The sequence below is a fragment of the Paracidovorax konjaci genome (assembly GCF_900112675.1).
In the GTDB taxonomy this organism is placed as follows: domain Bacteria; phylum Pseudomonadota; class Gammaproteobacteria; order Burkholderiales; family Burkholderiaceae_C; genus Paracidovorax; species Paracidovorax konjaci.
In genome coordinates this window covers 112,222-160,782 of the sequence record NZ_FOMQ01000012.1, presented here as the reverse complement: position 1 = coordinate 160,782, position 48,561 = coordinate 112,222, and the positions used below count along the sequence as shown (strand labels likewise).

46 protein-coding genes and 1 pseudogene (1 of these 47 only partly in view) are annotated in these 48,561 nt (G+C 67.3%); 23 read left to right on the top strand and 24 right to left on the bottom strand.

Features of this window, described 5'->3' with window-relative positions; genetic code table 11:
- From BM144_RS23630 to BM144_RS23805, 10 genes and pseudogenes are all read left to right on the top strand, one after another.
- A partial coding sequence (locus tag BM144_RS23630; RefSeq protein ID WP_139225760.1) for an RHS repeat-associated core domain-containing protein occupies positions 1-1,168 on the top strand: 1,168 nt, incomplete at its 5' end.
- Positions 1,169-1,180: 12 nt separating this feature from the next.
- On the top strand, positions 1,181-1,549 hold the full coding sequence (locus tag BM144_RS22900) for a hypothetical protein (RefSeq protein ID WP_139225758.1): 369 nt from the start codon (positions 1,181-1,183) through the stop codon (positions 1,547-1,549).
- A gap of 205 nt (positions 1,550-1,754) precedes the next feature.
- Positions 1,755-2,069, top strand: coding sequence for an RHS repeat-associated core domain-containing protein (locus BM144_RS17360; RefSeq protein WP_092955027.1), 315 nt, complete (start codon positions 1,755-1,757; stop codon positions 2,067-2,069).
- Positions 2,070-2,404: 335 nt separating this feature from the next.
- Positions 2,405-2,782 carry a hypothetical protein gene (locus BM144_RS22895; protein ID WP_139225757.1) on the top strand — a complete coding sequence of 126 codons (378 nt, stop codon included), beginning with the start codon at positions 2,405-2,407 and terminating at the stop codon, positions 2,780-2,782.
- 382 nt (positions 2,783-3,164) lie between these two features.
- The gene (locus BM144_RS22890) at positions 3,165-3,380 is read left to right on the top strand and encodes a hypothetical protein (protein ID WP_139225756.1); all 216 of its coding nucleotides are present in this window, start codon (positions 3,165-3,167) and stop codon (positions 3,378-3,380) included.
- Between the two features lie 148 nt (positions 3,381-3,528).
- Entirely contained in the window at positions 3,529-3,807 is a 279-nt protein-coding gene (locus BM144_RS22885; protein WP_139225755.1) for a DUF6980 family protein, read from the top strand.
- Complete coding sequence (locus BM144_RS22880; RefSeq protein WP_175526056.1) at positions 3,783-4,196, top strand: hypothetical protein; 414 nt, start codon at positions 3,783-3,785, stop codon at positions 4,194-4,196. Before BM144_RS22885 ends, BM144_RS22880 begins: the two co-directional genes overlap by 25 nt.
- Before the next feature lie 237 nt (positions 4,197-4,433).
- Positions 4,434-5,174, top strand: a complete 741-nt coding sequence (locus BM144_RS22875; protein ID WP_139225753.1) for a hypothetical protein — start codon at positions 4,434-4,436, stop codon at positions 5,172-5,174.
- 196 nt (positions 5,175-5,370) lie between these two features.
- Positions 5,371-6,555, top strand: a pseudogene (locus BM144_RS23810) (S8 family serine peptidase); the annotation flags it as partial.
- A complete protein-coding gene (locus BM144_RS23805) occupies positions 6,547-7,299 on the top strand; it encodes a hypothetical protein (RefSeq protein ID WP_434802680.1) in 753 nt (250 codons plus the stop codon). The pseudogene BM144_RS23810 and the gene BM144_RS23805, both read left to right, overlap by 9 nt.
- Positions 7,300-7,525: 226 nt before the next feature.
- Here the strand turns inward: BM144_RS23805 and BM144_RS17350 are convergent, their stop codons facing one another.
- From BM144_RS17350 to BM144_RS17330, 5 genes are all read right to left on the bottom strand, one after another.
- A complete protein-coding gene (locus BM144_RS17350; protein WP_092955023.1) occupies positions 7,526-8,848 on the bottom strand; it encodes a Y-family DNA polymerase in 1,323 nt (440 codons plus the stop codon).
- A 118-nt stretch (positions 8,849-8,966) separates the two neighbouring features.
- The gene (locus BM144_RS17345; protein ID WP_353615078.1) at positions 8,967-9,536 is read right to left on the bottom strand and encodes a group I truncated hemoglobin; all 570 of its coding nucleotides are present in this window, start codon (positions 9,534-9,536) and stop codon (positions 8,967-8,969) included.
- Entirely contained in the window at positions 9,536-10,492 is a 957-nt protein-coding gene (locus BM144_RS17340) for a DUF3034 family protein (protein WP_092955021.1), read from the bottom strand. The genes BM144_RS17345 and BM144_RS17340 overlap by 1 nt, the downstream gene beginning before the upstream one ends.
- A 91-nt stretch (positions 10,493-10,583) precedes the next feature.
- Positions 10,584-11,384 carry an anti-sigma factor gene (locus tag BM144_RS17335; RefSeq protein ID WP_092955019.1) on the bottom strand — a complete coding sequence of 267 codons (801 nt, stop codon included), beginning with the start codon at positions 11,382-11,384 and terminating at the stop codon, positions 10,584-10,586.
- 13 nt (positions 11,385-11,397) lie between these two features.
- Positions 11,398-11,973, bottom strand: coding sequence for an RNA polymerase sigma factor (locus tag BM144_RS17330; RefSeq protein ID WP_092955017.1), 576 nt, complete (start codon positions 11,971-11,973; stop codon positions 11,398-11,400).
- A gap of 298 nt (positions 11,974-12,271) precedes the next feature.
- Here BM144_RS17330 and BM144_RS17325 point away from each other — a divergent pair, with 298 nt between their 5' ends.
- The gene (locus tag BM144_RS17325; protein WP_092955015.1) at positions 12,272-12,820 is read left to right on the top strand and encodes a DUF3455 domain-containing protein; all 549 of its coding nucleotides are present in this window, start codon (positions 12,272-12,274) and stop codon (positions 12,818-12,820) included.
- A 131-nt stretch (positions 12,821-12,951) separates the two neighbouring features.
- Here BM144_RS17325 and BM144_RS17320 read toward each other — a convergent pair whose 3' ends face one another.
- Together BM144_RS17320 and BM144_RS17315 are read right to left on the bottom strand one after the other, a co-directional pair.
- A complete protein-coding gene (locus tag BM144_RS17320) occupies positions 12,952-14,880 on the bottom strand; it encodes a methyl-accepting chemotaxis protein (RefSeq protein WP_092955013.1) in 1,929 nt (642 codons plus the stop codon).
- A gap of 290 nt (positions 14,881-15,170) precedes the next feature.
- Positions 15,171-16,331, bottom strand: coding sequence for an alpha-hydroxy acid oxidase (locus BM144_RS17315; RefSeq protein ID WP_092955011.1), 1,161 nt, complete (start codon positions 16,329-16,331; stop codon positions 15,171-15,173).
- A gap of 291 nt (positions 16,332-16,622) precedes the next feature.
- On the opposite strand from BM144_RS17315, the gene BM144_RS17310 reads away from it, so the two are divergent.
- On the top strand, positions 16,623-16,805 hold the full coding sequence (locus BM144_RS17310; RefSeq protein WP_092955008.1) for a hypothetical protein: 183 nt from the start codon (positions 16,623-16,625) through the stop codon (positions 16,803-16,805).
- A gap of 153 nt (positions 16,806-16,958) precedes the next feature.
- Here the strand turns inward: BM144_RS17310 and BM144_RS17305 are convergent, their stop codons facing one another.
- From BM144_RS17305 to BM144_RS17285, 5 genes are all read right to left on the bottom strand, one after another.
- On the bottom strand, positions 16,959-17,819 hold the full coding sequence (locus BM144_RS17305) for a DMT family transporter (protein ID WP_092955005.1): 861 nt from the start codon (positions 17,817-17,819) through the stop codon (positions 16,959-16,961).
- Between the two features lie 94 nt (positions 17,820-17,913).
- Positions 17,914-20,283 (bottom strand): penicillin-binding protein 1C, encoded by a 2,370-nt coding sequence (gene pbpC / locus BM144_RS17300; RefSeq protein ID WP_092955069.1) that lies wholly within the window; start codon positions 20,281-20,283, stop codon positions 17,914-17,916.
- A 59-nt stretch (positions 20,284-20,342) separates the two neighbouring features.
- A complete protein-coding gene (locus tag BM144_RS17295; RefSeq protein WP_092955002.1) occupies positions 20,343-20,735 on the bottom strand; it encodes a YkvA family protein in 393 nt (130 codons plus the stop codon).
- A gap of 73 nt (positions 20,736-20,808) precedes the next feature.
- A complete protein-coding gene (locus BM144_RS17290; RefSeq protein ID WP_092954999.1) occupies positions 20,809-22,593 on the bottom strand; it encodes a methyl-accepting chemotaxis protein in 1,785 nt (594 codons plus the stop codon).
- A gap of 209 nt (positions 22,594-22,802) precedes the next feature.
- Positions 22,803-23,297 carry a nuclear transport factor 2 family protein gene (locus tag BM144_RS17285; RefSeq protein ID WP_092954996.1) on the bottom strand — a complete coding sequence of 165 codons (495 nt, stop codon included), beginning with the start codon at positions 23,295-23,297 and terminating at the stop codon, positions 22,803-22,805.
- Between the two features lie 189 nt (positions 23,298-23,486).
- Here BM144_RS17285 and BM144_RS17280 point away from each other — a divergent pair, with 189 nt between their 5' ends.
- Positions 23,487-23,714 carry a DUF3079 domain-containing protein gene (locus BM144_RS17280; protein ID WP_092954993.1) on the top strand — a complete coding sequence of 76 codons (228 nt, stop codon included), beginning with the start codon at positions 23,487-23,489 and terminating at the stop codon, positions 23,712-23,714.
- Between the two features lie 21 nt (positions 23,715-23,735).
- Here the strand turns inward: BM144_RS17280 and BM144_RS17275 are convergent, their stop codons facing one another.
- The 3 genes from BM144_RS17275 to BM144_RS17265 form a co-directional block, all read right to left on the bottom strand.
- The gene (locus BM144_RS17275; protein WP_217644354.1) at positions 23,736-24,152 is read right to left on the bottom strand and encodes a GNAT family N-acetyltransferase; all 417 of its coding nucleotides are present in this window, start codon (positions 24,150-24,152) and stop codon (positions 23,736-23,738) included.
- A gap of 72 nt (positions 24,153-24,224) precedes the next feature.
- Positions 24,225-24,683: a hypothetical protein gene (locus BM144_RS17270; protein ID WP_092954987.1), complete on the bottom strand. Its 459-nt coding sequence runs from the start codon at positions 24,681-24,683 to the stop codon at positions 24,225-24,227.
- Positions 24,680-30,685: an alpha-2-macroglobulin family protein gene (locus BM144_RS17265; protein WP_092954984.1), complete on the bottom strand. Its 6,006-nt coding sequence runs from the start codon at positions 30,683-30,685 to the stop codon at positions 24,680-24,682. The genes BM144_RS17270 and BM144_RS17265 overlap by 4 nt, the downstream gene beginning before the upstream one ends.
- A gap of 237 nt (positions 30,686-30,922) precedes the next feature.
- On the opposite strand from BM144_RS17265, the gene BM144_RS17260 reads away from it, so the two are divergent.
- Positions 30,923-32,104 (top strand): OpgC domain-containing protein, encoded by a 1,182-nt coding sequence (locus tag BM144_RS17260; protein ID WP_092954981.1) that lies wholly within the window; start codon positions 30,923-30,925, stop codon positions 32,102-32,104.
- 18 nt (positions 32,105-32,122) lie between these two features.
- Here BM144_RS17260 and BM144_RS17255 read toward each other — a convergent pair whose 3' ends face one another.
- From BM144_RS17255 to BM144_RS17245, 3 genes are all read right to left on the bottom strand, one after another.
- On the bottom strand, positions 32,123-32,938 hold the full coding sequence (locus BM144_RS17255; protein WP_092954977.1) for an SGNH/GDSL hydrolase family protein: 816 nt from the start codon (positions 32,936-32,938) through the stop codon (positions 32,123-32,125).
- Between the two features lie 144 nt (positions 32,939-33,082).
- Positions 33,083-33,787, bottom strand: coding sequence for an alpha/beta fold hydrolase (locus BM144_RS17250; protein ID WP_092954974.1), 705 nt, complete (start codon positions 33,785-33,787; stop codon positions 33,083-33,085).
- Positions 33,784-35,106 (bottom strand): MFS transporter, encoded by a 1,323-nt coding sequence (locus BM144_RS17245; RefSeq protein WP_092954971.1) that lies wholly within the window; start codon positions 35,104-35,106, stop codon positions 33,784-33,786. The genes BM144_RS17250 and BM144_RS17245 overlap by 4 nt, the downstream gene beginning before the upstream one ends.
- Positions 35,107-35,195: 89 nt before the next feature.
- On the opposite strand from BM144_RS17245, the gene BM144_RS17240 reads away from it, so the two are divergent.
- Positions 35,196-36,104: a LysR family transcriptional regulator gene (locus BM144_RS17240; RefSeq protein ID WP_281246096.1), complete on the top strand. Its 909-nt coding sequence runs from the start codon at positions 35,196-35,198 to the stop codon at positions 36,102-36,104.
- Between the two features lie 21 nt (positions 36,105-36,125).
- Here the strand turns inward: BM144_RS17240 and BM144_RS17235 are convergent, their stop codons facing one another.
- Complete coding sequence (locus BM144_RS17235) at positions 36,126-37,115, bottom strand: Bug family tripartite tricarboxylate transporter substrate binding protein (protein WP_092954968.1); 990 nt, start codon at positions 37,113-37,115, stop codon at positions 36,126-36,128.
- A gap of 84 nt (positions 37,116-37,199) precedes the next feature.
- Complete coding sequence (argH, locus tag BM144_RS17230) at positions 37,200-38,657, bottom strand: argininosuccinate lyase (protein ID WP_092954965.1); 1,458 nt, start codon at positions 38,655-38,657, stop codon at positions 37,200-37,202.
- Between the two features lie 51 nt (positions 38,658-38,708).
- Here argH and BM144_RS17225 point away from each other — a divergent pair, with 51 nt between their 5' ends.
- From BM144_RS17225 to BM144_RS17215, 3 genes are all read left to right on the top strand, one after another.
- Positions 38,709-39,770 (top strand): sensor histidine kinase, encoded by a 1,062-nt coding sequence (locus BM144_RS17225; RefSeq protein ID WP_092954962.1) that lies wholly within the window; start codon positions 38,709-38,711, stop codon positions 39,768-39,770.
- Between the two features lie 50 nt (positions 39,771-39,820).
- Positions 39,821-40,567 (top strand): LytR/AlgR family response regulator transcription factor, encoded by a 747-nt coding sequence (locus tag BM144_RS17220; RefSeq protein WP_092954959.1) that lies wholly within the window; start codon positions 39,821-39,823, stop codon positions 40,565-40,567.
- Positions 40,568-40,661: 94 nt separating this feature from the next.
- Positions 40,662-42,263 carry a lyase family protein gene (locus BM144_RS17215; RefSeq protein WP_092954956.1) on the top strand — a complete coding sequence of 534 codons (1,602 nt, stop codon included), beginning with the start codon at positions 40,662-40,664 and terminating at the stop codon, positions 42,261-42,263.
- 37 nt (positions 42,264-42,300) lie between these two features.
- On the opposite strand, the gene BM144_RS17210 is transcribed toward BM144_RS17215, so the two are convergent.
- Both BM144_RS17210 and BM144_RS17205 read right to left on the bottom strand, forming a co-directional pair.
- Complete coding sequence (locus BM144_RS17210; protein WP_092954953.1) at positions 42,301-43,155, bottom strand: ZIP family metal transporter; 855 nt, start codon at positions 43,153-43,155, stop codon at positions 42,301-42,303.
- 128 nt (positions 43,156-43,283) lie between these two features.
- Positions 43,284-44,192, bottom strand: coding sequence for a dienelactone hydrolase family protein (locus BM144_RS17205; protein WP_092954950.1), 909 nt, complete (start codon positions 44,190-44,192; stop codon positions 43,284-43,286).
- 199 nt (positions 44,193-44,391) lie between these two features.
- Between BM144_RS17205 and BM144_RS17200 the strand changes: the two genes are divergently transcribed.
- The 5 genes from BM144_RS17200 (at position 44,392) to BM144_RS17180 (ending at position 47,361) form a co-directional block, all read left to right on the top strand.
- The gene (locus tag BM144_RS17200) at positions 44,392-44,955 is read left to right on the top strand and encodes a GbsR/MarR family transcriptional regulator (protein WP_092954947.1); all 564 of its coding nucleotides are present in this window, start codon (positions 44,392-44,394) and stop codon (positions 44,953-44,955) included.
- A 120-nt stretch (positions 44,956-45,075) separates the two neighbouring features.
- Positions 45,076-45,522: a thiol-disulfide oxidoreductase DCC family protein gene (locus tag BM144_RS17195; protein ID WP_092954944.1), complete on the top strand. Its 447-nt coding sequence runs from the start codon at positions 45,076-45,078 to the stop codon at positions 45,520-45,522.
- Positions 45,523-45,587: 65 nt separating this feature from the next.
- On the top strand, positions 45,588-46,490 hold the full coding sequence (locus tag BM144_RS17190) for an NAD-dependent epimerase/dehydratase family protein (RefSeq protein ID WP_092954941.1): 903 nt from the start codon (positions 45,588-45,590) through the stop codon (positions 46,488-46,490).
- Positions 46,487-46,888 (top strand): DoxX-like family protein, encoded by a 402-nt coding sequence (locus BM144_RS17185; RefSeq protein WP_092954938.1) that lies wholly within the window; start codon positions 46,487-46,489, stop codon positions 46,886-46,888. Before BM144_RS17190 ends, BM144_RS17185 begins: the two co-directional genes overlap by 4 nt.
- On the top strand, positions 46,885-47,361 hold the full coding sequence (locus tag BM144_RS17180) for a DUF2269 family protein (RefSeq protein ID WP_092954935.1): 477 nt from the start codon (positions 46,885-46,887) through the stop codon (positions 47,359-47,361). Before BM144_RS17185 ends, BM144_RS17180 begins: the two co-directional genes overlap by 4 nt.
- Before the next feature lie 20 nt (positions 47,362-47,381).
- On the opposite strand, the gene BM144_RS17175 is transcribed toward BM144_RS17180, so the two are convergent.
- Together BM144_RS17175 and BM144_RS17170 are read right to left on the bottom strand one after the other, a co-directional pair.
- A complete protein-coding gene (locus BM144_RS17175; protein ID WP_245783703.1) occupies positions 47,382-48,167 on the bottom strand; it encodes an aspartate/glutamate racemase family protein in 786 nt (261 codons plus the stop codon).
- On the bottom strand, positions 48,167-48,561 hold the 3' portion of the coding sequence (locus tag BM144_RS17170) for an amino acid ABC transporter substrate-binding protein (RefSeq protein ID WP_092954929.1). Its footprint extends 493 nt past the window's final position; 395 of the gene's 888 nt are visible here — the last part of the coding sequence; its start codon lies beyond the right edge, outside the window — the gene reads right to left on this strand; its stop codon occupies positions 48,167-48,169. The genes BM144_RS17175 and BM144_RS17170 overlap by 1 nt, the downstream gene beginning before the upstream one ends.

Here is a 48,561-nt window from a genome sequence, read left to right as displayed (position 1 = left end):
GCTGGAGCGCGTCTACCAACCCGTCACCGGCACCAACCGGCCCAAGGGCTTCACCGAAACCTACACGCCCGCGGGCGCCGCCGCGCGCCGCACCGACGTGGTCTATGTGCAGGACGCCACCGGCGCCCTCACGAAGAAGGGCGACACGTATCTGCACTACGGCGCCGATGGCCGCATCGCCAAGGCGGGTGCGAGCAGCGACCCCGCCAACGCCCTGGCCGTCAGCTACACCACCAATGCCCATGGTCAGCGCGTGCTCAAGAGCGATGCGCGCGTTGCCGGCACCAACGCCGCCAGCGCCATCACCCTGCAAACGGTCTACGCCGAGGACGGCATCGGCAGCACCGTCCTGGGCCAGTACGGCAACCGCCGCAGCAACAACAGCGCCGCACCCGCCAGTGAAATGGACAGCACCGAGGTGATCTGGCTGCCCACCGCATCCGGCCCGCTGCCCGTGGCCGCGCAGATCAACGGGCGGCTGTACGCCATCGACGCGGACAACCTGAACACGCCACGGCGCTTGACCAACACCCAGGGCCAGGTGGTGTGGCAGTGGCTCATCACCGGCTTCGGCGAGGCCAACCCCACCACCGGCGCCACGGGCTATGCGCAGAGCGGCCAAGCCAGCGGCCGCAGCTACGGCGAGGCCGTGCGCTTCGACCTGCGGTATCCGGGGCAGGTGTGGGATGAAGAGACGGGGTTGAACTACAACCTGCACCGGTATTACGACCCGGCGACCGGGAGGTATATGCAGGCCGATCCGATCGGGTTGGCGGGGGGATGGAACCGGTTTGGGTATGCAAATGCAAATCCACTGTCAAAAATAGACCCCACTGGTCTTTGTCCATGGTGCCTCATCCCTGCATTACCTTACGTCGGTGAAATTGCCATTATCGGCGGTGCTTGGTGGGCGAGTCAAAACACCTACCAGGACAAAACTCCAAATAGAGGTAACCCAGGAGAATGGCACACCAACCCAGGTAGCGGACAAGAAAGGTTATATGGACCCGACGGAAGGCCTGCCGTCGACATTGACTGGGATCATGATCATGGGCAAGGTCGTCCGCATCCACATAACTGGGTTTCTCCTCAAGGACCAAGGGAAGTTCCTGAAAATGGATTTTCACCTTGGCCACGGGGACGAAAAAATCCTGCCGGCTGCAATTAAGAAGGCTTCACAATGACAAACACAGTTGCCATTTTAATGAATGGAGAGGTAAAAGCATTGAGAGAAGCTCTAGCCCCTTGCATGCCCGTTTGGATTCCAGATATTTTCAAGGAATCAATATTGAAAAATGAAAATCAGAATGAAGATCTGACTTATCAGACGACATGGTTTCCTTTAAGAGAAGGAGAAACAAGAGATAGCGCAGCGGCGCGAATCAGCTTTTCTCTAGATGATCATTACAACGAAGAAAGTCAAACAAATGGCTATCGATGCCTAATGATTTTTGGCGTGGCCTTTGATAGGACGAATTTTGCGGATTATAAAAAGCTTGGTTTCAGAAATTTTTATGCTACAGATTTTGGATTCATAGCTATGAAATGATATTTCTTTCAACACCTTGGGCAGGCTCAACTCTGAAACGCAACCCTAAAGATTTGAGCCCGCCCAGCAATCGCTATCAAAACAATAGCAAACTATTCAATGAAATCGGCGGCATGGACGTTAAAACACTTCAGAAATCCCTGCCCGCGTATTCCCATCCCCCTTTCGCCAACCCACCACCGGCGCCACCGGCTAAGCGCAGGGCGTGCAGGCCAGCGGTCGCAGCTATGGCGAGGCCGTGCGCTTGGACCTGCGGTATCCGGGGCAGGAGTGGGATGAAGAGACGGGGCTGAACTACAACCTGCACCGGTATTACGACCCGGCGACCGGCAGGTACATGCAGGCCGATCCGATCGGGTTGGCGGGTGGGTGGAATCCGTTTATTTATACAGGAGGAAATCCGACCTCCTTTATCGACCCGACTGGATTAGCCAGCGTAATGCTAGGAGGACAACCTTGGGAATCCCCCATGGTTAATAGCGGGTCGAGTCGCTCGCCAATGATTCCGCACCTCAGATAGACGACAGCGGATGTTTTTCCACGGACGGCGGGACGAGCATTTGCTCGGGGCCAAGACCTAGGTTCTGGGCCACTAAGCAGCTTATCCGAAGAACAATTGAAAGCGTTGATCGGCCCCTATCAAACACGACTACTCAGAGATATTTTTGGCTCAGGCACAGCAGGAGCAAACAATTCTCTTAATAATCTATCTCGCCCTGCCGGATTAACAGATCAATCGCTGTCCGCATATAAGGAATTAGCCAACCGTGCGATAAGCTCTTACGAGCAGACTGGCAGTACTGCTGGCGCTGCTCTACAGCGGCTTCGTCTAGACATATTGAACAGGATCGGAAAATGAGCTATTTATTAATTCCCAAGATCCCAGGCCAATCATCTATTGCAGACATTGATTCTGCTTGGACCACCTCGGCCGATATAACGCTCGATGGCTTTTTTTACGATCACCTCCTCACTACGGATGGCGCCTTTGCTGGCGTTCGTTATTGGATAGAGCCGGGTACGGTATTTGACAAACATCCAGTTTTTAGTTCTTTTCTAGAAGACGAACGGTTTCAATTCAATTCACAAAAAGGCTATGTTGATATTGTTTTCGACAGCGAAAATATTAAAAATCTCAGGATGGGCATGCTGAAAGTCCATACCGTTCAGGATTTTGGTGGTGAAAGCGTTGTAAAAAAAAGAAATCTAATCGGCATAGCCTTTGATCTGTAATTCAATGGGCTGAACTTCGCTGCCGTCCGGCGGACATCGCCGCAGGTTTGGTGAATCATTGCTGGCTTAAAACAGATACGACCGAAGCCAGCATGACTGAGCAAGCAGGTTGTTCCAGGGCTGGTAATGATGCAAGCGGGCTTCCTTTCCAGCATGTTGTTGTATCGGACCATGGATGCGATAAACCCACAATCGTTAAACCATTACCGAATGTCAATGAGGCCTGCGTAAATAATGAACTGCAAATTGTCAAACCATTAGGACGCTTCGCACCTCCATTTAATTCCTGCCAGACATTCACGCAAGATGTGATAGATCGGTGTTCACCAAGTGAAGTTAGCAAACCTTATGTTGGCTACCCTAGAGCCAGGAAATAAGCATCATGAAATTTTGGAAACTGCTGCTTTTGACCTTCATCCTGTGCTTGATCTCAGGAATTTTCTTGATGTGGTCACTGCAAACCGCATGGCTCGGGTCTTTCCCTGGAAAAGACAAAAATCTGTATTTAACATGGACAATATTACAGTTAGGCGCTGCTTTGGTAGCGATTGCAGCCAACATCACTCTTTGGGTGAAATATTGGCGTGGCAAAAAATAAAGTAAGAGCACGCAAATAATAAAGGGCGCTAAAAAAATACAACACCAAATGGCAAACTGTATTAATCATTTAAATCTTGCCAAATGAATCGAACAACGTTTTCATGCACAAGTCAGCCGCTATAATGGAATCCCTGAGAGGCCTACAAATGGAAACCAACCATTTTTGCTGCGAAAACCTGAAGAAACACGCCCTCTCTAGCGACATATTTTTAACGTATGTAGAGAAATTTCGCGAATATGGAATAGATTATCGTGACGAAGGAAGCTACCAAACGATAACCCATTGCCCTTGGTGCGGCACCAAACTTCCAAGTTCTTTAAGGGAGGAATGGTTTGAAGTTCTTGATGAAATTTCACTAGAACCAGAAGACTGTATCCCAGAAGAAATGCACAGTTCAAAATGGTGGAAAGCGAAAAATCTCTGATGCAAATAGATATGCACGATGTTGAGATTTTTTCTATAGAAATATCAGAAGATAAGAGTAGCGCCTCAATTAGATTTTCATCATTAGCGGGAGATAAAACTATTAAATTAATTGGATTAGTTGCCCTGAGGATTGAGGACTTCACCATGCAAAACATCGTGGAGCGAACACTCTCTTTTTCAAAGGGTGACTATGACGATAATTCAACCAATTACTGGTTGAATTGGGCAACGAGTCTTTCAGATGCGCATTCTTGGCTTTCTCATGAGATTAAAGAGAAATGGAAGGATCAATTAAAAACAAAGGTTCTTGATATGTGGGTTTTTATTCCCTCTACAGGTGCACAAATTGCAGCCGTCTGTACAGAATTAACTGTCAGTGAAAGATGATCTGCCCTTTGGTCAAGTGGTGGCGCCCTCAACTCTGACGTAACCGAGATTTCAGCCTGCCTGGCAATTGCTATCAAAAAAAGAGCAAGCTATTCAATGAATTCGGCGGCATGAACGTCAAAACACTTCAAAAATCCATGCCCGCTTCCTCCCGCCTCCCCTTTCGCCAATCCCACCACCGGCGCCACCGGCTACGCGCAGAGCGGGCAGGCCAGCGGCCGCAGCTATGGCGAGGCCGTGCGCTTCGATCTGCAGTATCCAGGGCAGGTGTGGGATGAAGAGACGAGGCTGAACTACCTAATGCCCCTCAAAACAGAGGCGCGCACTTTAATGACCAATGCGGTAGCCACTTCGATTGCCAAGATGATTCAAAATTTTGAACAAGCGGGTTGGAATAGCTCAATCCTTTCAAATTTGAAAAAACACGAACTCAAAGGATTAGAGTGCTCTTCCATCAATATGGACGTGTATGCATCAGCAAATTCGGCATGCAGGTGGATTCGTGGAATGTTTCCGCATAAAGAAAGCTTTGTACTCTATGGAAACGACGCTTGGCAACCAAACACAAGAATCTCCAACCATAAAAAATTCTGGGGCCTCTTTGATCCCAAACACAAACCGAAAAATGAATTTTCATGGAGCGAGCAATCCGAAGATGGAATGAAATTTTACGGACTTGCGCCCATAACAGAAAACGAATGGCTCCTAAGATCTTCCATACTGGAGAGAGAAAATACCTGGATACTTCTAGGACAATTTAACACTCAACTTTTGGAGAAATATTTCCCCTCAGGCTGGAGTCTCTCCTCAGGAGAAGTTATCCCAGCCAATCTTTTAGCCTTCTCCAAAGAAACAAACACTTTTCTTCTAAGATTTTTCGGCCCCGCAAACGACCTAAAACAAGGCACGGTCATTATCGGAAATCAATTGTCCATCGATGACCTCAGCATTTATATAAAGGCCAGTCAACGCATTTGATTAACTAGCACCTCTTGAAACCATCCATTCGGCGACATGGACGCTGGAAATTCACAAATCCATGTGAGCGTGCACCGCCCAACATGCTCACGTTTCAGGCCTGAAGAAATGCGTTCAAGTTGACTCTTAAGTTACATCTTGGTTACCCAAAACCACATTAAGAATCGCTGCCTCCATTACATCAGAGAGGGACGCTATGAGAGTGCGGGCAATTCTATTTACATTGATCGCCACAGGTACGGCACCAGCATTTGCCTGGACGCCGAATGACCCCTATTTCAAACCGGTGCCGGTGTCCGACGCAAACCCGGTTGTGCCGCGCAGGCAATGGGGTCTGTCGGTAATGAACTTCGATTGGGCTTGGAACACGACCCGGGGCAACGCTTACGTGGGTGTGCTGGACGCGGGCATGCCTGGCAATCTCAAAGTGGTTGGGATGCGCGAGAACGGCTTGAAAATTGTGTCATTTGAGCCGCACGAGGATCTCATCGCCAATGTTCGTACGCAGTTTTCCAGGACACCCTATGTGCAAAACGTGGACACGTCCCGCCCGCTCGCCGAGGACAGGAGTTGGCATGCAACCCACGTGGCAGGGATTATCGGTGCTTCGGCAAACAATGGTATTGGCATAGCCGGTGGGTGCCCAACTTGCAGCATTGCCGCATTTCCAATCGCCCATACTTGAGAAGGACTGTACTTGCAACCCTTGGAAGGTGAATTCGGCGCTTACAGCGAGGCCCTCACCCGCGCAGTCTATTCAGGGATGCAAGTCATTAATTGGAGCGGCGAACTGCCCAACGACGACAACCATACCAATCACAACTGCAATGTGCCTACCGCGAATTTGAGTCCAGTATGCACCGCAGTTCAATTGCTCAAGGACAGAGACGTCCTGCTGATTCAGGCAACGGGTAATTTCTCCAAAACACGCTCACCGTTTCCAAGCAACATTCAGGAGAACCAATCCACCATATTGGCAGTCGGGGGCACCTCTTCCAGAGAACCTGGTCCTTCAATGGGCGGACTCAGCCCAGGCGCGTTGTGGCGGCTGAATGCCACCGAAGGATCCAGTTGGACAGGTTTTGACGGCGTGGTAGCACCTGCAGATGGGATAGTTTCTACGGTTCCGCGATATCCCGGTTCAACCGCTGATTACTATCCGGCTTACAAATGCGGTGACTTTGCCAACGACAGGTCTGCCGAAGGAAATTTCTCCCGAATCGGGGACGGCTACGGGTCATGCTCAGGTACCTCCATGGCTGCTCCACATGTGAGCGCCTTGGCTGGTTTGATTCGTTCTGTCAATCCGCTGCTGTCGGCACAAGCGGTACGAAGCATCATTCAAAATAGCGGAAACAATGCTTCCAACCGGATGGAGCAAATAGGCTATGGGCTGCCAAACGCTGGGCTTGCACTGGTGAAGGCGTCTACGACGAACCCCTCGAAACTGACACCGCTTTTCTCCTTTTACAGCGTCGAGCGTGTCGATTCCTTTTATACGACTGTCCCGCAGATGGCCAGCGCTGCGTTGACAGGCACATTGGAGCCGCGGCAACACTGCCCTTTGAGCGCTGCACAATGTGATTTGGAAACGACGTTCAAAAGCTATGACTCCGCATACGGCGCTGGAATTACTGATTGGGGAAATTCATACGGACCTTATACGAAGTTCCCAGGCGTCGGGAATGGCAGCACGAAAGCGCCTCAGGCAGAAGTCTGGGTATTTACTACCCCCGCAAATCCCAAGTCTGCTGCAATCCCCTTGGCCCCTTTGGTTCGAATGAGTTGGATTTGCCCGAGCGCACAGGCCAATACGGTTTGCCAATCCACGAACGGGCACCATGCCGATACGACCTACACCACCGATGACGATGGAATCGCGGCCTATATCGGCGTCGGCTACAAGGTTGATGGCATCGAAGGATACATATACCCGAAGAGCCTGCCCCAGCCAGCAGGTACGGTTCGCCTGATGCGGAAATACAACCCGACAAGAGACGATCACGCGATATTCCCAGAAACCAAGGCTGGCTATATGGCCGGGCTCGGCTATACAGTGGACTCGGGCGCTGAATGGTTAGGCTATGTATACCCGAATAATGGCCCTGTTCCCTTTATTCAATAAACGGTAGATCAGATCAATGGCCCGCAACAGCGGGCCTTTCTTTTTAGTTCTGCATTCTGAAAACCAGTTGGGTGGTTGAGGGGAACATTTCACAACCCATCCCAGCCTCCGCGGCCCAGGCCGCCTGAGCCACACCCAGCGGGGAACCTCCAAAAACCATCGAAGTCGGGAGTTCGAGCGCCATCACCCGTTGATTGGCAAGGACGCTGAATCGGGTTGCGTAGCCTCACTGGTCCTCAAAAAGATCCCGCATCACCCCCGCCCCTCCCGAGCGCCCGGCCGCAGGCGCTGCCCTCGCCTCCTCCTCCGTCAGCAGATTCCCCACGCGCACGCCGAGCAGGCGCAGGCGCTTGTCCAGCGGTACGCGTTTTAGGCATTCCCCCGCCGCGCGGCGGATCGTTGCGGCGTCCTGGGTGAAGGTGGCGATGGTCTGGTCGCGCGTGGCGATCTTGAAGTCGTCGTAGCGCAGCTTGATGCCGATGGTCTTGCCCATGTAGCCCTTGCGGCGCAGGTCTTCGGCCACGCGTTCGCACAGGTCGGTGAAGATGCGGCCGAGTTCGGCGCGGTCGCGCACGGCGTGCAGGTCGCGGTCGAAGGTGGTTTCGCGGCTCATGGAGACGGGCTCGCTCTCGGTCACCACGGCGCGGTCGTCGCGGCCCCAGGCGGCCTCGTGCAGCCAGGCCCCGTAGGCCTTGCCGAAGGTGCGCACCAGCCAGTCGCGCGGGCGCGCGGCGAGGTCGCCGATGGTGTGGATACCGAAGGTCTGCAGCTTGGCGTCGGCCTTGGGGCCGATGCCGTTGATCTTGCGGCAGGCCAGCGGCCAGATGGCGGGCTCCAGGTCCTGGGCGTGGACGATGGAGATGCCGTTGGGTTTGTTGAATTCGCTCGCCATCTTGGCGATGAGCTTGTTGGGCGCCACGCCGATCGAGCAGGTGAGGCCCGTGGCGTCGAAGATGCTCTTCTGGATGAGCCGGGCCAGCGCGCGGCCGCCGTCGCGCTGGCCGCCGGGCACGTGGGTGAAGTCGATGTACACCTCGTCCACGCCGCGGTCTTCCATGACCGGGGCGATGGTGAGGATGATGTCCTTGAACTGGCGCGAGAAACGGCGGTACGACGCGAAGTCCACCGGCAGCAGGATGGCCTGGGGGCACAGCCGCGCGGCCTTCATGAGCCCCATGGCGGAGCCCACGCCGAATTGCCGCGCCGCATAGGTGGCGGTGGTGATGACGCCGCGGCCCGCGTAGTCGCGCAGCAGCGGGAAGGCGGCGATGGGGATCTCGGCCTCGCGGCCCGCGTAGGCCTGGGCGAGCGCGTCGTCCTCGTGGCGGCGCCCTCCGCCGATCACCGCGGGCAGGCCCTTGAGCTGCGGATAGCGCAGCAGCTCGACCGAGGCGTAGAACGCGTCCATGTCCAGGTGCGCGATGCGGCGCGGCAGCAGTCCGGCAGCGGCGGCTGGTTCGGGCGCGGCCGGTCCGGACGCAGCCGCCCCGGGCGCGGCAGGCACGGCGGGCAGGAAGGACGGGTCGGGGGGAGCGCTCACGCACCGCATTGTGCCGCGCGCCCCGCGCCCGCACGTCGAGGGCAAAAATGCCCCCATGCCGCCGGATCCATTGAAAAGATTGCTATCAGATCAATAGCAACCGTGCCGCAGGGGCCGGGCGCTGCGTTCAGCGCACGGTGATGACGTCGCGGTGCATCGGGGCCAGCAGCGCCAGCAGGCGGCTCTGCTGGGTGAACGGCACGCCCTCGGCGTCCATGGCGGCCTGCAGCAGTTCCACGAGCGCGTTGAAGTCGCTCTTGCGGATGGTGAGGTCGGCGTGCGCGGCCTTCATGTCCGCGCCCTCGTACACGCAGGGCCCGCCGGTGAGCACGCAGATCTGGTCGGTGAGGCTTTCCTTGAGGGCCTGCGGCTTGGTTTCCTTGAAGATCGGGCCGATGCGGGGGTCGCGGAATGCCGTGTCCACGAGGCGGTCCATGATGCGCGCGATGCCCTCCTTGCGGCCGAGCGCGTCGTACAGGCCCGCGGGGATGCCGCCGGCCGGTACGCTGGCCGAGACGCGCGGGCCGGAAGCCGGGGCCGGCTGGGCCGCCGCCGGCAGCGGCGCGGCCAGGGCCGCGAGGGCGCCGGCCACCGCGATGCCGCGCCATGCGCGGCGGGCCGTGGAAGCAAGGTGGAAGGCGTTGGCCATGGTGCTGCGCTCCGGTGCCGTCATCGTCGTCATCGTCGTCGTTGCCATCAGTACGCCGCCTGCAGCGACACATAGGCCCCGCGCTGGCGGCGGAAGGCCGTCACGCCCGGCACGACGCGGCCCAGGTCCACGTAGGCCAGGGTGACCGAGAGGTGCTTGCTGGGCGCCCAGACGATGAAGACGTCGCGCCAGTCGTCCTCGCGCAGGGCATCGCCCAGGCCCGCGGCACGGCCCAGCGCGCGCAGGTTGTCGGGCTTGAAGCGCCACTCCGCGCCGATCGCGAGGTCGCGGCGCAGCAGGTAAGCGACGGAGAACTCGGGCTGCAGCGTGCGGGCCGACTTGCCCGGCCCGCGCGCGCCGAAGCCCAGCAGGCCGTTCTGGTTGGCGTTGGTGGAGCGCAGCGTGGCATGCACGAGCAGGTTGCGGTCGAGCAGCAGCTTGGTGGCGCTCAGGTAGACATCGGTGCCTTCGGTGTCGGCCCCCAGGAACTGGATCACGCCGCCGGCCGATGCGGGGTGCAGGCGCTTGTGCTCCACGCCCACGGCGATCTGCGGCATGGGCGAGTCGCTGTCGAGGATCGCATCGCCGAGCAGCCGCACCTTGGCGCCGACGATGTCCATCTTGAGATGCAGGGCGGGCTCGATGCCGAAAGGCGCCACGCCGTTGAGCGCCACGGCGGGCGCGGCGTCGAAATCCTGCTTGGCGACGGACAGCTCCACACGGTCGTAGAGGCCGACCGCCAGGCCGGAGCTGGTGAGCCCGAAATCCCGCGTGCGCAGCCGTGTGGTGAAGGCGCTGACGCCGATCTCGCCCTCGGTGGCATTGGTGCCGATCACGGCCCAGGGCGTGAGCCCCCCGCCGGCGGCGCCCGAGATGGAACTCACCCCGCCCGTCAGGGGCAGCTTGCCCGTGTCGGCCACGGCGGCGACGGAGAACGCCAGGCCCCAGCAGGCCAGAGCCGGCGCGCGGAATGCTCGCTCAGCGAGCCTGCGGCGAAACGTCATGGACCAAACCTCCCGCGGCGAAGTATGCCAGCGCCGGTGCGTTTTCGGACCCGTGGTTTCCTGGAAACGGGCCGCGCCGACGCGTGGGCGGTCACGTCATGCGTTCGATGAGTGCGCCCTTGAAGAGCACCGGCCCGGTGGGTCCGCGCTCGCTCGGCACGCCGCCCTGGGGTTCCAGGCTGATCGCGAGGGCCGGCACGCCGTGCACCGCGCTTTCGGGCGCGGGCAGGGTGAGCACGGCCTGGCCGCCGAGCACGCCGAGCGAGCGCGGGCCGCCGCCGGGCGGCAGCGCCCACAGCTGCAGCGATTTATCACTGGCTTCTCGGTAGCCGCCCACGCGCTGCAGCACCAGGGCATTCTTCTGCGCGTCGAAGGTCACGAGCATCGAGGGCGCGGCCTGGTCGTCGGCCAGCACGGCCACGTAGCGCACCTGCGGCGTGGCTTCGAGCTGGCGGCGCAGCTCGGCGATGTGCGCGCCGCTCTCGGCGCGCAGCCGCTCCTGCAGGCCCGCGCCCACCACCAGGGCGGCCACGGTGGCCACGGCGCCTGCCAGCGCGGCACCGCGCCACAGCGCCAGGCTGCGCAGCCAGCCGCCTTCGGAGGGTGCGGCCGGCGGGCGGGCGGCGGAGCGCTGGGCCCGCACCGCCTCGCGGGCCTTCTCGGCCTCGATGAGGTTCTGGATGCGCAGCCACACGGCCGGCGGCGGGGTCTCGGCCGCCTGCAGTTCGGTCAGGCCGGCCCAGCGGCCCTGCCATACCAGCACGGCCGCGCGCACCGTGGCGTGGTCGCGCGCCAGGGTCTCGAAGCGGCGCCGTGCGCCGCCGCGCAGGGTGCCCAGCGCATAGGCCGCGGCCAGGCGCTCCAGCAATTCAGGGTGGCGATTCAGGTCCATGGACGTCCTGCCTTCACGCGTAGCGCGCCATGCATTCGCGCAGCTTTTCGAGGCTGCGCCGGATCCAGGTCTTCACCGTGCCCAGGGGCAGGTGCAGCTGCTCGGCAAGCTCGCCATGGCTCATGTCGCGCAGGTAGGCCAGGCTCACCACCTCGCGCTGGCGGCTCTCCAGCCGGCCCAGGCACTGGTGCAGCGCGGCGGCCTCCTGGCTGGCCTGGGTGATGTCGGCGGGGGTGGGGTCGCCATCCTTCAGCGTCTGGGCGACCTCGTCGTCGAACTCCTGGGTGAGCTGCGCGCGCTCGGAGGAGCGGCGGCGCAGGTGGTCGAGCGCCCGGCTGCGCACGATCAGGCCCATCCAGGCGAGCGGCGGGCTCAGGGTCTCGCGGTAGGTGCCGGCCACGCGCCAGATGGTGATGAAGGCCTCCTGCAGCACGTCCTCGGCCGCATCGCGCCGGCCCACCACCCTCAGGGCCAGGCCGAACAGCCGCGACGACGTGTGGTCGTAGAGGCGCTTGAGGGCGGTGTCGTCCCTCCGCGCTACGCATTCGATGAGTTCCATCAGTTCCTGGTCCGTGCAAGGCGTGCTCATCCGCCCATTGTGATCGAAGGACCCGGCGTTTCCACCCGGCCCCAGCCCATGCACGGCAATACGGAAACCACCTGCCGGTGGATCCAAACCCCTGGCCCCTCCGGGAAATCCCGCAGGCGTGAATCCATTCGGGCCGGGCTATCGTAAAGGGCGCTACGGCTCCCACAAAACCAGAACACCAGCGCCAGGGAGCCCGCGCCGGACTTGCAGCGGCGCGGTCGGATCGGAGGCTCTCCACCGCACGTACTCACCTTTCGTTTTGTCTGATCGTTCCATTCCAACCACCAAGGAGTTCCCTATGCGAGTCCACCTTCCCCTTGCCATCGCCGCCACCCTGGGCCTGGCCGCCTGCAGCCACATGGGCGGGGCTTCGATGACGTCCTTCTCCCAATCCGGGCTGCCCGCTCCCGTGCAGGTGCCCGCCGGCCACAAGGTGGCCATGGAAACCGTGGGCAAGGGCGACATCACCTACGAATGCCGCGCCAAGAAGGACATGCCGTCCGACTACGAATGGGTGTTCGTCGGCCCCGATGCGCAGCTGTGGGACCGCAAGGGCACCGCGGTGGGCCGCTACTGGGGCCCGCCCGCCACCTGGGAGAACAAGGACGGCTCCAAGGTGACCGCCACGCAGGTGGCCGTGGCCCCGGCGGGCACGGGCAACATTCCGCTGCAGCTGGTCAAGGCCAACCCCGCCATGGGCGCGGGCGCCATGCAGGGCGTGACCTACATCCAGCGCGTGGCCACGCAGGGCGGCGTCGCTCCTGCCATGGCCTGCGCGGCCGGCAATGCGGGCCAGAAGCAGGTGGTGAAGTACCAGGCCGACTACATCTTCTACAAGATGGGGTGACGAGAGGGGCCGCCCTTCGAGGCGCCCTGCCATGTGCGGCAACGCGCGGCACGTGCAGAAAACCGAAAGCCCCGGCGGCGCCAAGCGCTGCCGGGGCTTTTTGATTGGGGCTCGCGTCCGGAGGAGCCGCGTCAGCCGTTGCGGGAGAGGCGGAACATCGCCACGGTGTCCACGAGCTGCTGGGCCTGGGACTTGAGGCTGCCGGCCGCGGCGGCGCTTTCCTCGACCAGCGCGGCGTTCTGCTGCGTGGCGGTGTCTATCTGGCTCACGGCCTCGCCCACCTGGGCCACGCCGGCGCTCTGCTCGGCGGTGGCGGAGCTGATCTCGCCCACGATGCCGCTCACCTTGCGGATGGATTCGACGATCTCGTCCATGGTCGATCCGGCCTGGTCCACCAGCGCGGTGCCATTGGCGACCTGCGACACGCTGGCCGTGATGAGTTCCTTGATCTCCTTGGCGGCGGAGGCGCTGCGCTGCGCGAGGCTGCGCACCTCGCCGGCCACCACCGCGAAGCCGCGGCCCTGCTCGCCGGCCCGTGCGGCTTCCACCGCGGCATTGAGCGCCAGGATGTTGGTCTGGAACGCGATGCCGTCGATCACGCCGATGATGTCGCTGATGCGCGAGGAGCTGACGTGGATGCCGCGCATCGTCTCGACCACCTGCTGCACCACGGTGCCGCCCTGCATCGCCACGCCGGCCGCGCCGCGGGCGAGTTCGTCGGCCTGGCGCGCGCTGTCGGCGTTCTGGCGCACGGTCGATCCCAGCTCTTCCATCGAAGCCGCGGTCTCCTCCAGCGCGCTGGCCTGGCTCTCGGTGCGCTGGCTCAGGTCGGCATTGCCCTGGGCGATCTGCACGCTGGCGCTGGCCACGCTCTCGGCATTGAGGCGCACGGTGCCCACCACCGCGCTGAGCTTGGCGGTCATCGCCGCCAGCGCATTCAGCAGGCGGGCCACTTCATCGCGGCCACGGGCCTCGACGCGGCTGGTCAGGTCGCCGTCGGCCACCGCTTCGGCCAGCCGCACGGCCTCGTCGATGGATTGCGTGGTGGAGCGGGTGATCATCACCATGACCCACAGCGCCACGGCCGCGAGGCCCGCCAGCACGGCGCCCAGCACCACCATGCCCTGGCGCAGTTGCGCGATCTGCTTGTCGAGGGAGTCCTGCAGCACCTCGAAGGCCGTGCCCACGAGCATGAACTGCGTGTCGATGATGCGGGTCATGCGCGCCACCCACTCGGGCGAAGGCATGCTCAGCGTTTCGGCGCGGATGATGTTGTCGTCGGCCAGCTTGAAGCCCTCTTCGGCCGCGGCGATCGCGGCATCGCGGGCCTTCTCGACCGACGCCGGCAGGTTGCCGCCAGCGGCCAGCTCGAGCGACTTGCGCGCATCGCCGTAGTACTTGCGCACACGGTCGGACAGGCTCTCGATGCGGGCGCGCTCTTCGGGTGCCACTTCACCACGGGCCAGCACCAGCGCGCCGCGGGCCCGCATCTGCCCCAGCGATTCGGTCAGTTGCGGCAGGTAGGCCAGCACGGCCTTCTGCAGGTAATGGGTGCGCATGTCGGTGTCGCGCGCCAGGCCCGAGCTGTTGGCCACGTCGTCGATCAGGCTGAGCTGCCGTTCGATGAGGGCGGCATGCTGCACGTTGCTGTCGGCGCCGCGGATCGTCTTGCCCGACACGGCCGACGACAGCGTGCGCCAGTCGCCGCGCACGCGCTCCAGCCGCTGCCCCAGCGCTTCGTCCTGCAGGCCGGCCAGCGCGTCCTTCACGCGCCCCAGCGAGGCATCGACCTCCGCCTGCTTGGCCTGCCGCGGAGCGGAGGCCGTTTCCGCGCCGCCCAGGAAGGAGGCCGACAGGCCCCGGTGCTGCTGCGTGAGCTGCAGCAGAAGCAGCATTTCCTTGGCGGGGGCCAGGCCCGCGCGTTCGCGCACGGCCGTGTCTACCTGGGCGAGCGTGCCGCGCATGAGCAGCACGGTGGGCAGCAGGAACATGGCGAACGCGATGAGCCCGATCAGTACGAACTTGCGTGAGAACTTCAGATTTCCGATCCACGTGGTCATTTTTTTGCAACCTTGAGTAACGTGATCGCACTTTTCCGATACGGCAAAAATGGATGCACGCGCAGCAGAAAGCCCCATAAATGTGACAAAACGCCCCACGATGGGGCGCATATGCACCAATTTTAGGCTGTCCAGATAAAAATCTGATGTAGGTCAACCGCCTGCCGCCGGCTACGCAGGGTCAAATAAGATACTTTTTGTTGCTTTCGAGCGAAAACTGGCAGGGTGCGCCACTGCCGGGCCGGGTGCGCCAGCCGGCGAGGCCCCACCCCGCGGGGTGGGGCGCTTCCTCACTGCGCGAAGGTGCCGGGCAGCAGGATGGACCGGTCCACGCGGTGGATGTCGGTGTGGCCGCAGAAGGCCATGGTGATGTCCAGCTCTTTGTGCAGGATCTGCAGCGCACGGGTCACCCCGGCCTCGCCGTAGGCGCCCAGCCCGTAGAGGAAGCTGCGCCCGATGAGCGTGCCGCGCGCGCCCAGGGCCCAGGCTTTCAGCACGTCCTGCCCGCCGCGGATGCCGCCGTCCATCCAGACCTCGATGCCGCCGCCCACGGCGTCCACGATGCCGGGCAGCGCGTGGATCGACGACGGCGCCCCGTCGAGCTGCCGCCCGCCATGGTTGCTCACGATGAGCGCATCGGCACCGCTCGCCACGGCCAGGCGCGCGTCTTCCGCGTCCATGATGCCCTTGAGGATCAGCTTGCCGCCCCAGCGCTTCTTGATCCATTCGATGTCGTGCCAGTTGAGCCGCGGATCGAACTGCTCGGCCGTCCACGCGGCCAGCGACGACATGTCGCCCACGCCCCGGGCATGGCCCACGATGTTGCCGAAGCTGCGCCGCTTCGTGCCCAGCATGCCGAGGCACCACCGCGGCCTGGTCGCCAGGTCGAGCAGATTGGCCAGCGTGGGCCGGGGCGGGGTGGAGAGGCCGTTCTTGATGTCCTTGTGGCGCTGGCCCAGGATCTGCAGGTCCAGGGTGATCTGCAGCGCCGAGACGCCGGCCGCCTTGGCGCGGTCGATCAGGCGTTCGACGAAATCGCGGTCGCGCATCACGTACACCTGGAACCAGAAGCCCGGCCCCGCGTGCTGCGCCACGTCCTCGATGGAGCAGATGCTCATGGTGGAGAGCGTGAACGGCACGCCGAAGGCCCGCGCCGCGCGGGCGCCCAGGATCTCGCCGTCGGCATGCTGCATGCCCGTGAGCCCGGTGGGCGCGATCGCCACGGGCATCGCCACCGGCTGCCCGACCATGGTGGTGCGCGTGGTGCGGTTCTCCATGTTGACGGCCACGCGCTGGCGCAGCCGGATCTTCTGGAAGTCTTCCGAATTGGCGCGGTAGGTGCTCTCGGTGTAGGAGCCCGAATCGGCATAGTCGTAGAACATGCGCGGCACGCGGCGCTGCGCGACGGCGCGCAGGTCTTCGATGCAGGTGATGCGGGACAGATCGGTCACGGGAAACGCTCCTGGGTCATTGTTCTGGTGCGGGCGTGCGGATCCGCCGGCGCGAACGCACGGGGCATCGTACCGGCGGCCCCCCGGGGCCGGTGCTGAAGACTTTTCCGCGCGGCTGAGACTTTTTGCACGCGCCCCGTTTCCGCCCCCGGGTTCGCACCACGGCGAAGGCTTTCGCCCCGCGCCCCGGGCGCCGAGTCTTCCTTTCTTAAATTCCCTCCAATGGAAAGCACAACGATCTCCGACAAGCTTCCACGGCACCCCACCGCCATCCACCGAAGAAAGCCGGTCATGAAAAAACAAGACACCAACACCATGAAGAAGATGCTCTCCTCCAGCCTGGTCGCCCTGGCGATCTTCGCCGCCGCGCCCATGCCCTCCGCGCACGCCCGGGTCATCGGCACCGTGAACGTCGGGTTCACCCTCAAAACGAACCACGAACCCACGCCCCAGGAGATCTGGAACGCGACCTAGGGCCGGGCCTGGACGCTGTGCCGCCAGCACTCCCTGGACACCAAGTCCCTGAGCCTCAACGGCACGGTCGGCGCCTGGGCCCTTCAGAGCAACGGCTTCTCCAACACTGCCTCCTGGAACTGCCACAACACCGTCGTTCCGTCGTAATCCTCCCTATCGCCGTGCGAGCGCCACGCCCGCGATGGCCACGGCGAACCCCGCGATCTGCAGGCCCGTGAGCGTCTCGCCGAAGAGGGCCCAGGCCTGCACGGCCGACAGCGGCGGCACGGCCAGCACCAGGGCCGCCGTGCGCGTGGCCTCGCCATGGCGCATCAGCCAGATGAGCAGCGTCGCGCCGCCGATGGACAGCACCAGCACGGCGTACGCGAGGTAGCCCCACAGCAGCGGTGAGCCGTCCCAGCGCGGCGTGCCGAAGACCAGGGCCAGCGGCACCAGCACCGCGATGGCGCCCAGGTTCTGCACGGCGCTCGCGCTGCGCAGGTCGCCCGCGGCCAGGGGCGATTTCTGCACCATCGACCCCACCGTGAGCGCCAGGATGCTGCCTGCCGCCGCCAGCAGCACGGGCAGCGAAAGCCCCGCCGCGCCGGCGCTCACGGCCAGGCGCGGCCACAGGACCATGGCCACGCCGCCGAAGCCCAGGACCAGGCCCGCCCAGGTGGCCGGCTTCAACCGGCCCTGCAGCACCGTGACCGCGATGAGCGCCGTGAAGAGCGGCTGCAGCGCCCCGATGAGCGCCATCACGCCGGCCGGCAGCCCCTGCGACATGGCCCACCAGCTCGGCCCCACGTAGAGGCCGCTCATGAGCGCGCCGGCCGCCAGGTGCAAGGCGATGCGCCGCGGCCCGCGCGGCCAGGCCACGCGCGCCCAGAGCGCCGCGGCGCCGAACAGCACGGCCACGCCCACGAAGCGCGCAGCCAGGAACCAGAAGGGATCGGCATGCGCCGAGACGCCCCGGCCCACCAGGAAGCCCGTGGACCAGATGACGACGAAAAGCAGGGGAGCGAGGGCGTTCATGGGATCACCGGCATGTCGCGCGCGGGGTTGCGCTGCGCGGCAGACAAAGAAAGGACAAGGCAGGGCGCGGGGCCGCGCATCGCGGGCGCGCGCGTCACCGCTTCAACCCCGCGCCGCGCACCTCGAAGCTGATCGTATCGAGCACCCGCCCGGCACCGTCCACGAGTTCCACCCGGTGGCGGCCGGGCCACGGCAGCCAGGCCCACTGCATGCCGCGGCCCTGCACGCGGCCGTCGATGCGCCAGCGCAGGTCGGCGCGCTCGCCGGCCGCCGTGGCGGCGAACTGCAGGCGCTGGTGGGTGGGCGGGATGTCGGGGTCCAGCGCCACGATGGTGCCCGGCGCGGGCGCGAGGATGCGCGGCGCGGGGGCCTGCAGGCCCTCTCCGGCATCTGCAGGCCCCCCTGGCGCAGATTGGAAAGGTTTTTGGCCGGATGCCGCCGATTCCATTGAATTCTTTGCTACTGAATCTATAGCAAACAAGGTCTGTTGCGTACCCGCGATGAACCACTCCTGCCGGGCGCTCTCCAGCAGGCGCGTGCCCCCCGGCTCGGGGCCGAAGCGCACGGCGGCCTGCACCAGCCCCGGCGGCGGCGCGGGCGCGCGGCTGCGCACGCCGGCGCGCCCGGCGCCGGCGCCGTGCAGCCAGCCCATCACCTCGGCCCAGATGGGCGCCGCGCCGCTGGTGCCGCTCACGTCGTGCATGGGCGCGCCGCTGGCGTTGCCCACCCACACGCCCACGGTGTAGCGCTGCGACCAGCCCAGCGCCCAGTTGTCGCGCATGTCCTTGCTGGTGCCGGTCTTCACGGCGCTCCAGAAGCGCGTGGCGAGCACGCTGTCGGTGCCGAAGGTGCGCGCCCGGGCGTTGCCGTCCGAGAGGATGTCGCCCACGATGAAGGCAGCGCGCGCATCCAGCGCCGGGGCGGCCGCCGGCGCGCGCGCAGCGGTCGCGCCGGCACCGGCGGCGGCGGGACGCAGTGCCACCGGCCCGGCCCGGCCGCCGTTGGCGAGCGCCCGGTAGGCGTTGGTGAGGTGCAGCAGCGGCACCTCCGCGCTGCCCAGGGCGAGGCTGAAGCCGTAGTAGTCGCCTGTCTCGCGCAGCGGCAGGCCCAGCGCCCGCAACTGGCGGAAGAACGCATCGGGCGTGACCATGGCCAGTGTGCGCACCGCCGGCACGTTGAGCGAGGCGGCCAGCGCCGTGCGCGCCGACACCCAGCCCTTGAACTGCCGGTCGTAGTTCTGCGGGATGTAGAGGCCCGAGGCCGTGGGGATGTGGGCGGGCGAGTCCTCGATCAGCGAAGCCGCGGTGAGGCGGCGCTGCGCGATCGCCTGCGCGTAGAGGAAGGGCTTGAGCGTGGAGCCGGGCTGGCGCGCCGCCAGCACGCCGTCCACCTCGCCCGCCTGGCTGAGCAGGCCCGAAGACCCCACCCAGGCCAGCACCTCGCCGGTGGCGTTGTCGAGCACCACCACGGCGCCGTCCTCGACGTTGCGGCCGGACAGCTCCCGCAGGTGCTGGTGCAGCGACTGCACGGCCACGCGCTGCAGCGGCGCGCTGACGCTGGAGCGCACCGTGGCCGGCACGGGCCCCTCCTGCCGCGCGAGCAGATAGCGCGCGAAATGCGGCGCCATGCCCTCGCTGGCGGCGTAGTCGCGGCGCTGCAGGGCCGCGGTGACGAACAATTCGAGCGCATCGCACTCGCCGGGCGCCGGGGCGGCGGCGCCCGCCCGCGGGCCTGCGCCCAGGGCCCGCAGCACCCCGCAGGCGCGCTGCGCCACGAGTGCCGGCCGGGCATTGGGCGCGCGCACCAGGGCCGCGGCCACGGCCGCCTCGCGGTCGTCCAGGCCGTGCGGCGCCTTGCCGAACAGCGTGCGGGAGAGCGCGTCGATGCCCACCAGCTCGCCGCGGAAGGGCACGAGGTTGAGGTACGCCTCCAGGATCTGGTCCTTGCGCCAGCGCCGCTCCAGCACCTGGGCCGCCACGGTCTGGCCGACCTTCTGCACCACCGTGCGCCCGCCGGGGCCCTGGCGCCAGTCGCCGTCGAGCAGGCCCGCGAGCTGCATGGTCAGCGTGGATGCGCCGCGCGTGCGCTGGTTCCAGAGGTTGCCCCAGGCCGCGGCCGATACCGCGCGCCAGTCCACGCCGCTGTGCTCGTAGAAGCGCCGGTCCTCGCTCAGGACCAGCGCCGTGCGCAGCGCGGGCGAGACGTCGTCCAGGCCCGTCCAGGGGCCGCGCCGCACGGTGGCATCGGTGCGCAGGCGCTGCAGCACCTCCCCCTCGCGCGACAGCACCAGCGTGTCGGATGGGCGGTGGTCGGCACGCACCTCGGCATAGTCCGGCACGGCGCGTGCCGGCAGTGGCGCGGCGAGGGCCAGGCACAGCAGCAGCAACCCGCCGCCAGCGCGCGTGGCAGGCCGCCCCGCGGACGAAAAACGGGTCGCAAGGGCAGAAAGGAATCGGCAAGGCATGGGGGAGCGCAGGCTACCACCGTGCGCGCCGGCCACGCGGTCCCCGGGCGGATACCGGGTCACGCCGCGCCGCCCCAGCGGCGCCATGCCCACAGGCCCAGGCCCGTGGCGGCCGCGAGCCATACGGCGACGAACAGCACCGCCATCGCCACGCTGCGCGGCCGCTGCGCCGCCTCCTGCGCGCGCTGGCGGGCCCGCGCCCGCACGGCCGGCGGCAACAGCCGCATCACCAGCGCCAGGCCCAGGGGCACCAGGATCACGTCGTCCAGATAGCCCAGCACGGGGATGAAGTCCGGAATCAGGTCGATGGGGCTCAGCGCATAGGCGGCTACGCCGAGCGCCAGCAGCCGCACGGCCCAGGGGGTCTCGGCATCGCGCGCGGCGAAATAGACGGTCAGGGTCTCGGTCTTGAGCCGACGGGCCCACTGGCGCAGGGTGGCGATGGCGGACATGGAAAAACCGCTGCGCGCGGGCGCAGCGGTGCAAGGGACTGGGGGAGAAGCCCCGATTCTGGCGCAGCGGCGGTCAGAAGGACTCCCAGTCGCCCTGCGCGCCGGGCACGGCCAGGGCCGCCGGCGGCATGAAGCCCGGCTGCGCCGGCGCGGCGGCGGGACGCCGTGCCGGCGACGCTGCGGCCGTCACCCGCGGCCGGGGCGCCTTCGCGGGCACCGCCGTGCGTGCCGGGGCCGCTGCCACCGCGGGCGCGGCGGCAGCCATGGGTACGGCCGTGGCGGAGGCGGAGGAAGCCACGGCCAGCCCCGCCTGCAGCCGGAACACGCCCACGGCCTGCACGAGGTCCTGCGCCTGGCCCTGCAGGCTGGACGCGGCTGCGGCGATCTCCTCGACCAGCGCGGCGTTCTGCTGCGTGGCCTGGTCCATCTGCACGACGGCCTCGCCCACCTGGGACACGCCCGCGCTCTGCTCGCTGCTCGCCGCGCTGATCTCGCCCATGATGTCCGTCACGCGGCGGATGCTGCCCACCACTTCGGCCATGGTGCTGCCGGCCTGGTCGGCCAGTTGCGCGCCGGCCTCCACGCGCTGCACGCTGGCCGTGATCAGGGCCGCGATCTCCTTGGCGGCCGAGGCGCTGCGCTGCGCGAGGCTGCGCACCTCGCTGGCGACCACCGCGAAGCCGCGGCCCTGCTCGCCGGCCCGTGCGGCTTCCACCGCGGCATTGAGCGCCAGGATGTTGGTCTGGAACGCGATGCCGTCGATCACGCCGATGATCTCCCCGATGCGCCGCGAGCTGTCGGTGATGCCCTTCATCGTGTCCACCACCTGCGCCACGACCACACCGCCCTGCTCCGCCACGCTGCTGGCCGCCTGCGCGAGCTGGTTCGCCTGGCGGGCGCTGTCGGCGTTCTGCGTGACCGCGGAGCCCAGCTCCTCCATCGAGGCCGCCGTCTCCTCCAGCGCGCTGGCCTGGCTCTCGGTGCGGGAGGACAGGTCGGAATTGCCCTGCGCGATCTGCGTGCTGGCCGATGCCACGGATTCGCTGCCCTGGCGCACGCGGGAGACCACGCGCTGCAGGGAGTCGTTCATCTCGCGCAGGCTCTCCAGCAGCAGGCCCACCTCGTCGCGGGACTGCACCTCGATGCGCTGGGTGAGGTCGCCGGCGGCAACGGCACGGGCCACTTCCACCGCGCGGGCCACCGGGCGGGTAATGGATCGCGTGACCCAGACGCCCAGCAGCAGCGCCACCACGAGCGCGAGCGCGGAGCCGCCCAGCTCCACCACCAGGGTGGTGGTGCGCGCCGCATCGGCATCGGCCATGCGCGTTGCGAGCAGCGCCTGCTCGGCGCGCGAGAAATCCGCCTGCAGGCCACGGAACGCGTCCATCGCCGCCTTGTCGCGGGCCCGGCGGAATTCCGCCACGAATGCCTCCAGGGGCATGGTGCCGGCGTCCACGTCGCGGCGCTGCGCCTGCAGCGACTGCATCACGGCCACGAAGTCCGCGTGGCGCGCCTGCAGCTCGTCCAGCCGCCGCTGCTGGGCCGGGTTGTCGGATGTGAGCGTGCGCAGTTCCTTCCACGCGGCGGCATAGGCCTCGCGGCCTTCGTTCCACGGCCCGAGGAAGGCCGTTTCGCCGGACAGCAGGTAGCCGCGCGCGCCGGTTTCCATGTTGACCATGGCCAGCAGCATCTGCTGGGCACCATCCAGCACCCGGTAGGTGTGGGTGTTCATGGTCTCCGCGTCCTTGAGGCGGTTCTGGCTGCTGACCGCCACGCCGATGACAAGCAGAAAAATGCCGATCACGCCGCCGAAGGCGAGCGCGAGGCGGCGGGCCAGGGGCCACTGGGATGGGTTCATCGATTCACTCCGGTGTGTTGATTCCGCCCCCCCGGCCGCTCCGAACGCCGTGACCGCGCCCACGGGAGCGATCCGCAACATTCAGGTACCGGAGGCACTAGAGTGATACTAGATTTACAAAAAAACGCGCCTTGTCAGCAAAAGGCGCACGCGGCTGTGGCGCAACCGGCCGCCGCGCCCCCACTCGGGCGGCAGCCGGGTGCTCTCCGTCAATTCTTGGTGGCAGGATCCCAGTGCTCGGCGATGCGGCCGTTCTGCAGCCGGAACATGTCGAACCATGTGGAGGTGTAGGTTTTCGAGGCGTCCTGCGGGTCGGGCAACTGGCGCGCGAACACCAGCGTGACGATGTCGCCCTCGGCCAGGATGCGCACCAGGGGTGCCCGCACGCGGGGCTGGATGGGGGTGCGGGGGACCACTTGGGCGAGGAAGGCCTTGAAGGGCTCGCGCCCTGTCGCCACCAAGGGGTTGTGCTGGATGTAGTCCTCGGCCATGTAGCGGTCGGCCAACTCCACCTGCCCCGATTCGAAGACTTCGCGCCAGAAGTCGTATACGAAGCGCTTGTTGTGGGCAAGCACCGGGTTGTGCGACCACAGCAGCTTTTCATGGTTCGGCTCCTCGGTCACCGGCACTTGCGCATGGGCGGCCAGGGGAAGGACGGCGGCGATGGACAGCACCACGCCGGACAGCAGTTTCTTGAGCGACATCGGCAAACTCCCTGCAATGAATGGGCTGCCGTTATAAATGGAATTCCGCAGATCGGAACGATTCCAGCCGGAAACAAACGTGAAGACATGCAGGCCTCGGACGGCCCGATCCCCAGTTTTGATCCGCCTCAACGCCTGCGAACAAGCGGCCGGGCACACTGGCCGCCACCCCCTTCCGGCCTTCGCGCCATGCAACGGAAATTCCCAGACCACCCCGCCCACCCCGAGAGAATCTGCTGGGGCTGCGACCGCTACTGCCCCGCCGGATCGATGGCTTGCGGCAACGGATCGGACCGCACCCCGCATCCGGTGGAGCTGTTCGGTGACGACTGGCGCGATTGGAAAGGCGGCCGCCCTGCGGGGCCCGCCGCGACTGCAGGGCACGCCGAAGCCATCACCGCACACCCTGCCGCCTGAACCGCCCCGGCCGACCGGCGATCACGCGTTGGGCCGGTCTCCGCGGATGTGGAAGTAGCGGTGCGTGTCCTGCCGCCGCACCCAGCCCATGCGCTCCCAGAAGGCCAGGCCCACCGCGTTGGTGCGGTAGATGTCGATGTTCGACTTGAAGATGCCTTCACGCTCCAGGGCATCCAGGCAGTGCTCCACCAGCGCCTTCGCAATACCCTGGCGGCGGTGCTCCGGCACCACCAGCAGGTGCTGCAGAGAGCCGCGCCGACCGTCGTGACCTGCCATGAGGCACCCCACGATGCGGCCCTGCGCCTCGGCAACGAAGCTCAGGCCCGGATTGCGCGCCAAGTAGCGCGCCGTGGCCTCGCGCGAATCGGCCTCCCGGACCGAGACGCCGGGCGTGGCCTGCATGAGCGCGAGGACCGGCGCGTGGTCGTCGAGAGCCATGGGACGGATGGAAGGCCTGTGGGGCATGGGTGCGGTCGCTTGCGAAGGATGGCAGGGGGTGGTCGAGCCCGTTCAGTCCGTTGCGCCGGTGCCGGGCTGGCGCGCAGGCTCCAGCGCATAGCGGTTTTCCCGGGGCACGCCCCGCTCTCGGCGCCAGAGCACCCACAGCAGCGCCACCACCATGCCGCCGAACGTCGCGGCCCTGGCTTGCGCGGCCGGGAGCTGGAACTGCGCCAGCAACAGGAGGGCATACAGCCCTCCGATTTCCCAAGGCGAAACCCGGGACCGCATGCGGTCCCGCAGCACGGCGCGGCAGTGCGGGCAGCGTAGCCGGACTCCCTGGGGCATGAACCAGCGCGCGTTCTCGGGCCAGGGGCTCTGCATGGCCGCATCGAAACGCGCCGCGCAGCCCGGGCACAGGAAGGCGCCGCGCGTGGGGTCCGGCACGGGTGGCGCCAGCAGGCGGTCGCACTCCGGGCACACCGCCTGCGAGGCCGCCAGCCGCCGGCCGCAGCTCGCGCACACGGTCATTTGGCCGCCTGCACCTTCATGCGCGCATTCGGCGTCTCGCCGAACATCTCGGGCGCGTACATGGCCTCCACGCGCGTGGGCGGCAGGGAGAACTCGCCCACGTTGTTCAGGCGCACGGTGTATTCGGCCGTCACCGAGCCCTTGGGCAGGTACTCGTAGTAGCCGCGCCAAGCTTCGAAGCTGCGCTCCTCGAAAGCCAGCCAGCCGCTGCCGCCGCGCCGTTCGCCCTGGGTGGCGATCTCCGAATCGCGGCCCAGGCCGCCGCCCAGGATGGTGGCCCCGCCCGGAACGGGGTCGGTCAGGGCCACCCAGGTCATGTCGGCGCTCGCGGTCACTTCCAGCTTCACGCGCAGCACGTCGCCGCGCGTGTACTGGCCGGCCACCGCCTGCTCGACCGGGGTGATGGTCTTCTTGACGGTGTAGCCCGCGGAGAACGGCGCCTTGAGCTGGATGGCCGCCACCGACTGCAGCGTGAGCCAGGGCTTGCCCGGCCCCTGGTGGGTGACGGACAGGCTTTCCTTGCCGCCCGCGGCGCTCCACGGCAGGAACATGCCGTTGTGGGTCAGGTTGCCGGGCGAAGCCGGTGCGCCGAACCAGGTGGTCTGGTGCGGTGCGCCCGCGGCATCGGTGGATGCCACGCGGCCGACCTTGCTCCAGTCCACGCTGGCGGTGCCCTGGCCCATGGCCGCGCGGGTGGTGCCGCTGACCGGCGTGGCCTCGAACTTGGCGCTGAACTTCTCCAGCGCCAACCCGCCCCAGAGGTTGGCCGTGGTGGTATGCCACGCCCCGCCCTGCTGGCGCGCGATGAAGCCGTTGGCCAGGCGGCCCATGTCGTCCTTCCAGGCCGGGTCGTCCATCACGGCCAGCATGAGGCGGGCCGTGTTCACGTCGCCGTTCTGCATGAGCCACCACCAGTAGTCGTCCTGCTCCGAGCTGAACACCAGCTTGGTGCCCTGGTAGGACAGGCGCGCCTTCAGGATCTGCGTGGCCTCGGCGATGCGCTGCTCGCGCTGCGGCGCATCGGGTACGCGGCGCAGCACGTTCAGCCAGTCGATCACGCTGTGGGTGGGCCACTGGTTGGGTGCTACGGTGATGGACGAGAGCATGCGGCCCGTGGCCTTGCCATAGCGCGAGAGCGCTTCGATGGCGGCGAGCTTGCGCATGTCCAGGTCCTTGCGCGGGCTCCAGAAGTCGCGCTGGATGCGGCCCTCCACGAAGGCCGTCAGGCCGCGCTCCATGGGAGCGCGCACTTCCGGAGACAACGCGAAGGCCGGATCAATGGACGAGGCTTCGTGCGTGGCCGCCAGCAGGTAGGCCGTGAGCGTGTCGCTGCCGCGGTTGGCGCTGCCCGCCTGCGGCGGGAAGTAGCTGGCCAGCCCGTCGCTGTCGAGGTAGGTGGGCAACTGGCCCACCACGGTCTGCCAGAGCTTGCCGTCGCGCAGGCCCACGGCCTTGCTGGTCTTTTGCTCCAGGCAGGCGAACGGATAGTTGGCGAACCAGTCGCGCACGCCCGGCAGGCCCTCGGCGAGCTTGGGTTGCAGCGACATCTTCAGGCCGCCGCGCCCCGCGATGGCGTCCGCCGGCGGCTTCACGTCGAGGCTGAAGCTGCCGTCCACCTGCACGAGCGTGGCCTGCTGCACGGTGAGCGGCACCGCGGGCACGAGCCGCTGCGTGGCCTTGAGCGCATCGCGCGCGCCGCCGGCCCCCGCGGTGGTGTCCCGCGCTTCGATCTCCCAGAGGATGGCCTCGGCCCGCGTCTGCGCGAGCTGCGGCGGGGCGGTGACGTTCCAGGCCACTTCGCGCGCTTCGCCGGCCGGGATATCCACGGTCTGCTTCTCCAGCGTGAGCAGGGTGGCGCGGGGCGCGACCTCGACCCTCATGGCCGCCTTGGTGGTGTTGCGCAGCGTGAACTGCGCGCGGAACTGGTCGTCCTCGCGCACCAGCGGCGGCAGGCCGCTGATGATCTGCAGGTCCTGCGTGGCACGGATGCTGGTGGAGCCGGTCCCGAACAGGCCCGTGCCCGCATCGGCGACGGCCACGATCTTGAAGGTGGTGAGCGCATCGTTGAGCGGCACCGTCACCTGCGCCCGGCCGTTCGCATCCAGCCGCAGCGCCGGCTGCCACAGCAGCAGCGTGTCGAGCAGTTCGCGCGTCTGCGCGCGGCCGCCGCCGCCGCCCGCGGGCACGGCCTTGCGGCCATAGTGGCGCCGGCCGATGATTTCCATCTGGGCGGTGGAAGTCTCCACGCCCCAGGCGCGGCGCTGCAGCATCGCATCCAGCAGATTCCAACTGGTGTTGGGCATCAGCTCCAGCAGCGCCTGGTCCACCGCGGCCAGGGCCACTTCGGCATTGGCGGCGGGCTTGCCGTCGGGCAGCGTGGCGGTGATGGTCACCTGCGCCTTGCCGCGCACGGGGTAGCTTTCCTTGTCGGCCGCCACCTTCACGTCGATGCGGTGGGCCTTGGCACCCACGTTGAGTTCGGCCAAGCCCAATCGGTAGGCGGGCTTGGAGAGGTCCACCATGGCCGTGGGCGCGACGTATTCCTTGCCCTCGTACCAGAAGGCGCTCCACCACTCGCGCGGGGCCGTGAAGCCCCAGGTGAAGAAGCTGTACCACGGCACCTCGCGCAGGCGGCCCCGCACCGCCAGCACGCTCACGTAGACGTTGGGGCCCCAGCCTTCCTCGATCTTGAGCTGCACCGTGGGGTCCTGCCCCTTCAACTGCACCACGCGCGTGTCGATGATGCCCTCGCGCTCCACGCTTACGAGCGCGGTGGCGTGGCGGAACGGCATGCGCACCTGCAGCTTGGCGGTCTCGCCGGGCTGGTAGCTCTTCTTCTCGGGCAGCAGGTCGATGCGGTCGTGGTCCTCGCCGCCGAACCACAGCTCGCCCTGGCGCGTGACCCAGACGGACGCAGCGGCTTCCGCCTGGTTGCCGTCCTTGTCGCGGGCCGTGGCCACCAGTTCCACTTCGCCGGCCTCGTCGAGCTTGGCCTCGCACAGCAGCAGGCCGCGGCTGTCGCTCTTGCCCGTGCAGACCGTGCCCAGGTCCTTGGTCTCGGTCTTGTTGTCGTAGCTGTAGAAGCCGCCCACCATGCGCTTGCGGCTGGTGGTGGTGATGCGCGCGATGGCCTGCACCTGCAGCGGCACGCCTTCCTGCACCTTGCCGTCCAGGCCCAATGCCAGGGCCTGGAAGCGGATCTTCTGCGCGGCCGACACCCAGCCCTCGGTCTTGATGCCCGCCACCACGGCCGCGGGCCACAGGGTCTGCGTGCTGCGCAGGGTCTGCACCTCGCCGTTGGGGTCGGAATACGTGGCCTCGAGCACCAGGTCCTGCGCGCGGCGCGCGGCGGGCACGTTATCGATCGCGATCTTGCCAGCTCCGTTGCGGTCCAGCGTGAGCGGCAGTTTGTCGGCGACCACGCGCGCATCGTCGCTGGCGGTGGCCTCCTCGTCGTCGCCGCGCGACGCATTGGGCAGCGCGCCCTTCTGGCGGGGCGGCTCGAAGCTGAAGGCATCGAAATCCGGGAACTGCAGCGCCTTGCCCCGCACCAGTGCGGACACACGCACCGGCAGGTTCGCCGCGCCGCCACCCGCCACGTAGTTGATCTGCACATCGGTGGGCACGGACCGCGCGCGCACCAGCGGCTTCTTCTCGGCGGGAGCGATGCGGCCCTCCAGGACCGGCAGCCGGAACTCTTCCACGCGGAACTCGCCGGAGGCCATGCTGCGGCCGCGGCTCTCGTCGCTCCCGCCGCGCAGCTCCACCGAATACACGCCCAGCTTGGCGGCAGGAGGGAGCGCGAGGCTGCTCTCCGCACTGAGCCCGCCCGTGGGCGTGCGACGCCACTGCAGCGGCTGCGTGAACTGCTGCCCGCTGCCCACGTGCGTGATGACCAGCGTGTGCGGCTGCGCATCGGGCAGACCGAAACCCTGGCGGTTCTGCGTGCGCACGAGGTGCTTCATCGACACGGTTTCTCCCGCACGGAAAAGGGTGCGGTCGAAGATGGTGTGAACGACCTGGTCGGCCTCGGGCTGGCTGCTCGTGGGCACGTTGAAGCGCCAGGGCTCGATGCCGCGCTGCCAGTCGCTCCAGGTGAAGGCCATGTCCTGCACGCCGTCCGCGCCCTGTGCGCGCGCACTCACGAAGTACGCGTGCATGCCCTCCATGCCGTCGCGCGCGGAGCACGACGGGGGCTGGGGCGAGAGTCCCTCGAACCGCGCGATGCCCTGCGCATCGGTGGTGGCCGTGGCCAGTTCGCGGCCATCGCAGCCCGACACGCGCACCACGGCGCCCGGAACCACCTGGCCCTTGTCGAGGGTGGTCACCCAGGCCGCAGCGTTCTCGCGGCCCAGCTTGAAATGCACGCCCAGGTTGGTCACCAGGGCGGATGTGCGCACGTACATCGTGCGGGCCGCGCCATGGCGTTCGTCCAGCAGCGACTGCCCCAGCATGGGAGACGCGATCTCGACCACGTGGAAGCCCGGCGGCAGCGGAATGCCCACCACCTCGAAGGGGCGCGGGTCGCCGCTGGCGGGCTTGGGCAGGTCCAGCGCCTTGGCGCGCGGCTGGCCGCCCAGCAGCGACACCATGCGCGACTGCACATAGTTCTTGTCATCGTCCTGCAGGACCTGGGGCAGCGGGGCCTTGGTGTCGCGGCGGGCCTCCGCGCGTGGCACCGCGTAGTCGTCATAGCGGCGCACGCGGCGGTACCAGGCGATGATGTCCGCGTCGCTCGTGGGCTGCAGGGTGCTGACCTTTCCTGCGGGGGCCGATGCGGGTACGGCCGGCGGACTGCCGGCCTCCAGCCCCTGCACGCGCAGTGCGGACTCGACGTTGCGCAGCGTCACCGGCAGCAGCGCCGGGCCCTTGGCGCCTTCGGCGAAGCGCTCCACCACGCCGAAGGGCGAGGCGGCGAATTTGGCCAGCGGCGGCAGCGCGCCCGTGCCCACCTTGAGCGGGAAGCTGTCCGCGTTGACGAGCGGGCGGCCGGCTGCGTCCTTGAAATCTTTCGGCAGCTCGACCCGGAACGCCGTCTGCGCCGAGAACGGGGGCATGAACTGCACGCCGTTGACTACCGTATCGCCGTCGCCCTCGCCATCCAGCCGCGGCTTGAGCGTCTCTTTGTCGGACTTCAGGCGGATCGCCTCTGCGAGCTTGCGGGGCACGGGTGCGTTGAACGACAGGCGCATCGGCCGGATCGGCAGGCACGCGGCCTGTGCGTTCTCGCGCTCGCAGCTGAAATCGGCGCTAAAGGGCTCACGCACCGTGTAGCCATAGCGGCGCTCCACCGAATTCGCCACCCCGCTGGGCGTGGCCACGCCCTTGCCGAACACGAGCTGCACCTTGGCGCCGGAGGTCAGGCGGCGGTTGCAGGTCAGCGTGGCGTAACGCAACGGTTCCTGCCTGGCCGACGCTTCCAGCCCCAGGGACTGCAATATCGAGGTGCGCTCGGCACCGTCGATGAGCCGCACGGGAATGCGCTCGCCCATGCCTTCGGCCACGCACCAGACATTGGCCTTCACGCTCTCCAGGGTGGCCGGTCCGTTGAACTGGAGCAGGAAGAACTGCTCCTCGTCGATGCGCTGGTAGGTGCCCGGCCGGACACTTTGCACGAACGGTCCGCCGGTATTGAACAGGTAGCGGGCCGTGCCCGTGAGCGCCGCGCCCGCAGCCGACTTGAACCCGGGGACGGCCGTGGCCGTGCAGCGCGTGCCGGGCGGCAGATCGGCCGAGAAATCGAAGACCCATTCACGCTCGCCCGTCCATCGCCCCGTGCCCTTGGCAGCATCGGCACCTTCGCAGCCCACCGAGAACGGCGCCGGTGCCTTCGGATCGCCGAAATTCACCGCCGCCGCATCGAACTTGACCACCACCTGCCGGATGCGCGCCACCTCTCCCTGCGGAGAAAAGCTGGAGACCGACAGGGCCTGAGCGGCACCGGCCGAAGCCAGGCCCAGAAGCGCAGCGAAGGCCGCGCGAACGAAATGCTTTGTTGTCATGGGTATGCGAACGATGGCGCGGCGGCCGGCGCGAACGGCGCACGGCCGCCGCGGGGCCCCTCCGGGAGACGCACCGGCGCCGTGCCCTGGGCGGCGGCGGGAACGTCGAACCCCGGGAGCGTAGCCCATCAGCAAGTGCCCCACCACCGCCCCCGGCGCTGAGTTGTAAATGGCCTACACGGCGAGCCGCCGGCGCGCCCGCACAATGGGCCGGCGCGTCCGCGCTGCCCTCCCCCCATGCCCAACACCCCCTCCACCCGCCGCTGGGAGATCGACGCCGTCCGGGGCCTCATGCTGGTCCTGATGACGGTGACCCATCTGCCCACGCGCATCACGATGCCGCTCGGCCAGCCGTTCGGCTTCGTCTCGGCCGCGGAGGGGTTCGTCCTGCTCTCGGCCTACATGGCCGGCATGGTGTACGGGCGCGTGGCCGTCCGGCGCGGCGTGGCGGACATGCGCCGGGCCTTCTGGCGGAGGGCACTCAAGATCTACGCGTGCCAGGCCGCCACGCTGCTTTTCCTGTTCACCGTCATCACCTTCATCGGCATCCAGGCCGACGAGCCCGCGATCAAGGGCCTGCTCACGTTCTATCTGGCCAAGCCGCTGGAAGCGCTGATCGGCGGGCTATTGCTCGTCTATGAGCCGCCGCTGCTGGACATCCTGCCGATCTACGTGCTGTTCATGCTGGCCAGCCCCTGGGTGATGGCGAGCGGGCTGCGCCACGGGTGGGCACCCGTGCTGGGGACCAGCGTGCTGCTGTGGTTCCTCGCGCAGTTCGGCCTCTCGCAGTGGTTCTACGACCTGATGAACGCCGTGGTGCAGAACCCCATTCCCTTCCACGAAACGGGCACGTTCTCGATGTGGGGCTGGCAGTTCCTGTGGGTGCTGGGTCTGTGGATGGGGGCTTCGCGCAACGACCCGCAGGCCCCGGCCTTCCACTTCCCACGCTGGGCGGTCGCGGTGGCCGTGGCGCTGGCGGTGGTGGGCTTCGTGTGGCGCCACGCCATCGGGCAGGTGCCTTTCGGCGATGCGAATCCGCAGTGGAACCTGTTCTTCGACAAATGGCAGCTGGGGCCCTTCAGGGTGCTGAATCTGTTCGCGCTGCTGGTGCTGGCCATCCGCTTCGGGCCGGCCCTGGCGGCCTGGCTGCCACGCCAGCGCTGGCTGGAGACGCTGGGTGCGGCGTCCTTGCCGGTGTTCTGCGCCCACCTCGTCGTGGTGCTGCTCGCGATCAGCCTGATGGGGGCCAACTACGAACGCCCGTGGTGGCAGGACATCGCCCTGCTCATCGTGTGCTTCGGCACGCTGCATGCGGTGGCCCGCATCAGCCTCTGGATGGACCAGGGGCCCGAGGACGATCCGCCGCATGCCCGGCGCAAACTGTTCCGGCTGCGCCGGCCGTTACCGCCCGCGCTGTAGCAGCCCAGCAGGCTCCGTTCAGGGGCGCGCGGCGGTCTTCGCCACGCCGTCCACCACCGGATCGGCCGTGCGCGCGCCACCGGCTGCACGGGCGCCCTCGCCCACATAGCCGCTGATGACGCTGCGCCACAGGTCGTAGCCCGCATCGTTCATGTGCAGGTGGTCGGCGCCGAACAGTTCGGCGCGCGGAATGCCGTCCGCGCCGAGCATGGGCGTGAAGATGTCGATGAAATCGCTGTTGGGAACCGTACGCACGTACTGCGCGAGCAGCGTGTTGGCTTCGCGCATGCGCGGCAGCAGGGTGAGCCGCAGGGGGCTGGGCTTGATGGAGATGTAGCTGATGCGCGTCTCGGGCAACGCCTCGCGCACCGAGCGGACGAAGGACTGGAAGCTCTCGAGCACCTGCTGTGGGCTGCGGCCCTCGGCCAGATCGTTGTCTCCGGCATACACCATCACGTGGCGCGGCTGGTACTGGAGCACCAGATTCTTCACGAAATACTGGCAGTCGGCCATGGTCGAGCCGCCGAAGCCGCGGTTGATGACCACGGGAAGCTGCCGGAAGTCCTCGCGCAGGTCGGTCCAGAGGCGGATGGTGGAGCTGCCCACGAAAAGCACCCCGCCCGTCTGGGGCAACCCGGTCTTGTCCGCTGCCGCGAAGGCTTCCATGCTCGACTGCCAGCGCGCATAAGGGGCCGGCAGAGCGGTCGCCTCCGCTGCCGTCACCAGGGGCGCCGGAGTGCCCTGCAGCGCACTGGCGGGCAACGCCACGGCAGCGCACAGCAGTGCTGCGGCACCGCGGCCCAGGCAGAAGGAGCGGAAGAAAGACAGGGGCATCGGAAGCTCTCCACAGGAAGTGCAGCTGCGTGAGAGCGATTGTGGGCCTGTGCATTCCCTCCAGAACACAATTTTTACAATTTCAACGCCGCCATTTACAAATCGGACTGAACCATTCCGCGGTACGGCAGAGCTGTGCACTCTTCAATCGCTGCTCCAGCCCAGCCATTCCCTCAGCGCTGCGGTCACTTCGTCCGGCACTTCCATGGCGGGCAGGTGGCCGCAGTCTTCGAACACCCGCCACCGCGACGACGGGATGGCAAGGTGGATCGCCATGGCTTCGGACACCGGTGTGAGCACATCCCCGTCCCCGACCGCCACCAGCGTTGGAACGCGGATGCCCGGCAGTAGGGGACGCGCATCCGGCCGGTCGACGATCGCCTGCTGCTGGCGCAGGAAAGCAGCGCCGCCCACGCGGGACGCCATGGCCTTGACGTCGCGGCCGACCGGCCCGTCGGTGCGCGATGCATGGATGAGCTGCGGCAGCAGTCGGTCGGTCACACCTGCGAAACGGCCGAACCGCATCGATGAGATGCCCGCCTGCCGGCGGGCGGCCCGCGAAGGGCTGTCGACGGATGCGGTGGTATCGAACAGTGCCAGGCGCGTGACGCGTTCGGGTGCCTGCCGCAGGATCTCGAACGCGACGTAGCCGCCCATCGAGAGCGCGGCGAGCGCGAACCGTGCGGGAGCGCTCTCCAGCGTGCGGCGCGCCATGGCGGCGACGCTGTCGTCGCGCGTGAGGTCTGCGGTCATCGGCTCGGCAATATCCGACAGGCCCAGCGCCTGGTCTCGCCACAGCCGCTCGTCGCACAGCAGCCCCGGCAGAAACACGAGCGGTTGCCGACTCACGCGGCCCCCCCGCGCTCCAAAGAGTCTCGGCTGGCCGCCCAGCACGCGCCTGCCAGTGCGATGGCGCCCGTGAGGCCCGCGATCGCCCACCAGCCACCATGCAGCCAGAACCATCCGCCCACGGAGCCGATGACGCTGGACCCCAGGTAATAGAACAGGAGGTAGAGCGATGCAGCATGCCCCTTGGCCTCCCCGGCCAGCGGCCCGATCGAGCCGCTGGCCACCGAATGGCCGATGAAGAAGCCGGTGGTGACCAGCACGATGCCCGCCACGATGGCCACGAGCGACGACAGCACGGTGAGTGCCACCCCCGCCAGCATCAGGCCGAAACCGGTGACCAGCAGTGCGCGCCGCCCAAAACGGCCGGCCAGGCCACCGGCCACGGAAGACGAGACAATGCCGAAGCCGAAAGCGAGGAAGATCAGGCTGACCTGCGTCTGGCCCAGATGGTAGGGCGCGGCGGACACCCGGAAAGTGGCGTAGTTGAACAGTGTGACGAAGACGCTGGTAAGCATGAAGCCCACGGCATATAGGCGCAGTAGCGCCGGGTTGCGCAGATGGCGGCCCCACGTGCGCAGGTGGTATGCGGCATTGATGCCGGGGCGCCGTACGAAATTGCGCGAGCGTGGCAGCAACGCCAGGAACCCCACGGCCGCGAGCAGGCACAACAGGCCCTGCGCACCGAGCGCCACCCGCCAGGAAGCGAACTCGGTCACGAGGCCCATGCCGACGCGACCCACCATGCCGCCGAACGCGGTGCCGCCCACGTACAGGCCCATGGTGCGACCCAGGCTTGCCGGTTCGATCTCCTCCGCCAGCCACGCCATGGCCACGGCGGGCACGCCGCCCAGCACCAGTCCTTCGAGCGCCCGCGCCAGTACCAAACCATGCCAGGTCGGCGCGACTGCCGCGCCGATCTGCAGCAGGGCCGCCAGCGCCATGGAGGCGAACATCAGCCCCCGCCGCCCCAGCGCCTGCGAAAACGCTCCCGCGAGCACGATGGAAAACGCCAGCCAGCCGGTCGTGAGCGACAAGGCGAGCGAACTCTCCGCCGGAGTCAGCCCGAAGCTCGCGGCAAAAGCCGGTAGCAGCGGCTGCACCGAATAGATCAAAGAAAAGCTCGCGAAACCGAGGAGGAAAAGAGCCACGCCCGCACGGAAATATTCCGGCGTTCCCCGGCGAACCCAGAGGGCGGCAGGCCCGGAGCCGCGCAGCGTCGTGCCGTCGCCGACCAGCCGCGCAGCGAGAGACAAGCAGGAGGGAGACCGGGAAAGGGATGCGGCGGAGTCGCAGGAAACGGATGCGGATCGAGAGGGCATGGCGGTAGGGGACGTAATGGCGGCCAATTTACCGAGCGCAGACCCATCCGTCCAATATATGGCAGTGCAGTTTTTCATATGTAGTACAAATGGCCATGGAACTGCGACACATCCGTTATTTCCTCGCGGTGGCTGAGGAAGGCAATTTCACGCGGGCCGCCGCACGATTGGGGATTGGACAACCCCCGCTCAGCCTGCAAATCAAGGACCTGGAAGCCGAGGTGGGAGCGCAGCTCTTCCACCGCGTGCCCCACGGCGCCGAACTGACCGAGGCCGGGCAGGCGTTTCTGGAGGGTGTGCAGCTCCTACCCGGCCGGGCGGCGCAGGCGGCGCACGCTGCCCGGCGAGCTGCGCGCGGTGAAACCGGCCAATTGAACCTGGGCTTCACCGGTACCGCGGCGCTCAACCCGCTCGTGCCCGCCAGCATCCGGGCGTTCCGCCATGCCTATCCGCAGGTCGAGTTGACGCTGGTGGAGGCGAATTCGGTGGCTTTGGCTGCCGGGCTGCTGGAAGACCGGCTGGACGCCGCGATCCTCCGCCCCTCCGCATCCGATCGCGATGCACTGGCAGTGCAGTCCCTGTTGGAGGAGCCCCTGGTGGCTGCGCTGCCCGCAGAGCACGCTGCCGCGCGGGGCCGCGGTGCATTGGCGCTGCCTGCGCTGCGAAATGAGCCGTTCATCCTGACGCCGCGCGCAATCGGCATGAGCCTGCATGATGCCGTGCTGGACGCATGCCGTGCCGCCGGATTCGAGCCGGCCCTGGGTCAGCCCGCGCCACAGATCGCCTCGATCCTTTCGCTCGTGTCAGCGGAGATAGGCGTGTCGCTCGTGCCCGCCTGCATGCGCCAGCTCAGCGTGCAGGGAGTGGCGTTCCGGGCGCTGCGCGCACCAGTGCCGAGCGTGGAGCTGGCGGTGGCCCACCGCCGGGCACGACCGCCTGGCCTGGCGATCAATTTCGCGGCGATCGCGCGCCATGCCGCCGGGCACCCGGAGGCATGAGCGTACCGCCAGGAACCCGCCTCACAGCGGCTGGAAGCCGCTCGACCGGATGATGCGGGTCCACGCCTGTGTGTAGGCCCGCTCGCGCGCGGTGAGCTGCTGCGGGGTCATCGGGGTCACCGTCAGTCCCAGGGCGACGAGGTGGGCATGCACTTCCCGCTGTGCGATCACCTTCGCCAGCGCGTCCGAGAACTGCTGCACGAAGCGCGCCGGCGTGCCGGCAGGCGCATAGAAGCCGTAATACGGCAGGTCTTCGAAGCCCTTCAGGCCCAGTTCACCGAAGGTGGGCACGTCGGGCAACGCGCCCTGGCGCTTATCGCCCAGCACGGCCACGATGCGCAGCTTGCCGGCCTTGTGGTTTTCCAGGAAATCGGGCACCGAGCCCACGCCGGCCGCGATCTGGTTGCCCAGCATGTCGCCGATCATCGGCGCGCTGCCCCGGTACGGCGCGGACACCAGATCGATGCGGTAGCGCTCGCCCAGGAGCTTCACCAGGAATTCCGGCGTGGAGGCGGGCGCCGGAATGCCGACGGCGCTCTTGCCGCCACCCTGCTGCTTCACCCACGCCACATAGTCGTCGAAGCTGCGGGCCGGCGTGCCACCGGAAACCGCGAAGGCGTTCACGAACGTGGCGACGCCGCCCACACCTACGAAGTCGCGCTCGGGATCGAAGCCCGGGTTCTTCACCACCTGCGGCAGGATCGAGATGGTGTGGTCGTGCGTAAGGAACACCGTGGTGCCGTCCGCCGGCGCGGCCTTGAGGGCCTGCGCCGCGATCTGCCCGCCTGCCCCGGGCCGGTTCTCCACGATCACCGACACGCCGAGCACGTCCTTGAGCTTGTCGGCCAGCAGGCGCGCGATCGCATCGGTGCCTCCGCCGGGCGGAAAGCCCACCAGGATGCGCACCGGCTTGCCGCCGTCGGCCCAGGCCCGCCCCACGGGCAGGCCCGCCGCGAGCGCGGCGCCGGCAAGGGTGGCATGGGAGAGCAGGCGGCGGCGGTTCAAGATCATGGCAGTACCGTGAGGGCAGGAAGGAAGTGGGCGGAAGGGGCGAGGACGTCGGAAGACGGGCGACGGATAAGAAAAGAAGGGCGCTCAGCCCAGCCGGGCGCGGTGCCGGGCCAGTTGCGTGCGCACCTGGGCCGGCGCGGTACCGCCCAGCGTGTTGCGCGCCTCCAGCGATCCCCGCAGGCTCAACGCGTCGAACACGTCCTTCTCGATCGAGGGATGGAAGCCCTGCAGCACGGCCAGCGGGAGTTCCGACAGGTCCACCGCGTGCGACGTGGCGGCCTTCACGGCATGCGCCACGGTTTCGTGTGCGTCGCGGAAGGGCAGGCCCTTCTTCACCAGGTAATCGGCCAGGTCGGTCGCGGTGGCGTAGCCCTTCTGCGCGGCCTGCTCCATGGCCTGGGCATTGACCGTGAGACCGCCCTGCTTCTTGCCGGTGGCGGGATCGGGCTGGCCGCCCACCATCTCCGCGAAGATGCGCAGCGTGTCCTTCAGCGTGTCGACGGTGTCGAACAGCGGCTCCTTGTCTTCCTGGTTGTCCTTGTTGTAGGCCAGGGGCTGGCCCTTCATCAGCGTGATGAGGCCCATCAGGTGGCCCACCACGCGGCCCGTCTTGCCACGCGCCAGCTCGGGCACATCGGGGTTCTTTTTCTGCGGCATGATCGACGAGCCCGTGGTGAAGCGGTCGGCGATGCGGATGAAGCCGAAGTTCTGGCTCATCCAGATGATGAGTTCTTCCGACAGGCGGCTCACGTGCACCATGCAGAGGCTCGCGGCGGCCGTGAACTCGATGGCGAAATCGCGGTCGCTCACGGCGTCCAGGCTGTTCTGGCACACGCCCTCCATGCCCAGCGTGCGCGCCACGCGCTCGCGGTCCAGCGGGTAGGTGGTGCCGGCCAGCGCCGCGCTGCCCAGCGGCAGCACGTTGACGCGGCGGCGCACGTCCTGCATGCGCTCGGCGTCGCGCGCGAACATCTCCACGTAGGCCAGCATGTGGTGGGCAAAGCTCACGGGCTGGGCCACCTGCAGGTGGGTGAAGCCCGGCAGGATCACTTCCACGTTCTGCTCGGCCACGTCCACCAGCGACACCTGCAGTTCTTTCAGCAGATCGGCGATCAGGTCGATCTCGCCGCGCAGCCACAGGCGCACGTCGGTAGCCACCTGGTCGTTGCGGCTGCGGCCGGTGTGCAGCCGCTTGCCGGCATCGCCTACCAGCTGGGTGAGGCGGGCCTCGATGTTGAGGTGCACGTCCTCGAGGTCGAGCTTCCATTCGAAGCTGCCGGCTTCGATCTCCTGCGTGATCTGGGCCATGCCGCGCTGGATGGCCGCATGGTCCTCGGAGGCGATGACGCCTTGCGCGGCCAGCATCTCGGCGTGGGCCAGGCTGCCGGCGATGTCGGCCTGCCACAGGCGCTTGTCGAAGAACACGCTCGACGTGTAGCGCTTGACCAGATCGCTCATGGGTTCGGAAAAGAGTGCCGACCAGGCCTGGGCCTTGGTGGCGAGCTGGTCATGGGAGGGTTGCGCGGAGGAGCTGGAGGACATGGAGGGCAATAATCCGGAGGTTTCGGTCACCCGGAACGTCCGGATGCCGCGATGCAAGAGACCCAAATTTTATCGACCCGGCCCCAGCCCCTGCCCGAGCCCCCTTCCGAGGGGCTCGGGCGGCGTGCGCTCGTCTTCGACGCCTGCCATGTCGGGGTGGTGCTGCGCGCCGTGCTTTTCGTGGAAGCGGTGCTCGGCGTGGGGGCGCTGTTCGGGGCCGAAAGCCCCATGCAATGGCTGGCGCGGCTCTCGCTGCTGACCGGCGGCGCGCTGCCCGCCACCCTGGCCTGGCTGGTGACGGCCTGCAGTCTCAAGACCGTGCTGCAGGGCCTGCCGGTCGCGCTGCAGTATGCGGCAGGCGTGGCGCTCGGGGCGGTATCGGGCGTTTATGCCTGCGGCATGCTGGCGCTGGTCGGGGTGGCCACGGACCCGCCCTGGATCGCCAGCACGGCCAGCGGCGCGCTGCTGTCGGCCGCGCTGGTGGCGGCCCTGGTGCTGCGCGCCCGCGCCCGCACGCCGGCGGCCACCACCGCGCGGCTCAGCGAGTTGCAGTCGCGCATCCGGCCGCACTTTCTGTTCAACACGCTCAACAGCGCCATCGCACTGGTGCGCGACGAGCCGGCCAAGGCCGAAGCGCTGCTGGAGGACCTGAGCGACCTCTTCCGCCACGCGCTGGTGGAGCAAGGGGAAGCCTCCACGCTGGCCGAGGAGATCACGCTGGCCCGGCGCTACCTTGCGATCGAGCAGGTGCGTTTCGAGCAGCGGCTGCGCGTGCAGTGGGTGCTCGACGCCCGCACGGATGCCGCGCGGCTGCCGCCGCTGCTGCTGCAGCCGCTGGTGGAAAACGCCGTCAAGCATGGCGTGGAGCCCTGTGCGCAGGGCGGCAAGCTGCGCGTGACGACCGAATTGCGCGGTAGCCGCGCGGTAATCACCATCACCAACACCGTGCCGGCGGCCGACCTGCGCACGGCCGCCAGCACACAGGGGCACGGCATCGCGCTGGCCAACGTGCGGGACCGGTTGCGGCTGCTGCACGACATGCAGTGCGACTTCTCGGCAGGCATGCACAATGGGCTGTACAGGGTGCGCATCTCGCTGCCGGCGCGGCCCTGACGGCTGCGCGCGCCGCAACCCGCCCTTTTCCCCCAGACGGCCACCCACCCATGCACATCCTCATCGTCGATGACGAAGCCCTGGCGCGCAGCCGCCTGCGCACCCTGCTGGCCGATTGCGGCGGGCACACGGTGTCCGAGGCAGCCAATGCCGCCGAAGCGCTCCAGCAGTTGCGGGCGACCGCCGGCCGCGCCTGCGACGCGGTGCTGCTGGACATCCACATGCCGGGCCAGGACGGACTGGCGCTTGCCCACACGCTGCGGGCGTTGGCGTGGCCGCCCGCCATCGTCTTCGTCACGGCGCACGCCGACCATGCCGTGAGCGCCTTCGAGCTGGACGCGGTGGACTACCTCACCAAGCCCGTGCGGCTGGAACGGCTGCAGCAGGCGCTGGCCAAAGTGCAGCGCACCGTGGCCCAGCCCGCGCCCCGGCCGCTGCCCTCGCCGGGCGCGGCAGACGGCGAAGTGCTGCTGATCCAGGACCGGGGCCGCACCGAACGCGTGCCGCTGGACGAAGTGCTCTACATCAAGGCCGAACTCAAGTACCTCACGGTGCGTACCGGCACGCGCAGCTATGTCCTCGAGGGCGCGCTGAGCGAACTGGAGGCGCGCCACCCGGCCCGCTTCCTGCGCGTGCACCGCAATGCGCTGGTGGCGCGCCGCGCGCTACGGGCCATCGAAAAGCATTACGACCCCGAAGAGGGCGAAGGCTGGGCCGTGCGCATGCATGGCCTGCCGGAGCTGCTGGCGGTGTCGCGCCGGCAGGTGGCCGCCGTCCGCGAAGCCCTGGCGGGCTGACGCCCGAAGCACCGCACCGCGCGCCGAACCCCACACCCTACCGGCCCCTTGCCCGCGCCGGCACCCAGAACCAATCCCAGAAAAGGAGACATCCATGGCAATCGCCTCGAAAACCCCCTCGCTGCCCCGCGCCCTGCACGCCATCGCCTGCGCCGCCGCGCTCTGCGCGGCCGGTACGGTGGCCGCACAGACGGCCACGCCGGCGCCCGCTCCCGCGGCCCCGGCCACCGCCGCACCGCCCTCCCCGCCTGCGGCCGCCAGCGCGGCGCCCCGGCGCGACGAGTTCTTCTGGCTCGGAGAAATCAACAAGGCGTCCGCCGTCATCAACACCGACGAAGGCCTGCTCGACAAATCCTTCGCACCGCTGGCCCATGCCGGCATCAGCAAGGTGCTGGCCGACGGCAACCGGCCCGGCGGCAAGCGCCCCGGCCTGGTGATCACCTTCGAACCCCTGTTGATCGAAGCCGCGGGCCCGCAGATCACGCTGCTGCATGCCGGCCGGTCCAGCCAGGACATGCTTTCCACCGTGCGGTCGGCCCTGCTGCGCGAAGAGATGCTCAAACTGGCCGAGGCCCTCCACAAGACCACCGCCACGATGGTCCGGCTGGCCGACAAACACCGGGCCACCGTGGTGCCGAACTACACCAACGGCGTGGCGGCCCAGCCCAACAGCTATGGGCATTACCTGCTGGGGTTGGCCAGCGGGCTGGACCGCGATGCACAGCGCATCCGCGAAGCCTACGCGCGCATCGACCGCTCGCCCATGGGGACCACGGTGCTCAACGGCACGAGCTGGCCGCTCGACCGCCAGCGCATGGCCGATTACCTGGGCTTTGCCGCCACCGTGGACAACGCCTACGACGCCGCGCAGGTGTCCGCCGTGGATCAGCCCGTCGAGGCGGGCGCCATCGTCATGGCCATCGCGCTGCACGCCGGCACCTTCATCGAAGACGTGATGACGCAGTACGCGCAGGCGCGGCCCTGGATCCTGCTGCAGGAGGGCGACGGCAACACCTACGTCTCCAGCGCCATGCCGCAAAAGCGCAATCCGGGGCTGCTCAACAGCACGCGGCGCGACGCTTCGCAGGCGCTCACGCTGGGCATGGGCGCCGCCATCCAGGCACACAACATCCCGCCCGGCATGCAGGACCCCAAGGAGACGCGCAACAACGTCGGCATGGTGCAGAGCGCCATCGTGGTGCTGAACCAGTGGGACCGTATCCTGAACGCGCTGGTCATCGATCCGCAGCGCGCGCTGGAAGAACTCAACAGCGACTGGACCGCCTCCCAGGAACTGGCGGACGTGCTGATGCGCAAGTACAAGCTGCCGTTCCGGGTAGGCCACCATTTCGCGTCCGAGGTCGTCGGCTACGCGAAGGCCAAGGACATCAAGCCGCTGGACTTCCCCTACCGGGAAGCGCGGCGCATCTACGCGGAATCGGTGCACGGATCGGAATTCCCGGCGCAATTGCCGATGAGCGAGGCCGAGTTCCGCGCCACGCTGGACCCGGTGGCCATCATCCAGCACCGCGCGACGGCAGGTGGCCCCCAGCCGGCGGAGATGGCGCGCATGCTGGCCGACGCCCGCAGCCGTCTGGACCAGCAGGCGGCCTGGACGCGCGACCGGCGCGCGCGCATCAATGGCAGCCTGGCGCGCCTGGACCAGGACTTCGAACGGCTGGCGCAGCCCCGGTAAACGCTGCCCGCTGCACGCGCGGGCGCGGGGCTGCGGCTCAGTGCGAGTGCGCCAGGCCGCTCACCAGCGTGACCACCGTCATGCCCGCGGCCAGCCACGCGATCTGGGCGAACGTCTGCAGGGCGGTCAGGCGCTTCTGCAACTGGGGGATCAGGTCGGCCAGCGCCACATAAACGAAGCTGCTGGAGGCGATGGCCAGGAAATACGGCAGCCAGTCCTGCAACTCGCCCACGAGGAAATAGCCCGTGATACCGCCCAGCGCCGTCACGGCGCCGGCCAGCGACACCTTGACGAGCGCCCCGCGGCGGTTGCCGCTGGACTGGCGCAGCACGACGAGGTCGCCCATGTGGTGGGGCACCTCGTGCGCCAGCACCGCCAGCGCGGCGATGGCGCCCAGCCGGATGTCCGCCAGGAAGGCGGAGGCGATCAGGATGCCGTCGCCGAAGCAGTGCACGCTGTCGCCGGTGAGCAGCGCCCAGCCGCCGGACGACCGGGAGCCGTGCCCGTGCCCGTGCCCGTGCCCATGGCTGTGAGCGTGGGCCGCGTCATTTCCGTGGCCGTGGCCGTGGCCATGTTCATGGTCATGGACCGGCCCCACGCCGTGCTCGTGGCCGTGGTGCCAAAGCTCGGCCTTGTCGAGCAGGAAGAAGAAGACCAGCCCGACCAGCAGCGTGGCGAACAGCTCATGCGCACCCGCCTGGCTTTCGAAGGCTTCGGGCAGAAGGTGCATGAACGCCGTGGCCAGCAGAGCGCCGGCGGCGAAGCTCAGCAGATGCTGTGGGCCGATGCCCGTGCGGCCGTCGCCCCAGCCGGCCCGCATGAGCAGCGCAGCCACCCACACGCTGCCAATGCCCGCGGCCAGGGTGGCCAGGATGACTGCTATTAAAACCATAGCTAAAAATGTCCTATTTTCGCCGACATGGAGCCAATTTCATTGTTATGGCGGCTGCATCGGCATGGCGGAAACGAAAAAAGCCCCGAAGGGCTTTGCTGCGGACGGCACGCCGGTGGAGCGCGCCATCAGCCCACGCCGTGCGTCTTGAACCACGCCAGCGCGCGCTTCCATCCATCCTCGGCGGCTTCCTCGCGGTAGCTGGGCCGGTAGTCGGCGTGGAAGGCGTGCGGCGCATCCGGGTACACGACGAACTCCGATGCCTTGGCGGCGGCGGAGCCGGTCTTGAGGGCCGCTTTCATCTTATCAACCGTGTCAAGGGGGATGCCGGTGTCTTTTTCTCCGTAGAGGCCGAGCACCGGCGCCTTCAGGATGGGCGCGATGTCCACCGGGTGCTTGGGCGTCAGGTCGCTGGCCTGGCCCACGAGGCGCCCGTACCACGCGACGCCGGCCTTGACCGGCCCGTGCGCGGCGTAGAGCCAGGTGATGCGGCCCCCCCAGCAGAAGCCCGTGATGCCCACCTTCGACAGGTCGCCGCCATGGGCGCCGGCCCACTTCACGGTCGCATCGAGGTCGGCCAGCACCTGGGCATCGGGCACCTTGGAGACGATCTCGCTCATGAGCTTGGCGACTTCGGTGTATTGCGACGGGTCGCCCTGGCGCACGTACATGTCGGGCGCGATCGCCAGGTAGCCCGCCTTCGCGAAGCGGCGGCAGGTGTCGGCGATGTATTCGTGCACGCCGAAGATCTCCTGGATCACCAGCACCACCGGCAGGCCGGTCTTGCCCGCCGGCGCGGCCCGATAGGCCGGCACCTTGAAGCCGTTCACGTCGATCTCGACCTTGCCGGCCGTGAGGCCGTCGGACGGCGTCTGGATGGCCGTCTGCGCCATGATCGGCATGGCCGCGGCGGCGTAGCCCACGCCGAAGCCCGCGCCCAGCGCCACCCGCATGGCGGTGCGGCGGCTGGCGCCGGCTTCGGTGGACTGGCCGGGCAGCAGGGCGTCGAAATCTTTCTTGAGGTCGTCATGCAGCATGGAAGGCTCCTGTGAAAGTGTCGGGTGGGTGCCGGGCGGAATCGCCCGGAGGCCGGCAGCAGTCTAGGGCCTCCCGCGCGCAGGTGGTCGGCGCAGGCCTAAAACCCGCGGACTCGGCCGTGGTCCTGTCCATTGAATTGGCTCTTTCAAGCGATAATTTCTGTATTGACAGAAATTTATGAAGCCATAGACTGCGCCCATGCAACTTACCGACACCGCCCGCCGTTTCGTCGTCCACTGGGGCGAGATGGGCACCGCCTGGGGCGTCAACCGCACTGTCGCGCAGATCCATGCGCTGCTCTTCTTCCACGGCCGCCCGCTGCATGCGGAGGAGATCTGCGACACGCTGGCCGTCGCACGCTCCAACGTGAGCAACAGCCTCAAGGAATTGCTGAACTGGAACCTCATCCGCGTGACGCATGTGCTGGGCGACCGGCGCGACTATTTCGAAACCTCCACCGACGTATGGGAGCTGTTCCGCACCGTCGTGCGCGAACGCAAGGAGCGGGAGTTCGAGCCCACCGTGCGCATGCTGCGCGAACTGGTCGCCCGCCCCGAACTGGCCGCAGAATCCCCCGACGCGCAGGACCGCGTGCGCGAGACGCTGCGGCTCATGGAGTCGCTGGGCCTGTGGACCGACGAGATGCTGCGGCTCACGCCCTCCACGCTCGAAAAGGTGCTGCGCCTCGGGGCCAGCGTCCAGAAGTTCGTGCGGGGCGACGACAGCCAGGCGCGCGCGGCCAAAGCGCCGCCATCTTCCTGAGACAACCCGACACGTAGCCGGCTCTTTTTTGACCAAGAATTTCTTTTTCTACAGAAACCCTGGAAATGCCGAGCCGCCGATCCACCCCCTTCTGACTGAACGGTTTCACAGGAGCCTGCCATGACCGCCGATGCCCCCGCCCTCTATCCGCTGACCCTCTACTACGACTCGCGCTGCGCCCTGTGCAGCACCGAGATGGGCAACCTGATGCGCCGCGACCGTGCGGGCCTGCTGAGGTTCGAGGACATCTGGGCGCCCGGGTTCGAGGGGCCGCCCCCCGGCACCACCCGGGAGGACCTGCTCACCCTGATCCACGCCCGCGCGGCGGACGGGCGGGTGCTGCGCGGCGTGGAAGTGTTCCGCCGCGCCTATGAGGCCGTGGGCCTGGGCTGGGTCACGGCCGCCACGCGGCTGCCGGTGCTGGGGCCGCTGGCGGACCGGCTCTACCCGGTGCTGGCGCGCAACCGCTACCGCCTGCCGCGCTGGCTCGTCAGCGGCCTGTTCGAGCGCGCCAGCCAGCGCGCGGCACGGCAGCGCTGCGGCCCCGACGGCCCGTGCCGCCTGTGACGCGGCAGCACGCTGTCTGCCCTGTTTGCCCCACCTTTTTGCTCCATCCACCAAGGCGATCCACCATGCAGATTCTCCTGACCGGTGCGACCGGGTTCATAGGCCGCCACCTGACCCAGCGGCTGCGCGCGGACGGACACACGGTGTTCGAGGGCGTCTCCCCCCGCCATGCACGCCCCGCCGCCGGGCAGGTGGCCATGGACTTCGCCCGCGACATCGCGGCCCGCGACTGGCTGCCGCGGCTATCAGGCATCGACGCGGTGGTGAACGCCGTGGGCGTGCTGCGCGACAGCCCCTCGCGCCCCATCGATGCGCTGCACCGTGACACTCCGAAGGCGCTGTTCGATGCCTGCGCGCAGGCCGGCGTGCGGCGCGTGGTGCAGATCTCCGCCCTGGGCGTGGACCGCAGCGAAACGCGGTACGCCCGCACCAAGCGCGCGGCCGACACCCATCTGCTGGGCCTGGCCGGCGAACCCGGTGCCACCCTGGCAGCCTGCGTGCTGCGCCCGAGCATCGTCTTCGGGCGGGGCGGCGCGAGCAGCGCGCTCTTCATGAACCTCGCGCGGCTGCCGGTGGTGGTCTTGCCCCGCCCGGTGCTGCGCGCCGGCGTGCAGCCCGTGGCGGTGCATGATCTGGCCGATGCCGTGGCCGCACTGCTGGGCCCGTCGCTGGACCGGCAGGGCACCATCGAATGCGCGGGGCCCGAGGCCGTCTCCATGGCCGGGCTGATCGCCAGCCTGCGGACGCAGTCCGGCCACGGCCCGGCGCATGTGGCCCCGCTGCCCGATCTGCTCAGCCGCTGGAGCGCACGGCTGGGCGACCAGGTGCCGGCATCGCCCTGGTGCAGCGAAAGCCTGGAACTGCTGGGCAGCGACAACACCGCCGATGCCGCGCCGCTGCAAGGCCTCATCGGGCACCCGGCGGTGCATTACCGCGATCTGGTCGCCCGCGCCTGGAGGCAGCCATGACGCCGCGCCCGGGACCGCAGGGCGGCGCCGCCGCTCTGGGCTGGCTGCGGGCGAGCCTCGTGGCCGTCTGGCTGGGCACCGCCGCGGCCAGCCTGGCGGAGTTCCACGGGCAGAGCCGCGAACTGCTGGTGGCCGCCGGTCTGGAGAACGGCGCCTGGATGCAGGCCATCATCGCGGCCGGCATCGTAGCGGACCTCGCGGTCGGCCTCTGGCTATGGTGGCGGCCGGGGCGCCCGGCCTACGCCACAGCCTTGCTGCTCATGGCGGCGATGACCGCCATCGCGACGGTCCTGCTGCCGGGCCTCTGGCTCGACCCACTCGGCCGGTTGCTCAAGAACCTCCCCATTGCCGCCATCCTGCTCGTGCTGTGGCGCTCCGAAGAAAAAAGACAGCCATGAACACCTACCTCGTCCTCAAGTGGATTCACATCCTCTCCAGCATGCTGCTGGTGGGCACCGGCTTCGGCTCGGCGTTCTATCTGTTCTTCGCCAACCGCAGCGGCAGCGTGGCGGCGCAGGCCGTGGTCGCGCGCCTCGTGGTGCGTGCCGACACCTGGTTCACCACGCCGGCCGGCATCGTGCAACCCGTGAGCGGCGTGGCGCTGGCCCACATGGCGGGCTGGCCCCTGTCCACCCCGTGGATCGCGGCATCGCTGGGGCTCTACGTGCTGGCAGGGCTGTGCTGGCTGCCGGTGCTGTGGCTGCAATGGCGCATGGCGGACATGGCACGCACCGCCGTGGCGCGCGGCACGGAGCTGCCCGCCCGGTACCGGCACCACGCGCGCTGGTGGGAAGCGTTGGGCTACCCGGCGTTTGCCGCGATGCTCGCGATCTACTACCTGATGGTCTCCAAGCCCGCGCTCTGGGGCTGAGAGGCTGAGAGGTGCGCGCCTCAGCGAATGCCGGCAGCGCAGGGCGCGTAGGCCTCGCGCGCGAGCGCATCGGCCAGCACGCGGGCCGGATTCAGCAGCGCAATGCCCACGTCGGCTTCGCCCAGGGCCAGCGGGATCTCGGTACAGCCCATGACGATCACCTGCGCGCCTGCGCCGGAGTGCAGGCTTTGCGCCACCTCGGCAAAACAGCGGCGGGCCAGCTCCAGGTCGCCGGCCTTCACGCCTTCGTAGATGCCCTGCATGAGCCGTTCGCGGCCCGCCTCGGGGGGCTCCAGGCACTCGATGCCTTCGCGCTGCAACTCGGTCCGGTAGAGACCCGCGCGGTAGGTGCCCTGCGTGGCCAGCAGGCCCACGCGCTGCACGCCCTGCAGCCGCAGCAGCGCCGCCACTTCGCGCACCGCATGCAGCACGGTGATCTGCGGAAAGCGTTCCTGCAGCAGGCCGTGCCACGCATGGGCGGTGTTGCAGGCGATGGCGACCGAGCGCGCGCCCAGCGCGGCCAGCCGACCCGTGGCCTGCAGGAGCGCATCGCCCGGCTGGTGCGCTCCGGGGCTGCGGTCTTGCAGCGCCGCGGTGCGGTCGGGCACCGGAACCTGGGCCAGCCAGTGTTCCGGATAGCCCTGGTCGTGCACGGGAAGGTGCAGCGCCTGCAGCCGCTCGGTGCACGACTGCACGAAAAGCCGCACGAAGTCCGCTCCCGCGGCCGGGCCCATGCCGCCCAGGATGCCGACCGTGTGCGGCACCGCGTGCGCTGCCCCGTCCATCGCGTGCGCTGCAGCCGCCATCACACCGCCGGCTTGTCGCTCTGCGCCGTGAGGTTGTCGCGCAGTTCCTTGGACATCGGCAGGCCGAGCGACTGGTTCTTGGGCGCGATGGGCGAGAGGAACCACTTGGTGTAGAGCTTCTCGAATTCGCCCGACTTCATCATGCCGCCGATCACGCCGTTCACGAGGGCCTGGAACTGCGGGTCGTCGCGGCGCAGCATGCAGGCATAGGGCTCGACCTGCAGCGAATCGCCCACCACGTCCCAGTCGGCCGGATTGCTCGCATTGGCCTTCAGGCCGAAGAGCAGGATGTCGTCCATGGCGAACGCCAGCGCGCGCCCGGTGTCGACCAGCAGCATGGAATCGTTGTGGTCCTTGCCCAGGACCAGGTCCATGTCGAGGTTGTTGTCGCGGT

Coding starts and splice junctions, on each gene's coding strand:
- BM144_RS22900 (WP_139225758.1), top strand. CDS start 1,181: ATGACAAACACAGTTGCCATTTTAATGAATGGAGAGGTAAAAGCATTG.
- BM144_RS22895 (WP_139225757.1), top strand. CDS start 2,405: ATGAGCTATTTATTAATTCCCAAGATCCCAGGCCAATCATCTATTGCA.
- BM144_RS22890 (WP_139225756.1), top strand. CDS start 3,165: ATGAAATTTTGGAAACTGCTGCTTTTGACCTTCATCCTGTGCTTGATC.
- BM144_RS22885 (WP_139225755.1), top strand. CDS start 3,529: ATGGAAACCAACCATTTTTGCTGCGAAAACCTGAAGAAACACGCCCTC.
- BM144_RS22880 (WP_175526056.1), top strand. CDS start 3,783: ATGGTGGAAAGCGAAAAATCTCTGATGCAAATAGATATGCACGATGTT.
- BM144_RS23805 (WP_434802680.1), top strand. CDS start 6,547: ATGGAGCAAATAGGCTATGGGCTGCCAAACGCTGGGCTTGCACTGGTG.
- BM144_RS17350 (WP_092955023.1), bottom strand. CDS start 8,848: ATGCGGTGCGTGAGCGCTCCCCCCGACCCGTCCTTCCTGCCCGCCGTG.
- BM144_RS17345 (WP_353615078.1), bottom strand. CDS start 9,536: ATGGCAACGACGACGATGACGACGATGACGGCACCGGAGCGCAGCACC.
- BM144_RS17340 (WP_092955021.1), bottom strand. CDS start 10,492: ATGACGTTTCGCCGCAGGCTCGCTGAGCGAGCATTCCGCGCGCCGGCT.
- BM144_RS17335 (WP_092955019.1), bottom strand. CDS start 11,384: ATGGACCTGAATCGCCACCCTGAATTGCTGGAGCGCCTGGCCGCGGCC.
- BM144_RS17330 (WP_092955017.1), bottom strand. CDS start 11,973: ATGAGCACGCCTTGCACGGACCAGGAACTGATGGAACTCATCGAATGC.
- BM144_RS17325 (WP_092955015.1), top strand. CDS start 12,272: ATGCGAGTCCACCTTCCCCTTGCCATCGCCGCCACCCTGGGCCTGGCC.
- BM144_RS17320 (WP_092955013.1), bottom strand. CDS start 14,880: ATGACCACGTGGATCGGAAATCTGAAGTTCTCACGCAAGTTCGTACTG.
- BM144_RS17310 (WP_092955008.1), top strand. CDS start 16,623: ATGAAAAAACAAGACACCAACACCATGAAGAAGATGCTCTCCTCCAGC.
- BM144_RS17305 (WP_092955005.1), bottom strand. CDS start 17,819: ATGAACGCCCTCGCTCCCCTGCTTTTCGTCGTCATCTGGTCCACGGGC.
- pbpC (WP_092955069.1), bottom strand. CDS start 20,283: ATGCCTTGCCGATTCCTTTCTGCCCTTGCGACCCGTTTTTCGTCCGCG.
- BM144_RS17295 (WP_092955002.1), bottom strand. CDS start 20,735: ATGTCCGCCATCGCCACCCTGCGCCAGTGGGCCCGTCGGCTCAAGACC.
- BM144_RS17290 (WP_092954999.1), bottom strand. CDS start 22,593: ATGAACCCATCCCAGTGGCCCCTGGCCCGCCGCCTCGCGCTCGCCTTC.
- BM144_RS17285 (WP_092954996.1), bottom strand. CDS start 23,297: ATGTCGCTCAAGAAACTGCTGTCCGGCGTGGTGCTGTCCATCGCCGCC.
- BM144_RS17280 (WP_092954993.1), top strand. CDS start 23,487: ATGCAACGGAAATTCCCAGACCACCCCGCCCACCCCGAGAGAATCTGC.
- BM144_RS17275 (WP_217644354.1), bottom strand. CDS start 24,152: ATGGCTCTCGACGACCACGCGCCGGTCCTCGCGCTCATGCAGGCCACG.
- BM144_RS17270 (WP_092954987.1), bottom strand. CDS start 24,683: ATGACCGTGTGCGCGAGCTGCGGCCGGCGGCTGGCGGCCTCGCAGGCG.
- BM144_RS17265 (WP_092954984.1), bottom strand. CDS start 30,685: ATGACAACAAAGCATTTCGTTCGCGCGGCCTTCGCTGCGCTTCTGGGC.
- BM144_RS17260 (WP_092954981.1), top strand. CDS start 30,923: ATGCCCAACACCCCCTCCACCCGCCGCTGGGAGATCGACGCCGTCCGG.
- BM144_RS17255 (WP_092954977.1), bottom strand. CDS start 32,938: ATGCCCCTGTCTTTCTTCCGCTCCTTCTGCCTGGGCCGCGGTGCCGCA.
- BM144_RS17245 (WP_092954971.1), bottom strand. CDS start 35,106: ATGCCCTCTCGATCCGCATCCGTTTCCTGCGACTCCGCCGCATCCCTT.
- BM144_RS17240 (WP_281246096.1), top strand. CDS start 35,196: ATGGCCATGGAACTGCGACACATCCGTTATTTCCTCGCGGTGGCTGAG.
- BM144_RS17235 (WP_092954968.1), bottom strand. CDS start 37,115: ATGATCTTGAACCGCCGCCGCCTGCTCTCCCATGCCACCCTTGCCGGC.
- argH (WP_092954965.1), bottom strand. CDS start 38,657: ATGTCCTCCAGCTCCTCCGCGCAACCCTCCCATGACCAGCTCGCCACC.
- BM144_RS17225 (WP_092954962.1), top strand. CDS start 38,709: ATGCAAGAGACCCAAATTTTATCGACCCGGCCCCAGCCCCTGCCCGAG.
- BM144_RS17220 (WP_092954959.1), top strand. CDS start 39,821: ATGCACATCCTCATCGTCGATGACGAAGCCCTGGCGCGCAGCCGCCTG.
- BM144_RS17215 (WP_092954956.1), top strand. CDS start 40,662: ATGGCAATCGCCTCGAAAACCCCCTCGCTGCCCCGCGCCCTGCACGCC.
- BM144_RS17210 (WP_092954953.1), bottom strand. CDS start 43,155: ATGGTTTTAATAGCAGTCATCCTGGCCACCCTGGCCGCGGGCATTGGC.
- BM144_RS17205 (WP_092954950.1), bottom strand. CDS start 44,192: ATGCTGCATGACGACCTCAAGAAAGATTTCGACGCCCTGCTGCCCGGC.
- BM144_RS17200 (WP_092954947.1), top strand. CDS start 44,392: ATGCAACTTACCGACACCGCCCGCCGTTTCGTCGTCCACTGGGGCGAG.
- BM144_RS17195 (WP_092954944.1), top strand. CDS start 45,076: ATGACCGCCGATGCCCCCGCCCTCTATCCGCTGACCCTCTACTACGAC.
- BM144_RS17190 (WP_092954941.1), top strand. CDS start 45,588: ATGCAGATTCTCCTGACCGGTGCGACCGGGTTCATAGGCCGCCACCTG.
- BM144_RS17185 (WP_092954938.1), top strand. CDS start 46,487: ATGACGCCGCGCCCGGGACCGCAGGGCGGCGCCGCCGCTCTGGGCTGG.
- BM144_RS17180 (WP_092954935.1), top strand. CDS start 46,885: ATGAACACCTACCTCGTCCTCAAGTGGATTCACATCCTCTCCAGCATG.
- BM144_RS17175 (WP_245783703.1), bottom strand. CDS start 48,167: ATGGCGGCTGCAGCGCACGCGATGGACGGGGCAGCGCACGCGGTGCCG.